The organism is Janibacter sp. GXQ6167 (assembly GCF_041365945.1).
In the GTDB taxonomy this organism is placed as follows: Bacteria; Actinomycetota; Actinomycetes; order Actinomycetales; family Dermatophilaceae; genus JBGFSK01.
Genome location: NZ_JBGFSK010000003.1, coordinates 113,229 through 170,780, shown reverse-complemented (window position 1 = coordinate 170,780; position 57,552 = coordinate 113,229). Strand labels below are relative to the sequence as shown.

General features: G+C 68.4%; 50 protein-coding genes (2 of these 50 running past the window's edge). 33 read left to right on the top strand and 17 right to left on the bottom strand.

From position 1 onward, the window contains the following. Positions 1-280, top strand: the 3' portion of a protein-coding gene (locus tag AB8K43_RS05780) for an RNA polymerase sigma factor (RefSeq protein ID WP_370892386.1). It extends 1,388 nt beyond the left edge of the window; only the last 280 of its 1,668 coding nucleotides appear in the window; its start codon lies off the left edge, out of view; it ends in the stop codon at positions 278-280. Here AB8K43_RS05780 and AB8K43_RS05775 read toward each other — a convergent pair. Genes AB8K43_RS05775 through AB8K43_RS05765 form a run of 3 tightly spaced genes read right to left on the bottom strand, consistent with a single transcriptional unit; the run spans position 277 to position 4,734 of the window. Further along, positions 277-2,544, bottom strand: a complete 2,268-nt coding sequence (locus AB8K43_RS05775) for a transglutaminaseTgpA domain-containing protein (RefSeq protein WP_370892384.1) — start codon at positions 2,542-2,544, stop codon at positions 277-279. The genes AB8K43_RS05780 and AB8K43_RS05775 overlap by 4 nt on opposite strands. Beyond that, positions 2,541-3,734, bottom strand: coding sequence for a DUF58 domain-containing protein (locus AB8K43_RS05770; RefSeq protein ID WP_370892382.1), 1,194 nt, complete (start codon positions 3,732-3,734; stop codon positions 2,541-2,543). Before AB8K43_RS05770 ends, AB8K43_RS05775 begins: the two co-directional genes overlap by 4 nt. A 10-nt stretch (positions 3,735-3,744) precedes the next feature. Then, the gene (locus AB8K43_RS05765) at positions 3,745-4,734 is read right to left on the bottom strand and encodes an AAA family ATPase (RefSeq protein ID WP_370892380.1); all 990 of its coding nucleotides are present in this window, start codon (positions 4,732-4,734) and stop codon (positions 3,745-3,747) included. Positions 4,735-5,072: 338 nt separating this feature from the next. Between AB8K43_RS05765 and mraZ the strand changes: the two genes are divergently transcribed. The 24 genes from mraZ to AB8K43_RS05645 all read left to right on the top strand — a co-directional run bounded on the left by mraZ (position 5,073) and on the right by AB8K43_RS05645 (position 32,604). Beyond that, entirely contained in the window at positions 5,073-5,504 is a 432-nt protein-coding gene (mraZ, locus tag AB8K43_RS05760) for a division/cell wall cluster transcriptional repressor MraZ (RefSeq protein WP_370892378.1), read from the top strand. Positions 5,505-5,655: 151 nt separating this feature from the next. Then, positions 5,656-6,672 carry a 16S rRNA (cytosine(1402)-N(4))-methyltransferase RsmH gene (rsmH, locus tag AB8K43_RS05755; protein ID WP_370892376.1) on the top strand — a complete coding sequence of 339 codons (1,017 nt, stop codon included), beginning with the start codon at positions 5,656-5,658 and terminating at the stop codon, positions 6,670-6,672. Beyond that, on the top strand, positions 6,669-7,268 hold the full coding sequence (locus tag AB8K43_RS05750; protein ID WP_370892374.1) for a hypothetical protein: 600 nt from the start codon (positions 6,669-6,671) through the stop codon (positions 7,266-7,268). The genes rsmH and AB8K43_RS05750 overlap by 4 nt, the downstream gene beginning before the upstream one ends. A 269-nt stretch (positions 7,269-7,537) precedes the next feature. Then, positions 7,538-9,325: a peptidoglycan D,D-transpeptidase FtsI family protein gene (locus AB8K43_RS05745; RefSeq protein ID WP_370892372.1), complete on the top strand. Its 1,788-nt coding sequence runs from the start codon at positions 7,538-7,540 to the stop codon at positions 9,323-9,325. 11 nt (positions 9,326-9,336) lie between these two features. Continuing rightward, on the top strand, positions 9,337-10,857 hold the full coding sequence (locus AB8K43_RS05740) for a UDP-N-acetylmuramoyl-L-alanyl-D-glutamate--2,6-diaminopimelate ligase (protein ID WP_370892369.1): 1,521 nt from the start codon (positions 9,337-9,339) through the stop codon (positions 10,855-10,857). Beyond that, positions 10,854-12,251: a UDP-N-acetylmuramoyl-tripeptide--D-alanyl-D-alanine ligase gene (murF, locus tag AB8K43_RS05735; RefSeq protein WP_370892367.1), complete on the top strand. Its 1,398-nt coding sequence runs from the start codon at positions 10,854-10,856 to the stop codon at positions 12,249-12,251. The genes AB8K43_RS05740 and murF overlap by 4 nt, the downstream gene beginning before the upstream one ends. After that, on the top strand, positions 12,248-13,330 hold the full coding sequence (mraY, locus tag AB8K43_RS05730; RefSeq protein WP_370892365.1) for a phospho-N-acetylmuramoyl-pentapeptide-transferase: 1,083 nt from the start codon (positions 12,248-12,250) through the stop codon (positions 13,328-13,330). Before murF ends, mraY begins: the two co-directional genes overlap by 4 nt. Continuing rightward, on the top strand, positions 13,320-14,801 hold the full coding sequence (gene murD, locus AB8K43_RS05725) for a UDP-N-acetylmuramoyl-L-alanine--D-glutamate ligase (protein WP_370892363.1): 1,482 nt from the start codon (positions 13,320-13,322) through the stop codon (positions 14,799-14,801). Before mraY ends, murD begins: the two co-directional genes overlap by 11 nt. Positions 14,802-14,805: 4 nt before the next feature. Continuing rightward, positions 14,806-16,065 (top strand): putative lipid II flippase FtsW, encoded by a 1,260-nt coding sequence (ftsW, locus tag AB8K43_RS05720; RefSeq protein ID WP_370892362.1) that lies wholly within the window; start codon positions 14,806-14,808, stop codon positions 16,063-16,065. A gap of 15 nt (positions 16,066-16,080) precedes the next feature. Next, positions 16,081-17,196, top strand: coding sequence for an undecaprenyldiphospho-muramoylpentapeptide beta-N-acetylglucosaminyltransferase (murG, locus tag AB8K43_RS05715; protein ID WP_370892360.1), 1,116 nt, complete (start codon positions 16,081-16,083; stop codon positions 17,194-17,196). Beyond that, positions 17,193-18,626 (top strand): UDP-N-acetylmuramate--L-alanine ligase, encoded by a 1,434-nt coding sequence (murC, locus tag AB8K43_RS05710; RefSeq protein ID WP_370892358.1) that lies wholly within the window; start codon positions 17,193-17,195, stop codon positions 18,624-18,626. Before murG ends, murC begins: the two co-directional genes overlap by 4 nt. Further along, positions 18,623-19,348 (top strand): cell division protein FtsQ/DivIB, encoded by a 726-nt coding sequence (locus AB8K43_RS05705; protein ID WP_370892356.1) that lies wholly within the window; start codon positions 18,623-18,625, stop codon positions 19,346-19,348. Before murC ends, AB8K43_RS05705 begins: the two co-directional genes overlap by 4 nt. A gap of 216 nt (positions 19,349-19,564) precedes the next feature. After that, positions 19,565-20,773 (top strand): cell division protein FtsZ, encoded by a 1,209-nt coding sequence (ftsZ, locus tag AB8K43_RS05700; RefSeq protein WP_370892354.1) that lies wholly within the window; start codon positions 19,565-19,567, stop codon positions 20,771-20,773. 9 nt (positions 20,774-20,782) lie between these two features. Further along, positions 20,783-21,499 carry a peptidoglycan editing factor PgeF gene (gene pgeF, locus AB8K43_RS05695; protein ID WP_370892352.1) on the top strand — a complete coding sequence of 239 codons (717 nt, stop codon included), beginning with the start codon at positions 20,783-20,785 and terminating at the stop codon, positions 21,497-21,499. Beyond that, positions 21,496-22,197, top strand: a complete 702-nt coding sequence (locus AB8K43_RS05690; RefSeq protein ID WP_370892350.1) for a YggS family pyridoxal phosphate-dependent enzyme — start codon at positions 21,496-21,498, stop codon at positions 22,195-22,197. The genes pgeF and AB8K43_RS05690 overlap by 4 nt, the downstream gene beginning before the upstream one ends. Positions 22,198-22,256: 59 nt before the next feature. Continuing rightward, entirely contained in the window at positions 22,257-22,733 is a 477-nt protein-coding gene (locus AB8K43_RS05685; RefSeq protein ID WP_370892348.1) for a cell division protein SepF, read from the top strand. 76 nt (positions 22,734-22,809) lie between these two features. After that, a complete protein-coding gene (locus AB8K43_RS05680; protein WP_370892346.1) occupies positions 22,810-23,085 on the top strand; it encodes a YggT family protein in 276 nt (91 codons plus the stop codon). Positions 23,086-23,182: 97 nt separating this feature from the next. Further along, the gene (locus AB8K43_RS05675) at positions 23,183-24,352 is read left to right on the top strand and encodes a DivIVA domain-containing protein (RefSeq protein WP_370892344.1); all 1,170 of its coding nucleotides are present in this window, start codon (positions 23,183-23,185) and stop codon (positions 24,350-24,352) included. A 178-nt stretch (positions 24,353-24,530) separates the two neighbouring features. Next, complete coding sequence (locus AB8K43_RS05670; protein WP_370892342.1) at positions 24,531-24,995, top strand: TraR/DksA family transcriptional regulator; 465 nt, start codon at positions 24,531-24,533, stop codon at positions 24,993-24,995. Continuing rightward, positions 24,968-25,528, top strand: coding sequence for a signal peptidase II (gene lspA, locus AB8K43_RS05665; protein ID WP_370892340.1), 561 nt, complete (start codon positions 24,968-24,970; stop codon positions 25,526-25,528). The genes AB8K43_RS05670 and lspA overlap by 28 nt, the downstream gene beginning before the upstream one ends. After that, positions 25,525-26,457, top strand: a complete 933-nt coding sequence (locus tag AB8K43_RS05660; protein WP_370892338.1) for an RluA family pseudouridine synthase — start codon at positions 25,525-25,527, stop codon at positions 26,455-26,457. Before lspA ends, AB8K43_RS05660 begins: the two co-directional genes overlap by 4 nt. Before the next feature lie 48 nt (positions 26,458-26,505). Then, positions 26,506-30,105 carry a DNA polymerase III subunit alpha gene (gene dnaE / locus AB8K43_RS05655; protein ID WP_370892336.1) on the top strand — a complete coding sequence of 1,200 codons (3,600 nt, stop codon included), beginning with the start codon at positions 26,506-26,508 and terminating at the stop codon, positions 30,103-30,105. Further along, positions 30,102-32,207: a S9 family peptidase gene (locus AB8K43_RS05650; RefSeq protein WP_370892334.1), complete on the top strand. Its 2,106-nt coding sequence runs from the start codon at positions 30,102-30,104 to the stop codon at positions 32,205-32,207. Before dnaE ends, AB8K43_RS05650 begins: the two co-directional genes overlap by 4 nt. Positions 32,208-32,340: 133 nt before the next feature. Beyond that, a complete protein-coding gene (locus AB8K43_RS05645) occupies positions 32,341-32,604 on the top strand; it encodes a GlsB/YeaQ/YmgE family stress response membrane protein (RefSeq protein WP_370892332.1) in 264 nt (87 codons plus the stop codon). An 82-nt stretch (positions 32,605-32,686) separates the two neighbouring features. Here AB8K43_RS05645 and AB8K43_RS05640 read toward each other — a convergent pair whose 3' ends face one another. The 5 genes from AB8K43_RS05640 to AB8K43_RS05620 form a co-directional block, all read right to left on the bottom strand. Beyond that, a complete protein-coding gene (locus tag AB8K43_RS05640; protein ID WP_370892330.1) occupies positions 32,687-33,955 on the bottom strand; it encodes a PAS domain-containing protein in 1,269 nt (422 codons plus the stop codon). A gap of 58 nt (positions 33,956-34,013) precedes the next feature. Further along, entirely contained in the window at positions 34,014-35,012 is a 999-nt protein-coding gene (locus tag AB8K43_RS05635) for an ArgK/MeaB family GTPase (protein ID WP_370892329.1), read from the bottom strand. Further along, positions 35,012-37,039, bottom strand: a complete 2,028-nt coding sequence (locus AB8K43_RS05630; RefSeq protein WP_370892327.1) for a protein meaA — start codon at positions 37,037-37,039, stop codon at positions 35,012-35,014. Before AB8K43_RS05630 ends, AB8K43_RS05635 begins: the two co-directional genes overlap by 1 nt. A gap of 206 nt (positions 37,040-37,245) precedes the next feature. Next, complete coding sequence (locus AB8K43_RS05625) at positions 37,246-38,682, bottom strand: SIR2 family protein (RefSeq protein WP_370892325.1); 1,437 nt, start codon at positions 38,680-38,682, stop codon at positions 37,246-37,248. Between the two features lie 33 nt (positions 38,683-38,715). Further along, a complete protein-coding gene (locus tag AB8K43_RS05620; protein WP_370892324.1) occupies positions 38,716-39,420 on the bottom strand; it encodes an NUDIX domain-containing protein in 705 nt (234 codons plus the stop codon). Between the two features lie 103 nt (positions 39,421-39,523). Here AB8K43_RS05620 and AB8K43_RS05615 point away from each other — a divergent pair, with 103 nt between their 5' ends. The 4 genes from AB8K43_RS05615 (at position 39,524) to AB8K43_RS05600 (ending at position 42,894) form a co-directional block, all read left to right on the top strand. Further along, complete coding sequence (locus AB8K43_RS05615) at positions 39,524-40,438, top strand: hypothetical protein (RefSeq protein WP_370892322.1); 915 nt, start codon at positions 39,524-39,526, stop codon at positions 40,436-40,438. 2 nt (positions 40,439-40,440) lie between these two features. Next, positions 40,441-41,883 carry an ADP-ribosylglycohydrolase family protein gene (locus AB8K43_RS05610; protein ID WP_370892321.1) on the top strand — a complete coding sequence of 481 codons (1,443 nt, stop codon included), beginning with the start codon at positions 40,441-40,443 and terminating at the stop codon, positions 41,881-41,883. 106 nt (positions 41,884-41,989) lie between these two features. Further along, on the top strand, positions 41,990-42,520 hold the full coding sequence (locus AB8K43_RS05605) for a hypothetical protein (RefSeq protein WP_370892319.1): 531 nt from the start codon (positions 41,990-41,992) through the stop codon (positions 42,518-42,520). After that, the gene (locus AB8K43_RS05600) at positions 42,517-42,894 is read left to right on the top strand and encodes a hypothetical protein (protein WP_370892317.1); all 378 of its coding nucleotides are present in this window, start codon (positions 42,517-42,519) and stop codon (positions 42,892-42,894) included. Before AB8K43_RS05605 ends, AB8K43_RS05600 begins: the two co-directional genes overlap by 4 nt. 218 nt (positions 42,895-43,112) lie before the next feature. Here AB8K43_RS05600 and AB8K43_RS05595 read toward each other — a convergent pair whose 3' ends face one another. Beyond that, positions 43,113-43,424: a hypothetical protein gene (locus tag AB8K43_RS05595; RefSeq protein WP_370892315.1), complete on the bottom strand. Its 312-nt coding sequence runs from the start codon at positions 43,422-43,424 to the stop codon at positions 43,113-43,115. A gap of 902 nt (positions 43,425-44,326) precedes the next feature. Beyond that, complete coding sequence (gene glnA / locus AB8K43_RS05590; protein WP_370892313.1) at positions 44,327-45,751, bottom strand: type I glutamate--ammonia ligase; 1,425 nt, start codon at positions 45,749-45,751, stop codon at positions 44,327-44,329. 167 nt (positions 45,752-45,918) lie between these two features. Here glnA and AB8K43_RS05585 point away from each other — a divergent pair, with 167 nt between their 5' ends. Next, complete coding sequence (locus tag AB8K43_RS05585) at positions 45,919-46,329, top strand: RDD family protein (RefSeq protein WP_370892311.1); 411 nt, start codon at positions 45,919-45,921, stop codon at positions 46,327-46,329. 3 nt (positions 46,330-46,332) lie between these two features. Here AB8K43_RS05585 and AB8K43_RS05580 read toward each other — a convergent pair whose 3' ends face one another. Together AB8K43_RS05580 and lipA are read right to left on the bottom strand one after the other, a co-directional pair. Further along, positions 46,333-47,052, bottom strand: a complete 720-nt coding sequence (locus AB8K43_RS05580; RefSeq protein ID WP_370892309.1) for a DUF4191 domain-containing protein — start codon at positions 47,050-47,052, stop codon at positions 46,333-46,335. A gap of 48 nt (positions 47,053-47,100) precedes the next feature. Then, the gene (gene lipA / locus AB8K43_RS05575; RefSeq protein ID WP_370892307.1) at positions 47,101-48,117 is read right to left on the bottom strand and encodes a lipoyl synthase; all 1,017 of its coding nucleotides are present in this window, start codon (positions 48,115-48,117) and stop codon (positions 47,101-47,103) included. A 225-nt stretch (positions 48,118-48,342) separates the two neighbouring features. Between lipA and AB8K43_RS05570 the strand changes: the two genes are divergently transcribed. Continuing rightward, positions 48,343-48,768: a pyridoxamine 5'-phosphate oxidase family protein gene (locus AB8K43_RS05570; RefSeq protein ID WP_370892305.1), complete on the top strand. Its 426-nt coding sequence runs from the start codon at positions 48,343-48,345 to the stop codon at positions 48,766-48,768. Between the two features lie 12 nt (positions 48,769-48,780). Here AB8K43_RS05570 and lipB read toward each other — a convergent pair whose 3' ends face one another. After that, on the bottom strand, positions 48,781-49,431 hold the full coding sequence (lipB, locus tag AB8K43_RS05565) for a lipoyl(octanoyl) transferase LipB (protein WP_370892303.1): 651 nt from the start codon (positions 49,429-49,431) through the stop codon (positions 48,781-48,783). 84 nt (positions 49,432-49,515) lie between these two features. On the opposite strand from lipB, the gene AB8K43_RS05560 reads away from it, so the two are divergent. Then, positions 49,516-51,054, top strand: coding sequence for a serine/threonine-protein kinase (locus AB8K43_RS05560; protein WP_370892302.1), 1,539 nt, complete (start codon positions 49,516-49,518; stop codon positions 51,052-51,054). Here the strand turns inward: AB8K43_RS05560 and AB8K43_RS05555 are convergent. From AB8K43_RS05555 to AB8K43_RS05540, 4 genes are all read right to left on the bottom strand, one after another. Further along, entirely contained in the window at positions 51,041-51,949 is a 909-nt protein-coding gene (locus AB8K43_RS05555) for a TIGR01777 family oxidoreductase (RefSeq protein WP_370892300.1), read from the bottom strand. The genes AB8K43_RS05560 and AB8K43_RS05555 overlap by 14 nt on opposite strands. Further along, on the bottom strand, positions 51,946-53,844 hold the full coding sequence (gene sucB / locus AB8K43_RS05550; RefSeq protein WP_370892298.1) for a 2-oxoglutarate dehydrogenase, E2 component, dihydrolipoamide succinyltransferase: 1,899 nt from the start codon (positions 53,842-53,844) through the stop codon (positions 51,946-51,948). Before sucB ends, AB8K43_RS05555 begins: the two co-directional genes overlap by 4 nt. An 89-nt stretch (positions 53,845-53,933) precedes the next feature. Then, complete coding sequence (lpdA, locus tag AB8K43_RS05545) at positions 53,934-55,301, bottom strand: dihydrolipoyl dehydrogenase (protein ID WP_370892296.1); 1,368 nt, start codon at positions 55,299-55,301, stop codon at positions 53,934-53,936. Next, positions 55,298-56,800 (bottom strand): leucyl aminopeptidase, encoded by a 1,503-nt coding sequence (locus AB8K43_RS05540; RefSeq protein ID WP_370892294.1) that lies wholly within the window; start codon positions 56,798-56,800, stop codon positions 55,298-55,300. Before AB8K43_RS05540 ends, lpdA begins: the two co-directional genes overlap by 4 nt. Before the next feature lie 118 nt (positions 56,801-56,918). On the opposite strand from AB8K43_RS05540, the gene gcvT reads away from it, so the two are divergent. Further along, positions 56,919-57,552 carry the 5' portion of a glycine cleavage system aminomethyltransferase GcvT gene (gene gcvT / locus AB8K43_RS05535; protein ID WP_370892293.1) on the top strand. It continues 473 nt past the right edge of the window, so the window shows 634 of its 1,107 coding nt (coding positions 1-634); the start codon lies at positions 56,919-56,921; the stop codon falls past the right edge of the window.

Here is a 57,552-nt window from a genome sequence, read left to right as displayed (position 1 = left end):
CGACCTCATTGAGGACTCCGAAGCCGTGGTGCCGGCCGACGCGGTGAGCTTCACCTTGCTGCAGGAGCAGCTGCACTCGGTCCTCGACACGCTCTCCGAGCGCGAGGCCGGGGTCGTCTCGATGCGTTTCGGGTTGACCGACGGCCAGCCGAAGACCCTCGACGAGATCGGCAAGGTCTACGGCGTGACCCGCGAGCGGATCCGTCAGATCGAGTCCAAGACGATGTCGAAGTTGCGGCACCCGAGCCGCAGCCAGGTCTTGCGCGACTACCTGGACTAAGGTCGCCGGTTAAGCCTGCCTCGGATCACCCGGGGCAGGCTTTTCCATGCCTCGATGCCGTCGGTGGGCAACAGCGCGGCGCGAGCCTTGATGCCGAGACGGCGGCGCCGCCGGACCGAGCGGACGATGGCGTGGACATCATCGTCGACACCGTCGAGGTCGGTCCCGGGTGGGGCGTAGCGAGCCCGCTCGAGGGTCTGCACGACGTGCTGCAGGTGAACGGCGCTCTCGTCGTCGAACCCGGCCGAGCGGTACAGGGTCTCACCGGTTCGCCGAGGTGTCGCCCCGCCGGGGACCGGCACGTCCAGATCGGCGAGCGCATTGACGAGCGTGGCCCACTGCCCTTCGATCCGAGGTGGTCCCTGCTCGCGCCGGCGGCGGGACCGCACGACGAGCGCGGTGAGGGGCAAGATCGACGCGGCGGCCGCGAGCAGGAGCAGGACGACTGCGGCCCACATCAACCGACCGGGCCACGGGGACGCCTCGTCCGCGGACGCGGCGGCTGGGTCGACCGCGGCCGGGTCGTTCTCGGGGCGCGCCGCCGAGGTGGTCGGGGAAGGGGTCGTCTCTTCGGCCGTCGGGGTCGGCGTGGCATCGGTGGCCTGGTCGTCGGCCTCACGGCTGTAATCCGGCAGCGACGCTGCCTGGGCGCCGGGGGTGGGCTCGAAACGGACCCAGCCGTAGCGCTCAAAGTAGAGCTCCGGCCACGCGTGAGCGTCCGAGGCCCGCACGACCCGCTCTTCGCCGTCGGAGGTGCCGGGGAGGAAGCCCACTGCCATGCGAGCCGGGATGTCATTGGCGCGCGCGAGCAGCACCATGGCCGAGGCGAACTGCTGGCAATAGCCGACGCGAGTGCGCAAGAAGGCGACGACCGGGTCCTCTCCGGGGAGCGACGGCTCCAGGGTCAGGCTGTACCGGTACCGCTCGCTGCGCAGATGGGCCTGGATCGCTTGGGCCGCCTCGGCAGGTCCCGCGCCCTGCGGGACGATCTCGCGGGAGAGTTGCTCGATCTCGGAGCGGGAACCCTCGTCGAGAGCGAGATAGTTCGCGCCGAAGGGGGAGGCCGCGCGGCCGACCGCGGCTAGTTCTGCGGAGGTCGGCGCGATCACCCGGTAGTCGAGGCTGTACTGCGGCACCGAGTCGTCCACCTGGACGGCGTCTTGACGGTCGATACTCCAGGCGACGCCGTCGAAGTCCGCATCGGTCACGTTGAGCGGCGCCGCGAGCTGGGGAGCTCGGACCCGGTTCGTCGAGACGGTCAGCCGGTACGAGGGGGCGTCGGGTTCGAGGGTGTCAAAGATCCGGAAGTTCGGGTCCATCTGGGGCGGATTGTTTTCGACCTGCGAACGCCCGTCGACGAAGTCCACCACCGCGCCGATCCGCAAGGGTTCCGGCGTGGGGTTTGTCGTTTGATAGCGGATCACCGGGCGCGGGCTCGGGTCTTCGAGGCTGCGCCGAAGATCGAGGTCGGTGGCGAGCGAGATGGAGCCGCTCGCTCCGCTGCCGGCGCCGCGCCCCAGGCCTTCGGTTAAGAAGGTCGCCCCCTGGTGGGGGAGGAGCGCGGGAAGGGCGATGGCGGCGGCCAGCGCGAGCACCCCGACCTGGGCTGCCTGGCGGCCGCGGGTTCGGCTTGTCTGCTCGGGCGCACCGGTCGGACCAGCCGCCACTGGGATCGCGGTGATCCACCGGTCCTGCTCGACGCGGCCCCCGACGGCGAGCATCGCGAGCCAGAGGCTGGCGGGCACGATCACGTAACCCCAGTGCAGCCCGTCCGGGATATTGACCGCGGGGACGAGGTACAAAGCGAGCAGCGGCATCCCCGCCGTCACCGGGCTGCGGGCGGTCGCGGCGGCTAGATCAACCGCGATCGCGACCAAACCGACGACGAGCGCCAGGGCGAAGGCGACGCCGGGATCGACGGGCGCCGGTGCCGGGTTGGTCGCGATCGTGTGCTGGGCCTGCTCGAGCAGTTCGATCGCAGCAGTCCACGTGGATCGGCTCGGGAGCCCAAGCCAGAGGGTCTGCGGAGCATGGACCCACGCGAGGGTGATCCCGGCCGCGGCGACTTGGAGGCCCAGGACGACCGCGGTGCCACCGCGGATCAGCCGGGCGGCGATGCCGACGACAACCACGGCGATCACGGTGACCGCGGTCTGCGGGAGCCAAGCGGTGCCACTAAAGAGGGTTCCGACGGCGACCGCCGTGGCGAGGGTCGCAAGCCCACCGAGCACGGCGAGGATCGTGCTCGCCCATCCGCCCCTCATGCCGTCCTCCGTAGCGAACGAGTTTGCGCCCGCCTCCAGGTGGCGGCGAGGTCGTCACCCGGCCGAGTGGCGGCCACGTGCCAACCCCGGGTGGTGAGCGCGGAAGCCTGGCCAGCACCGGGCTCCGGCTCGACGACGAAGGCGATGGGCCCGGTGCCGGGTGCATCGAGCGCCTCGTGAAGAGCATCGGGACGACCGACGACGGCGATGACGTGGCCCCCGCCTCGGCGGAGCAGATCGTGGATGGCGTGAGTGAAGACCGGCGCCGCGTTCCCCCTGCTCGGCGCGATGACCGCGAGCAGATCCAAGGGGCTATCGATGGCGGTCAGCCCCGTGACGCCCTTCGACTCTCCGCCCGCCGTCGCGAGATACACCTCGTGGCCGTTCGTGATCAGGTGCACGACGATGGAGGCGGTGACGGTGACGGCCCATTCGAAGGGCTCCGAGCGACCCGCCGACGGATAGGCATCTGCTCGGTTGTCGAAGAGGATCAGCGTGCGTCGACGTCCCGGTTGCTCGTCCTGACGCACCATGAGCTCTCCGGTGCGAGCGGTCGAGGGCCAGTGGATCCGGCGCAGATCGTCGCCCTCGCGATAGTCGCGGACCGTCACATCATCGTGTCCGTGAAGCGCGATCCGGTGGGACCCACCGACGTCACCGCCACCTCCGGCGAGACCGGCGGGGACGATGCCGAGGGGAATGATCCGGGGCAGCACGATGAGGTGCGACTGCCCGGGGAAGGTCAGGGCCCGCGAGGAGAGGCCGAAGGGGTCGGTGATCCACGCGCGGAGCGGCCCGAGGCAGTGATGACCGCGCAGGTGCGAACGCACCAGATAGCCCGCCCGGCGCTCTTCCCCGCGGCGCATCCGGGGGATAAGGACGTGGGGGCGGTCGCCGAGCGGGACCGCGACCTCCTCCTGCGCGAGCAGAAGGGGGGTGCGGCGCGGCCCGAGGTTCTTGGCGGTGACCGTCACCGTCGCCGGTTCTCCGACGCTCACCCGATGCGGCGCGATCGAGCGCGACACCTCGATCTGCGCCGTCCCACGGCCGAGGAGCCACGCCACGACGGGCAGCGCGGCGCAGAGCAGCCCCGCCCGGGTGAGTTCGCGAAAGCCCAGGCCCATCCCGGCCGCGAGGAGGATCAGGCCGACGACGAGCAAGGCCCGCCCACGCGTCGTGATCACTCGCATACGGGGTCCGTCACCGCGGCGCCGGGACGCGCACGGTGCTCACCAGGCGACTGAGGACGGCAGCCGGGGTCAATTGCTCGATGTGGCCTTCACCGCTCAGCAGGATCCGGTGGGCGAGCACCGGGTGCACGAGCGCTTGGACGTCGTCGGGGAGCACGTGGTCTCGGCCGGCGAGGGCGGCCCGGGCGCGCGCGGCGCGAAGGAGATGGAGCGCCGCGCGGGGGGACGCTCCGAGCCGGATAGCCGGGTCGCGGCGGGTCGCTTCGGCGAGGTCGACCACGTACTGGCGCACGGCAGGTGCCGCGTACACCCGACGGACGGTGGTGATCATCGAGCGGACCCCATCGGCATCGGTGACCGCCCGCACGTCGTCAAGGGGGGAGACGGCCCCATGGTTCTCGAGCATCGCGACCTCGCTCTCGCGCGAGGGGTAGCCCACCGACACCCGCGCCATGAAGCGATCTCGCTGGGCCTCGGGGAGGGGGTAGGTCCCCTCCATCTCGATGGGGTTCTGAGTCGCCATGATGATGAAGGGCTCCGGCAGCGCGTAGGTCTCACCGTCCACGGTCACCTGGCGCTCTTCCATCGCTTCGAGCAGGGCGGATTGGGCCTTCGGAGACGCCCGGTTGATCTCGTCGCCAACGACGACATTGGCGAAGACGGCGCCCGCGCGGAACTCGAACGCGCGATGGTCGGGGTTGAAGATGCTGACGCCGGTGATATCGCTCGGGAGTAGATCCGGGGTGAATTGGATCCGGCGCATCGTGCAATCAAGCGAGCGTGCGAGCGTCTTGGCGAGCATCGTCTTGCCGACCCCGGGGACATCCTCGACGAGGAGGTGGCCCTCGGCGAGCAGCACCGTGATCGCGGTCCGCACGACCTCCGGCTTGCCCTCGATGACGGTATTGATGGTGGTGGCGAGGCGCCCGGTGATCTCGGCGAGGCGATCGAGCTCGCCCGGGCCAGGGGGTACCGGCGGGGCGGGGATGGTCTGCGTCACCGAAGAGTCCTTCCGCTGATCGACATTGTTCAGGGGCAGTACATCACTTCGGGTCGGGCCCTCGCGTCCCCCACTTCGCGCCACGGCCCTCCCGTGGCGCGCTCCATTTCCCACCCTTGGCGCCCACACACGGGGCGCGGGAGCGGGTTGGGGGCATGTGGAGGACCCCCTTTAAGACAGTTCACCAAAAGTTTCCCCACTACGCTCCACCGGCGCTGACCTGCGTAGATAGGGCTTCAGGGCGGCACAGATCGAGGATTCTCCGGCGGAAGGGGGCAAAGGTGGAGTAAAGTGGGGCGCACGGGCAGGCCGTGGGTGGACGAAGGGGGTGAGCCGCGATGTTTCTCGGGACGCATACCCCACGCCTCGACGACAAAGGGCGGCTCTTCCTCCCCGCGAAGTTCCGTGAGCGGCTTGCCGGGGGCCTCGTCATGACCCGCGGTCAGGAGCGATGCCTCTACGTCTTCCCGATGGACGAATTCACCCGCCTCACCGAGTCCTTCCAGGCCGCTCCCACCTCCAGCAAGGCCGCCCGCGATTACCTGCGCGTCTTCCTGTCCGGTGCCTTCGATGAGATCCCCGACAAGCAGGGCCGGGTCACCGTGCCAGCGAACCTGCGCGAGTACGCCGGGCTCACCAAGGACTGCACGGTGATCGGTGCGGGCAGCCGGGTCGAGGTGTGGGACTCAGGAGCCTGGGACGACTACCTCGCGAGCACCGAACAGGCCTTCGCCGAGCAATCCGAGGAGGTCATCCCCGGACTCCTTTAGACGACGCACCAGCCCGCTGCTGCGCCCTGGCCTCCAGCCGATGTCCGATGCCGACGCGACTTCCCCCGCGCCGGACCGGTCCTCGGATGGGGACCAGATCGCAGCACCGTCACCCCGATCAGTACCGACGAACAGGAAGGCCCACCCGCCGATGGACGAGCACGCACCGCGGACCGACGCGGCGGGCCGTCACGTCCCGGTAATGCTGGACGAGGTGCTCTCGCTTCTCGCCCCGGCGCTCGAGCAGCCCGGGGCGATCCATATCGACGGAACCTTGGGGATGGGGGGACACGCGGAGGCGGTCCTGGGCGCTCACCCTGGGGTGCGGCTGATCGGGATCGATCGCGACCGAGAGGCGCTGGCCCTCGCTGGCGAACGGCTCGCCCCCTTCGCCGATCGCGTCGACCTCGTCCATGCGGTCAACGACGAGGTTCCGGACGCTCTCGATGACCTCGGGATCGCCACCGCGAACTCGATGTTCTTCGACCTTGGGGTCTCGTCGCTGCAACTCGATGAGGCCGATCGGGGGTTCGCTTACGCCAAGGACGCCCCCCTCGATATGCGGATGGATCAGGGGGAGGGGCTCACCGCCGCCGATGTGCTCAATACCTACGACGCTCGCGACCTCGCCCGGGTGCTCGCCACGTACGGCGAGGAGCGCTATGCGCGCCGGATCGCCGAGGCGGTGGTCCGCGAGCGAGAGCGCGAACCCTTCACCACATCGGCGCGCCTCGTCGAGGTGCTGCGCGCTGCGATCCCCGCGCACACGCAAAAGGGCGGGCATCCGGCCAAGCGGACCTTCCAGGCGCTGCGCATCGAGGTCAATGCCGAACTCGCCGTGTGGGAGCGGGCGCTCCCGGCCGCCCTGGCGCGCCTCGCGATCGACGGGCGCATCGCGGTCCTGTCCTTCCATTCGCTGGAGGACCGGATCACCAAGCGGGTGCTCACGGCCGGAGCCGCCAGCTCGGCGCCTCCGGACCTGCCCGTCGAACTCCCCGAACACGCCGCCGATCTCGAGCTGTTGACCCGAGGAGCGGCGACTCCTTCGGAGAGTGAGCGGGCGACCAACCCGCGCTCGGCCTCGGTGCGCCTGCGCGCCGCCCGCCGGATTCGCCCCCCACGACCTGCCCCCGCCAGACCCGCCTCTCGACGAGGAGTTGCCCGATGAGTCAGACAACGGCCGCGACGACCATCGCCACCCGTGGACCCAAGCGCGCACCACGTCAGCCGCTGCGGGTGGTCTCCGCGCGAGAGACGACAGGACGCATCTGGTTCCCGCTCACCTGCCTCGTGTTGCTGCTGCTGGGGCTCGGTTCGGTCCTCGCCCTCAACATCGCGATGGCCCGCGATGCCTTTACGATCGCCGGACTCGAGTCCCGGGCGACCGCGCTCGCGAACTCCGAGGAATCCCTGACCGCCGAGGTCGAGACGAAGTCCGCTCCGGCGAACCTCGCCCGCCGGGCGAGCGCGATGGGGATGGTCCCGTCGCAGGACGCCGCCTTCGTCGACCTCGCCGACGGCACGGTGCGCGGCGTGGCGCGCCCGGCAAAGAAGCAACCGGCCTTTAGCGTGGAGGGGGCGGCCAAGACCACCCCGGACACGACCCCGACGATCGTGGCCCCCCGTTCATCGACCACTGCGACCAAGACCACGGACCTTCCCGCAGCACCGCCGCCGTTGGTGCTGACCGACCCGAGCGCCGCCCGGGCGGACGGCACCCTCCCGAGCGGGCTCGTCCTCACCATCCAAAGGACCACGCGTTGACCGAGCGACGACCCCCTTCCCGTCCCGGCCGGCCCCGCCGCGCCGGGACGGGTCGTCCTCGACCCGCCGGTGGTACGCCGCGCCAGGCGGGACGCCCTGGTCACGGCTCCGGGCCCCGGCCGAAGGCCCGGCCAGCGGCCCGTCCTGGATCCCCTTCAGCCCGCCCGGCGCGTCCAACCGGGCGCCCGAGCGGGCGGCGCACGACAGCGAGCTCCCCGCCGCGCGTGCCGCCGGTACCCCGAGCTGCGACCGGGAGCCCGCGGCGACGGATGCGGATCCTGATGGTGGTCGGCATCTTCGTGCTCACCCTCTTCGCCGCGCAGTTGCTGCGGATCCAGGGCCTGGAGTCGGCGGCGACCGCTGCCGAGGCGCGCTCGCAGCGGATCGCCACCGAGGTGATCCCGGCCCAGCGGGGCACGATCTACGACGCCCACGACACCGTGCTCGCCACGAGTCAGGAGCGCCGCAAGGTCGTGATCGATCAGACTGCGGTGCCTGCGTACAAGCGCAAGGTGGACGGCGAGACGACAACGGTGGGTGTTCAGGGAGCCGCCGAACAGTTGGCGCCCCTCCTTCAGACCGACCCCGCGACCCTCGCCGGGGCGCTCACCGGAGACCAGCGCTATGTCGTCCTCGCCACCGGCGTCACCCCTTCGACCTGGCGGGAGATCTACCGGCTCGGCATCCCCGGGGTTTATAGCGAACGCACCTCGATCCGCAGCTATCCCCAGTCCAGCAATGTCTCGCCCCTCGTCGGCTTCGTTCGGCCCAACGACCAAACGGCCGGTGGCGGCCTGGAGCTGATGCTGGATCAGACCTTGAAGGGCAAGGACGGCAAGGCGGTGTACGAGGTGGGCCGCGACGGGAGCCGGCTGCCGAACGCCCGCTCGGACGTGAGCGAGCAACTCGCGGGTCGCGATGTGCGCCTCACGATCGACAATGACATCCAGTGGTACGCCCAGAACGCGCTGGCGCAGCAGGTGAAGAAGACCGGCGCGGAATCGGGCACGGTCGTGGTGCAGCGCCGCACGGGGGAACTCGTGGCGCTCGCGTCGTACCCGAGCTTCGACCCCACGAAGCTCAACTCCAACAAGGGGACCTTCGCGAACCTCGCCTTTAGCGATGTCTTCGAGCCGGGCTCGACGACCAAGGTGATCACCGTGGCGGCCGGGCTCGAAGAGGGCAAGGTCACCCCCGACACCCCGGTCGTGATCCCGAACACGATCCGGCGCTACGACCGCACGCTTCGTGATTCGCACCCGCACCCGACGCTCTACCGCACGGTCACCGGAACCCTCGCCGAGTCAAGCAATATCGGGACGATCTTCATCAGCGAAACGATGGCGCCGAAGACGATCGATCAGTACTACCGCAAGTTCGGACTCGGGACGACGAGTGGCTCGGGCTTCCCGGGGGAGTCGGCAGGTCTGCTCCCACCCGTCGAGAAGTGGGGCGCCGTGCAGCGCTACACGATGTCCTACGGGCAGGGCATCTCCGCGACCGCGATGCAGGTCTCGGGGGTCTTCCAAACGATCGCCAACGGCGGGGTGCGGGTCGCGCCGACGCTGGTCTCTGAGGTCCAAGATGCCGACGGTCGTTGGCAGGCGGCGCCGACCCCGAAGAGCACCCGAGTGGTCTCGGATAAGACGGCCCGCGAGGTCAGCCACATGCTCGAAGGGGTCGTGACCGATCAGGGCACCGCCCCTCAGGCCCGGGTGCCGGGCTATCGCGTGGCCGGCAAGACGGGGACTGCGGACCGCTACTCGGCCGAAGTGGGTGGCTACTCGGGCAAGACCGCGAGTTTTGTCGGGTACGCCCCGGCGGGCGACCCCCAGCTCGTCGTCACCGTGATCATCCAGCGCCCCACCCGCGGCTACTACGGCGGCGCGACGGCCGGCCCGGTCTTTAAGGACGTCATGACCTACGCGCTGCAGCGCGAGCAGGTGGCCCCGAGCGCCGAGGACGCCAAGCCCCCGAAGCTCACCATCGAACTCGATGGCCCGCCCCCGGCAGGTACCGAGGTGCTGAAGGACCGTGGCACCAAGGCCGGAGGGTAAGGTCGCGGATCGTGCAGAGTCCGCGTCCCTCACCCCCGCAGTCCCTCAGCCTGAACGCCCTCCTGGATCTTCTCGGACCGGCGGCTCACCTGGAGGTCGGGGACGGCTCGACCGAAGTGAGCGGGGTGAGCCTCGCGACCTCCGGTATCGAGCCCGGTGATCTCTTCGCTGCTCTCGGCGGGGCGCGCGCCCACGGGGCGCAGTTCGCCGATCAGGCCATCGCGGCTGGGGCGACGGCGGTCCTGACCGATCCCGATGGTGCACGCCGGATCGCCGAGGCCGGACTCGACGTCCCAACGATCGTGGTCGCCGATCCGCGGGCTCGCCTCGGCGAGGTGAGCGCGGCGATCTACCGCACCGGCGATCGCGACCTCCACCTCTTCGGCATCACCGGAACGAACGGCAAGACGACGACGGCCTACATCCTCGCGTCGGCGCTCGGTGCCCTCGGGCGCAGCACGGGCCTCATCGGCACGGTCGAGACCCGGATCGGCAGCGACCGCGTCCCAAGCGCCCGCACGACCCCCGAGGCCACCGACCTGCACGCCCTGCTCGCCGTGATGGCCGAGCGCGGCCTCGACGACTGCGTGATGGAGGTCTCCAGCCACGCCCTCGCGCTCCACCGCGTCGACGAAGTCATCTACGACATCGCGATGTTCACCAACCTGTCGCAGGATCACCTCGATTTCCACGAGACCATGGAGAACTACCTCGCGGCTAAGGCCGATTTGTTCACCCCGCGACGGTCCCGGCGCGGCGTGGTCTGCATCGATGACGAAGGGGGCCGAGAGGTCGCCGCCCGGGCGAGTGTTCCCGTCGTGACGCTCGCGTCCCAACCAGGGCAGGGCGCGGATTGGTGGATGGAGCGCGGCGCCGAGGGCTTCGTGCTCCGAGGTCCAGACGGGCTCGAACTCGCGCTGCGCTCGGCGCTGCCGGGCGACTTCAACGAGGTCAATACCGCGCTGGCCGCGGTGGCGTTGATCCTCGCCGGTCACGATCCGCAGCGCGTGCGAGTGGCGCTCGAGGTCACCCCAGAGGTGCCGGGCCGGATGCAACCGGTCGTTGGGCCGACGGGCAGCCCGCGGGGCGTGGTCGACTTCGCGCACACCCCGGACGCCGTCGCAGCGGCCCTCGCCGCCCTTCGCGAATCCACCCCCGGCACGCTGGTCGCCGTGCTCGGCGCTGGCGGGTCACGAGATCCCGGCAAACGACCGGGGATGGGGGCCGCTGCCGCTCGACATGCCGACGTGGTGATCGTGACCGACGACAACCCCCGCGATGAGGACCCCGCCGCCATCCGCGAGGCCGTGGCCGTCGGCGCGCGCGAGATCGCGGGCAGCCGGCCGGTGGAGGTGAAGATCGTCCCCGGCCGCGCCGAGGCGATCGCGCATGCCGTGGCGGCGGCTGGCGGGGACGGGACGGTCGCCCTGCTCGGCAAGGGTCACGAAACCGGCCAGGAGATCACCGGCACGGTCCACCCCTTCGACGACCGCGAGGTGCTCGCCGCCGCCCTGCGGGAGGAGACCCGATGATCCCAATGACCCTCGCCCACATCGCCGAGGTGACCGGTGGCTCGATTGCCGGGACCGGTGACCTCGATCCCGCCGAGATCGTCATCGACGGGCCCGTCGTGACCGACTCGCGCGAGGCCGAGCCGGGCAGCCTCTATATCGCCCGGGTCGGCGAACACGCGGACGGCCACCAGTACGTTGGCGGCGCCGCCGCGAAGGGGGCCGTCGCGGCCCTCGTCACGATGCCGGTCGACGGCCTGCCTCACGTGCTGGTCACCGACGTCCAAGACGCCTTCGTCGCGCTCGCCCGCCACCTAGTCGACAGCCGCGGTCCGAGCCTGAATGTCATTGGGATCACCGGCAGTTCGGGCAAGACCAGCACCAAGGACCTCCTCGGTGCGGTGCTCGCGCAAGATGGCGAGACCATCGCGCCGCAGGGGTCGTACAACTCCGAGGTCGGCGTCCCCCTCACCGTCTGCCGGATCACCCCGACGACGGCCCACCTCGTCGTCGAGATGGGTGCCCGCGGCGCTGGCCATGTGCGCTACCTCACCGAGATCGCCCCGCCGCGCATCGGTGCGGTTCTTAACGTCGGCCATGCCCACGTCGGCGAGTTCGGCTCACTTGACGCCGTCGCCCGCGCCAAGAGTGAGCTGGTCGAGGCGCTGCCTGCCGACGGCGTCGCGGTCTTAAACGCCGATGACCCGAGGGTCGCCGCGATGGCGCCGCTCACCTCGGCCCGCGTGGTCTTCGTGGGGGAGTCGCCGCGCGCGCAGATTCGCGCCGAGCAGGTCCGCACCGACGATCGCGGCCGGGCCTCCTTCGACCTGGTCACCCCGGTCGGGACGGCCCCGGTCACGCTGGCCCTCGTCGGCCGCCACCACGTCGGCAACGCCCTCACCGTCGCGGCGATCGCCCTCGAAAGCGGCCTCGCCCTGGACCAGATCGCGACGGCCCTGGCCGCCACCGGCCCGGTCAGCCGCTGGCGGATGGAGGTCAGCGAGCGGGCCGATGGCGTCACGGTGGTCAACGACGCCTACAACGCCAACCCGGACTCGATGCGCGCCGCGCTCCGGGCCGTCGCCGATATGGCGGTGCCGGGTCGCCGCTGGGCCGTCCTCGGCGCGATGCTCGAGATGGGGGAGGAGTCCGAGGCCCTCCATGAGCAGGTCGGTCGGGAGGCTGCCAACCTCGGCTTCAATGAGGTCCTCGCCGTTGGCAAGATCGCCGCGCCCATCGCGGCCGGTGCGATGGCGGCTGCCGACTCGACCCACGCCGAGGTCGTCGCGGATACCGATGGCGCGTGGGACGTGCTATCGGACCGACTCCGCCCTGGCGACGTCGTATTGTTCAAGTCCAGTCGCGACGCCGGGTTGCGCTGGCTCGCGGAGCGTGTGGTGGAGGTTACGAAGTGAAAGCGGTCCTGATCGCGGCGACGGTCTCGCTCGTGGTGGCCCTTCTCGGAACCCCGGCCTTCATCAAGTTCCTCGTCAAGAAGGGCTACGGCCAGTTCATCCGGGATGACGGCCCGACCTCGCACCACACCAAGCGCGGGACGCCGACGATGGGGGGCACGGTCATCATCGGCGCCACCGTCATGGCCTACCTCGTCGCTCACCTCGTCACCTGGGAGTTGCCCACGGCGAGCGGCCTGCTCGTCCTCTTCCTCATGGCCGGGCTCGGCGCCGTCGGGTTCGCCGACGACTACATCAAGATCAGCAAGCAGCGCAGTCTCGGCCTGCGGTCGGGCCAAAAGCTGATCGGGCAAACGCTGGTTGGCGTGATCTTCGCCGGGCTGGCCCTGCAGTTCCCGAACGACGCCTTCCGCACCCCGGCATCGACCCATATCTCGTTTGTGCGCGACACCGCCTTGGACCTCGCCTTCGCGGGCCCCCTCCTCGGCTTTGTCCTCTTCCTCCTATGGGCCAACCTGATGATCGCCGGGACCTCTAATGGAGTGAACCTGACCGACGGCCTCGATGGCCTCGCGACCGGCGCTTCGGTGATGGTCTTCGCGTCGTACGTCCTCATCGCGATCTGGCAGTTCAATCAGAACTGCCAGGTCAACCCGAGCATCAAGTGTTACGACGTCCGAGATCCGCTCGACCTCGCCGTCGTCGCCGCCGGCGGGATGGGGGCCTGCTTCGGTTTCTTGTGGTGGAACGGCTCGCCCGCAAAGATCTTCATGGGTGATACCGGCTCCCTCGCCCTCGGTGGCGCGCTCGCGGGTCTTGCGATCCTCACCCGTACCGAGATCCTGATCGTGATTCTCGGTGGGCTCTTCGTCACCATCACCTTGTCGGTGATCATCCAGGTCGGTTTCTTCAAGGCGACCGGCAAGCGGGTCTTTCGGATGGCACCCCTGCAGCACCACTTCGAGTTATTAGGCTGGCAAGAGGTCACGATCGTGATCCGCTTCTGGATCATCGCCGGACTCTTCGTCGCCCTCGGCCTCGGCCTGTTCTACGCGGAGTGGGTCGTCGGTGGGAACTAACCTCGACGCCCTCACCCACCGCGACGCCCCCGGCTGGGCTGGCCTGAATGTCCTGGTGACCGGTCTCGGCGTCTCAGGCTTCGCCGCCGCCGACGCCCTCCTCGAGCGCGGGGCGAATGTCACGGTCGTCGACGGCAAGGAGCCGGCGGCGGGTTCACCACTTGCCGATCGCGCCGAAATCCTCGGCGTTCTCGGCGCCCACCTCTTGCTCGGCCCGCAGCATCCGCAGGCCCTGCCGGAAGGGGGCGCGCCGGACCTGATCGTGACCTCGCCGGGATGGGCACCTCATCAACCGCTGCTCGCCGCTGCCGCCGAGCGCGCGATCCCGATCTGGGGCGATGTCGAGCTCGCGTGGCGACTGCGCCCCGAGCAGGGCGCCGCCCCGTGGATCACCGTCACCGGCACCAACGGCAAGACGACGACCGTCCAGATGCTCGCCTCGATCCTGTCCGCCGCCGGGTTACGGGCGACGAGCGCGGGCAATGTCGGCACGCCGGTCATCGAAGCGATTCAAGACCCGCAGGGCTACCAGGTCATCGCGGTCGAACTGTCGAGCTTCCAACTCCACTGGTCACACTCCCTTCGTCCGCTCGCCTCGGCCTGCCTCAACATCGCGCCCGATCACGTCGACTGGCATGGTTCGCTCGAGGAGTACACGAGGGCCAAGGGCAAGGTGTACGAAAACACCGAGATCGCCTGCGTCTATAACGTCGCCGACCCGGTGACCGAGCGGCTCGTCGAGCAGGCCGATGTCCAAGAGGGGTGCCGGGCGATCGGCTTTACCCTCGGGATGCCCGCGCCGTCCATGGTGGGACTCGTCGAAGAGGTTCTCGCCGACCGGGCCTTTATCGACGACCGCCAGCGCAGCGCCGCCGAGCTCGGCACGCTCGATGATCTCCGGGATGCAAGCGGTCACGTCGCTCCGCACGTCATCGCCAATGCCCTCGCCGCGGCGGCCCTCGCTCGCGCGGCGGGTGTCCCGACCTCCGCTATCCGCGACGGACTGCGGGCGTGGACGCCCGAGCCGCATCGGATCGCTCACGTCGCGACCAAGGACGAGGTCACCTGGATCGACGATTCAAAGGCGACGAATCCGCACGCGGCGACCGCGTCGCTCACCGCCTACCCCTCGGTCGTCTGGATCGCTGGCGGGCTCTTGAAGGGGGCTAAGGTCGACGAGCTCGTCGCCGCGGCCCGCGACCGGCTGCGCGGCGTGATCCTGATCGGGGCGGATCGCGAGCAGATCGCCGAGGCGATGCGGCGACACGCGCCCGATGTGCCGGTCATCGACGTCGCGAACACCGACACTGATGCCATGGACCGCGTCGTCCAGGAGGCGGCCCTGCTGGCGCGACCCGGCGATGTCGTCCTCCTGGCACCGGCCGCGGCCTCCATGGACATGTTCGAGAACTATCACCAGCGCGGCGTCGCCTTCGCCGCGGCGGTCGAAAGACACCTGCAGGAAGGGTGAGGCGATGAGCAGCAGCGCCGCGACGGACTCACGCCGCGGCGCGCGCTCGGGTGCCGAACGCTGGCTGGCCCGCTTCGAGACCCCCTTGACGACGTACTACCTGCTCCTCGGCATTGTCGGGGCCCTCGTGATGATCGGCCTCGTCATGGTCCTGTCGGCCTCGATGATCGTCTCGCTGAAGGAGCACGACGCCTCCTTTGCGATCTTCGGCAAGCAGGCGCTCTTCGCGGCGATCGGGGCCGGGGCCCTGTGGTTCGCGGCGAACCGCAGCATCGGCTTTTGGCGCCGCCTTGCGGTGCCGCTGCTCCTCGTCTCGATCGTGCTCCTCGCGGTCGTCGCCTGGACGCCGCTCGGGACGGGCTTTCAGGGCAACAAGAACTGGTTGACGCTCGGCCCGTTGAGCCTGCAGCCGAGCGAACTCGCCAAGCTCGGTCTCGCGCTGACCGGCGCGGTGATCTTGGAGCGCAAGCGCGCTCTCGCCGGGCGGCTGCGACATGCCCTCATCCCCTTCGTCATCCCGCTCGCCGCGATCGTGCTCGGCCTCGTGATGTACGGCCACGACCTCGGGACGGCGATGGTGATCGCGGCGGTGGTCGTCGGAGTTCTCTTCGCCGCGGGAGTCCCGGCGCGATGGTTCGTCGCCGGGCTCGCCGCCCTCGGAGCGCTCGCCGCCGCTGCCGCGCAGATGAGCGATAACCGGATGGCCCGGATCGCGATCTGGCTCAACCCCGAGCAGTGCGCCCCGACGAGCGAGCTGTACTACGGGATCTGTCAGCAGCCGGTGCACGGCAAGTACGCGCTCGCCGATGGCGGCTGGTGGGGAGTTGGTCTCGGCGCGAGCCGCGAGAAGTGGGGGCGTCTCGCCGAGCCCTACAACGACTTCATCTTCGCGGTGATCGGCGAGGAGCTCGGCCTGATCGGCACCTTCGTCGTCCTGGCCCTCTTCGGCGCGTTCGCGCTCACCGCGGTGCGTCTCGTCGCTCGCACCGATGACCTCTTCGTCCGCCTGGCCACGGCCGGGATCGCGACCTGGATCCTCGTCCAGGCGATCGTCAATGTCGGGGCGGTGATCGGGATGCTCCCGGTGATCGGCGTCCCGCTGCCCTTCGTCTCCTCCGGCGGCTCCTCGCTGGTCACGACCATGCTCGCGGTCGGGGTCCTGCTGAGCTTTGCCCGGTCCGAGCCGGGCTGCGTCGAGGCGATGTCCTCGCGCCCGAGCCTGCTCCAACGCACCGCCGCTCTCGTGCGGCGCAATCCGTCCTAACAGGAAGCATCGACCATGCCCAGCCCCGGACCTCGACACGTCCTACTGGCCGGCGGGGGGACCGCCGGCCATGTTTCTCCTCTGCTCGCGCTTGCCGATGCGCTCCGCCGCCGCGACCCGCAGGTGCAGGTGACGGCGCTCGGCACCGAGGTTGGTCTGGAGTCCCGACTGGTCCCCGAGCGCGGCTATCCCCTCGCGATCGTGCCCAAGGTGCCGATGCCGCGCCGTCCGGGCAGGGCTCTGTTCCGGCTGCCTGGTGCGCTCCGGGATGCGGTCCGGGCCGCGGAGGAGGCCATCGAGTCCTCCGAGGCCGAGGTGGTCGTGGGTTTCGGCGGGTATGTCTCGACGCCCGCTTACCTGGCCGCGCGGCGCAAGCGCGTGCCGATCGTCGTCCATGAAGCGAACGCCCGGCCGGGTCTGGCCAATCGCCTCGGCGCGCGGATGACCCCCTTCGTCGCGACCACCTTTGCGCGGACGCCCTTGCGCGGGGCGCGGGTCCTCGGCCTGCCGCTGCGGCACGAGATCGCGACCTTAGACCGCGCTGCCCGCCGCGAAGAGGGGCGCGCGACCTTCGGCTTGGACCCGGACCTGCCGACCGTGCTCGTCACTGGCGGCTCGCTGGGTGCGCAGCGGCTCAACGAGGCCTTCGCGGCGAGCGTGGGGGCGCTTAGTTCATCGGGGATCCAGGTGCTCCACGCGACCGGAGCCGGCAAGGAATTCGTCGCCTCGGGCGCTTCGGGTGCCCCGTATGTCGTCGTCCCGTACCTGGATCGGATGGATCTGGCCTACGCCGCCGTTGATGCCGTGGTCTGCCGGGCCGGGGCCGGGACGGTGTGCGAGCTGACCGCGGTCGGTTTGCCGGGGATCTACGTGCCGCTACCGATCGGCAATGGTGAGCAGCGGCTCAACGCGACCGGAGTCGTCGAGGCCGGGGGAGGACTCCTCGTGGAGGACGCCGAGGTGACCCCGGCGTGGGTTGCCGAGCAGGTCCCCGCTCTCGTCGGAGACCCCGAGCGGGTCGCCGCGATGTCGCGTGCCGCGGCCGCGGTGGGGGAGCGCCACGCCGACGAACTCCTCGCCGACCTGGTGGCCGAGGCGGCGGCCTCGGCGCGAGGAGGCGAGCGCCGATGACCCGCAGCTTCACACCGCGCTTCGATGTCGATGCCCCGATCCCGCCGCTCGCTGGGCTCGGGCGGGTCCACGTCCTCGCGGTCGGGGGTGCGGGGATGTCGGCCGTCGCACGACTTCTCCTCCAAGCCGGCCTCCGCGTGAGTGGCTCGGATCAACGCGATGGCGCGGTGCTGCAAGCCCTGCGCGAGGCGGGCGCGACGATCTTCGTCGGCCACGATCCCGCCCACGTCGACGGCGTCGACACGATCGTGGTCAGCTCGGCGATTCGGGCAGACAACCCCGAGCTGATGCACGCTCGGGAACTGGGCCTGCCGGTGCTCCACCGGAGCCAGGCCCTAGCGGCGGCGATGGGCACGCAGTGGCGGGTGGCGGTCGCCGGCGCTAACGGCAAGACGACCACCTCGTCGATGCTGACATCCGCGCTCAGCCACGCAGGCCAGGACCCCTCCTTCGCGCTCGGCGGTGAGTTGACCGAGCGCGCCACCAACGCCGCGCTCGGTGGCGGCGCGGCCTTCGTGGCCGAGGCGGACGAGTCCGACGGATCCTTCCTCGTTTATCACCCGGACGTCGCCATCGTGACCAACGTCCAACCGGACCACCTCGACTTCTACGGCACCTACGAGACGGTGCAAGAGGCTTACCGAGAGTTCGCCTCGACGATCCGCGATGGGGGTCTCCTCGTCGCCTGCGCCGATGACCCCGGCTCGGCCGACTTGGCGCAGAGCGCCCGCGCCGATGGTGGGCGGGTGATCACCTACGGCTTCGGCCAGGACGCCGACCTGCGCCTCACCGGCCTCGACCTCGATGGCCTCGGTTCGCGTGCCACCCTCACCGACGGCGGGGTGCCCCGCACGCTGCACCTGCAGGTCCCGGGGGCGCATAACCTGCTGAACGCCGCGGGCGCCTATGCCGCTGCCACCCGCGGGCTCGGCGTCGATCCCGAAGCCATCCTCGCTGGCCTCGGGTCCTTCGGCGGGACACGGCGCCGTTTTGAAACGCGGGGCACCGCGCGCGGCGTGGTCGTCGTCGACGACTACGCCCACAACGCGGGCAAGGTCGAAGCGGTCGTGCGGACCGCCGCCCAGATCGCGGCGCCGGGCAAGTTGCGGGTGATCTTCCAGCCCCACCTGTATTCGAGGACCCGAGATTTCGCCGCGGGCTTCGCGGCCGGCCTCGCACCGGCCGACCAGATCATCCTGCTCGATATCTACGGCGCTCGCGAGGAGCCCATCGACGGGGTCTCCTCCGAGCTCATCGCGGCCCCCCTTCGGGCCAGCGGGAAGGCCGTGGACGTCCTGGGCCGCGAGCAGGCGGTGGCCGCCGTGGTGGATCAGGCGCGCCCGGGCGATCTGATCCTGACGATCGGGGCCGGCGACGTGACCGAACTACCGGCAGCAATCCTCGCGGCCCTGGCGACGGAGGGGCGATGACCACGCGGGGCCACGACGACCCCTTCGCCCATCGCGCCAGCGCTCACCGGGCCCGCCGACGCCGCCGATTCCTGATCGCTGCGGTGAGCGTGGTGGTGCTCGCCGCGCTGGCGTGGGTCGTGGGTTTCTCACCGGTCCTCGCGGTCAACCAGGTCGAGGTCGAGGGCGCCGACCCGGCCGACCGCGCTCGAGTGAACACGGTCGGCGAGCAGTGGACCGGCACACCGCTCGCGCGGGTCGATACCGACCAGGCAGCGGCCGAGGTCGCGGCCCTGCGCGGCGTCGCTCACGTACGGGTCGAGCGAGCCTGGCCCAATACGCTGCGCCTCGTCGTGACGAGCCGTGAGCCAGCGCTCGCCGTCCGCACCAACGGCAAGCTCGACCTCGTCGATCACCATGGCGTGCGCTATCGCACGGTAACCAAGGTTCCGAAGGGAGTCCCTGAAGTTCGAGCCGAGGGTGAGGCAGAGGTGAGCCAGCACGCGGTCAGCGCCGCTCGCTCGATGCTCGCCGCGCTCCCTGCGGATCAGCGCGCCAAGGTCCGTGATGTTCGTGTCGATGCGGCCCAGGCCGTGACCTTCCGGATCGGCTCGACCACGGTGGTCTGGGGTGACGCCAGCGATCCGGAGCTCAAGGTCAAGGTGATGGAGATCCTCTTGGCCAAGAAGCCGAAGCGGATTGACCTCACCGCCCCCAATGACCCGGCGACGACGCCGCGCTAGCCAGACGAGCCGGCATTTCCCAGGCGGCGGGTGCGACACGCGCGAATGTTCTTGAAAGGGCTGTGCCGCCCACCTAACGTCATCGGCACACCGGCCGTGACCAAAATGTAACCCTCAAGTTTACCTTTAGGTTTTGGTTTGCGGAAGGGGTGCGACCGAGAACAACACCAGACTTTTTACTTTCTTTCGCAGTGCAGGACGTCAGGAGACCCCGCCGTGGCATCACCCCAGAACTACTTGGCCGTCATCAAGGTCGTCGGCATCGGCGGCGGCGGTGTCAACGCCATCAACCGGATGATCGAGGTGGGCCTTAAGGGTGTTGAGTTCATCGCGATCAACACCGACGCCCAGGCCTTGCTCATGTCCGACGCCGACGTCAAGTTGGACGTCGGCCGCGAGCTGACGCGCGGCCTCGGTGCCGGAGCGGATCCCGAGGTCGGTCGCAAGGCCGCCGAGGATCACGCCGAAGAGATCGAAGAGGTGCTCAAGGGCGCCGACATGGTCTTCGTCACCGCAGGGGAGGGCGGCGGGACGGGTACCGGCGGAGCGCCGGTCGTCGCCAAGATCGCCAAGGGCCTCGGCGCGCTCACCATCGGTGTCGTCACCCGGCCCTTCACCTTCGAAGGGCGACGCCGGGCCAACCAGGCCGACGCGGGGATCGGGCAGCTGCGCGACGAGGTCGACACCCTGATCGTGATCCCCAACGACCGGCTGCTGTCAATCAGCGACCGCAATGTCAGCATGCTCGATGCCTTCCGCAGCGCCGACCAGGTGCTGCTCTCCGGTGTCCAGGGGATCACCGACCTCATCACCACGCCGGGTCTGATCAACCTCGACTTCGCCGACGTGAAGTCGGTCATGCAGGGCGCCGGCTCCGCCCTGATGGGGATCGGCTCGGCCCGCGGAGAGGACCGCGCGGTCCAGGCCTCCGAGCTCGCCATCTCCAGCCCGCTGCTCGAGGCGAGCATCGACGGGGCTCACGGCGTGCTGCTCTCGGTCCAAGGTGGCAGCGACCTCGGCCTCTTCGAAATCAACGAGGCGGCACGGCTGGTCCAAGAGGCTGCTCACCCGGAGGCCAACATCATCTTCGGTGCGGTCATCGATGATGCGCTCGGCGACGAGGTGCGGGTCACCGTCATCGCTGCCGGCTTCGATGGTGGCGCGCCGGCCAAGCGCACCGAGGCCCAGGCCCGCTCTCTTGGATCTGTTGGCGAGTCCCGCCCCGCACCCGCGCCCGCTGCCGCTCCGGCGCCGGCTGCGGCACCGCCCGCGTCGCAGCCCGTCTCGCACGAGGCTCCCGGCGAGGCGGTCGAGGTCGACGAGCACGCCCCGGTGCACCCCGTCGACCCCGCGCCGGCCCCGGTCCCTTCGCGTCCCTACACCCCGCGCGAAGATGACCTCGACGTGCCCGATTTCCTCAAGTAGTCACCCTTCGTGCTCTCGTGGCGTGAAGACGACGGTGAGGTGACGCTGGCCTTCACCGATCGTGGCGATGGGCGCAGTGAGGGCCCGTACGCGGGGCTCAACCTCGGGTCGCACGTCGGCGATCGGCTGGAGGACGTGCGGGCGAATCGCGATGCGGTGGCGCGGGCGCTCGGGGTCACGAGCGTCGTGTACATGAACCAGGTTCACGGCGCGGAGGTGGCGCAGGTCGATCAAGGCTCGGTGGATCACCCGCCGACCGCTGACGCGATGGTGACGACCGAGGCCGACCTCGCGCTTGCGGTCTTGGTGGCCGATTGCACCCCCGTGCTGCTTAAGGACGAGCGCGCAGGGGTGATCGCGGTGGCTCATGCCGGCCGCCCGGGGATGATGGCGGGCGTGATCCCCGCCGTCATCGAAGCGATGCGTGACCTCGGAGCCCGCGAGATCGAGGCCACGGTGGGCCCCTCGGTGTGCGGCCGGTGCTACGAAGTGCCGGAGCCGATGCGCGCCGAGGCCGCCTCGGTGAGCCCGGCCGCCTCGGCGGTCACCTGGATCGGGACCCCCGCGATCGATGTCGCCGCGGGGGTGGTCGAGCAGTTGCACGCCGGCGCCGTCCCAGTCACCTGGGTGCCGGGATGCACGCGCGAGCGAGACGACCTCTATTCGTATCGGCGCGACGGCGTGACGGGCCGTACCGCCGGGGTGATCGTGAGGCGTCACCAATGAGCTCGCGGCGCGAGGTGCTCGCCGAAGGCCTGGCCGAGGTTAACCGGCGGATCGGGGCGGCCTGTGACGCCTTTGGGCGACCCCGCGATGACGTCGACCTCATCGTGGTCACCAAGACCTTCCCCCGCAGCGACATCGACCTGCTCGCCGAACTTGGCGTGCGCGACGTGGGCGAGAGTCGCGAGCAGGAGGCCCGCGTCAAGGTCGAGCAGGGTGGGCTCCCGCCGGACCTGCGATGGCACTTCATCGGTCAACTGCAGTCGAAGAAGGCCGCCGCGGTGGCGCGATGGGCCGATGTGGTCCACTCGGTGGACCGCGCGAAGGTGATCGCGCGGCTCGCCCGGTCCGCCGCCGAATCCGGACGCGATCTCACCGCGCTCGTCCAGGTCGATCTCGACCCGACCCCGCAGCCCGGACGCGGTGGAGCCCGCCCCGACGAGGTCCGCGCGCTCGTCGATGAGATCGCCGCGAGCGGTCTGCGACCGGGTGGGGTGATGGCGGTCGCTCCGCTCGGGGCCGACCCACGCGAGGCCTTCGAGCATCTTGCGGGGATCGCCGAAGAGGTCCGCCGGGACCATCCGACGGCGCGCATGATCTCGGCTGGGATGAGCGCCGATCTGGAAGCCGCGATCGAATTTGGGGCGACACACCTGCGTGTCGGGACCGCAATCCTCAAAGAACGCGAGTCACACGGGTAACTTCAGTCACGACCGAACACGCCGCCACACGGGACGAACTGGCTGCACAAGGGAGAGACATGGCTGGGGCACTGCGCAAAACGATGGTCTACCTCGGGCTCGCTGAAGACGAGCGGTACGACGCCGAGTACGCCGACGACGGGTACGACGAGGGTTACGAGCAGGAGGCTCCTTATGCCACCCACGAGCCGCGGGCCCAGGTGACCCCCCTTCGGCCGGTGGCGCCGATCCACGATGCCGAGGTGGCCCCCTTGAATCGCATCACGACCATCCACCCGCGCACCTACAACGACGCGCGCGCCATCGGGGAGAGCTTCCGCGCGAACACCCCGGTGATCATGAACCTGACGGACATGGACGATGCCGACGCCAAGCGCCTGGTCGACTTCGCCGCCGGTCTGGTCTTTGGTCTCCACGGGTCGATCGAGCGGGTCACCAACAAGGTGTTCCTTCTCTCACCCGAGCACATCGAGGTCGACGCCGAGGGTGCCGCCGCCGAGGCCGGTCCTGCCCGCGGTCTGTTCAACCAGAGCTGAACGAGCCGCGAGTAACCATCGGTTCGATCGTGCGCGGGCTCTTAAGCAGCGCTCCTCGATTTGATCCAATAGAGCCATGAGCACGGTCCGCGCGATCCTTCACCTGATCCTCTTTGTGTATTTCGTCGTCCTATTGGGGCGCTTGGTGCTGGAGTGGATCCAGGTCTTTGCCCGCCAATGGCGGCCCCGCGGCCCACTGCTCGTGATCGCCGAGACCGTCTACACGCTGACCGATCCGCCGTTAAAGGCCGTGCGCAGGGTCGTCCCACCCCTGCGCATCGGCGGCGTGGCGATCGACCTCGCCTTCTTGATCGTGCTCCTCGTCGTTTCCTTGTTGTTACGAATCGTCTAGTCTGAACAGGTGAGACACGTCCGGGCGCGACGCGCGGACGTCTCACTGTGTGCTGTTTCAGCTGGTTCCCCAGCTCACCGTTGATGAGGAGTAGATGATGGCGCTGACGCCCGAGGACGTCCTTAATAAGACGTTTACGCAGACCCAGTTCCGTCGTGGCTACGACGAGCGCGAGGTCGATGACTTCCTCGACGAGGTCGTCGCGGAGATGCGACGCATGGTCAAGGAGTCCGAGGACCTGCGGACCCGGGTCGAGGACGGTGGCGCTGGAGGCAACGCGGCCGGTGCGGCTCCTCAGGAGCTCGCGGCCATGACCCGGCAGCGCGACGACGCCCAGCGTCGTGGCGAGGACCTGTCCCGTCAGCTTGACGACCTTCGCTCGCGGTTGGAGCGCGAGAAGGGGGCCCGCGTCGACGCCGAGTCCCGCCTCGCCGACCTCGAGCAGCGTCAGGCACGTGCGGACCAGGAGCAGGCCCGCGAGGTCAAGGATGGCCAGGCCCGAGTCGCGAGCGCGCAGGAGCAGGTCGAGCGCATCGAGCGCGAGTCCAAGGAGCGCATCGAACTTGTGGGTGCGCGCGCCGAAGAGGCCGAGCGCGCCGCCCAGGAGCGGATCGCTCGGGCCAACGCCGCGGCCGAGCGCGCCGAGGCCGAGGCCACCAAGCGCCAGCAGGAGGCGGCCAACCGCCCGGCCCCCGAGGCCGCAGCGCCCGCGGCCGCCCCGGCCAATGACATGGCCGCCGCTGCCGGTGTCGGCGGGACGTCGGCTACCGGCCTGATCGCCCTGGCGCAGCGCCTGCACGACGAGCATGTCGCCGAGGGTCAGACCACCCGCGACAAGCTGGTCGCCGAGGCTCGCTCGCAGCACGACACGCTGATCTCGACCGGTCAGCGCCGCCACGACGAGTTGATCGCGACCGGCCAGGCTCAGCACGATGAGCTGGTCGCCACCGGTCAGCGTCGCCACGACGAGCTCGTCTCCTCCGGCCAGTCCCAGCATGACCAGCTCGTCGGCGAGGGCACCAGCACCCGCGACCAGTTGGTCGGTGAAGCGCGAAACCGCGCGACGGGCATGGTGACCGAGGCGGAGAACAACAAGAAGAAGATTCTTGACGACCTCACCACCCAGCGCGAGGGGATTGAGCGCCAGATCGCCGAGTTGCGTTCCTTCGAAAGCGACTACCGCGGTCGCCTGAAGGCGTACATCACGGGTCAGCTGAAGGACCTCGAGTCGACCGGTGCCAGCACCGAGCAGGCTCACCAGCACTGACGCCACCTGGCGTGGTAGACCACGCACAAAAAAAGGGGCCGAGCACCGGAGCGGGTGCTCGGCCCCTTTTGTTGACGGCGAGTTAAGTGGCCGCCAGGGGCTCGGAGCGCCTATCCTCAGGCCACCGAAGGCGCTGTAGGGCGCCTTCGACTGCGGCTGACCAGGTAAGGGACGGGGCATGGCGACCAAAGCGGCGAAGAAGAGCGCCAAGAGCACGACGGGCGCGAAGAAGGGCGGGGGCGGAGACCGGTCCCGCCTGTTGGTGCGCGAGGACGAGTCCCCGTGGACCGCCGCAGAGCTCAAGGCCGTGCGCCGAGACCTCCAAGAAGATGTCGACCACCTGCGGGCCGAGATCGCAAGCGCCGAGCACGAGATCGTTGATCTCATGCGCGACACGGTCGAGGGCGCCGGGGACGACCAGGCCGACGCCGGTGCGAAGACCTTCGAGCGGGAGCAGGAGATCAGCCTCGCCAACAACGCTCGCGCGATGCTGGATCAGGGTCTGCATGCTCTGGAGCGGATCAAGGATGGCACCTACGGGGTCTGTGAGGCCTGCGGCGAGGCGGTCGGCAAGCTTCGACTCCAGGCCTATCCGCGTGCGACCCTGTGCGTGCGATGCAAAACGAAACAGGAACGACGCTGACCGGCGAGACACCCACAACGACACCGTCCCGCCAGGTCGAAGGGGGCTCCTCGCGCCTGCGGTGGGCGATGGCCGCGATCGCGGTGATCGGGCTGATCGCCGATCAGGCGAGCAAGGTCTGGGCCTTGAGCGCGCTCGCCGATGGACACCGGGTGCCGGTCGTGGGCGATCTGCTCAGCTTGCGGTTGATCCGTAACTCCGGGGCCGCCTTCTCCCTTGGCAACGAGGTGACCTGGGTGATGACCGCGCTCGCGGTGCTGATCACGCTCGGGATCATCTGGGCCGCGAGGAAGCTCACCCACCCCGCGTGGGCGATCGCCCTCGGGCTGATCCTCGGGGGATCGCTCGGGAACCTGATCGACCGCTTCTTCCGCGAGCCCGGACCCGGCCGCGGGCATGTCGTGGACTTCATCGACTACGCCGGCTATTTCGTCGGCAATGTGGCCGATATCTGGATCGTGGTCGGGGCGGTGCTGGTCGTTGCCCTCATGATCAAGGATGTCCCGCTCGGCGGGCCGAAGGGGGAGCAGTGAGCCAGACCCGTAATGTCCTCATCCCAGACGGCCTCGAGGGGGAGCGGGTCGATGCCGCGATCGCCCGGCTGTTTGGTCTGTCCCGGACCCGCGCTGCCGAGCTCGCGAGCGCGGGCCATGTCGTCCTCGACCACAAGGTGGTGGCCAAATCCGAGCGGGTGCGCGCCGGGGCCCACCTGGAGGTCACCCTGCCCGCCGCGCCAGTGAGCCCCAGCCTGGAGGTCGTCGCCGAGCCGGTACCCGGGATGCGGATCATCCACGATGACGACGACATCGTGGTGGTCGACAAGCCCGTGGGCGTTGCCGCCCACCCGAGCGTCGGCTGGCAGGGCCCGACCGTCCTCGGCGGACTCGCCGCGGCGGGATACCGGATCAGCACGAGCGGAGCGAGCGAGCGCCAGGGGATCGTCTCGCGGCTCGACGTCGGGACCTCGGGCCTGATGGTCGTCTGCAAGAGCGAGTACGCCTACTCGGTGCTCAAGCGGGCCTTCAAGGAACGCCGGGTCGATAAGACGTACCACGCGCTCGTCCAGGGCCTGCCCGACCCGCACGCTGGCACGATCGACGCACCGATCGGGCGTCATCCCGGTCATGACTACAAGTTCGCCGTGATGGACTCGGGCAAGCACGCCGTCACCCACTACGAATTGCTCGAAGCCTTCCGTCACGCGTCCCTGCTCGAGGTGCACCTCGAGACCGGACGGACTCACCAGATCAGGGTGCACATGGCCGCCCTTCGGCATCCGTGCGTCGGGGACCCGCTGTATGGAGCAGACCCGGTCCTCGCCCGGTCCCTTGGCCTCGAGCGGCAGTGGCTCCATGCCATGGGCCTTGGCTTCACCCACCCCGGGACGGGCGAGTACGTGCACTACGAGAGCACCTACCCCGAGGACCTCGCCGCGGCCTTGGAGCGTCTCACTCCGGCCTAGCGGGTCGCTGCGACCGGTTGTCGGCCCGCGGATCTAGAATCGAGCGCGATGTCGATGCTGCCCCGTGAGAAGAACTTCGTCCACCTCCATAACCACACCGAGTACTCGATGCTCGATGGTGCGGCCCGGGTGGGGGATATGTTTGCCATCGCCCAGGAGATGGGGATGCCGGCGATCGCGATGACCGATCACGGCTACCTCTTCGGGGCCTACGAGTTCTGGTCCACGGCGCGCAAGTACGACGTCAAGCCGATCATCGGCCTCGAGGCCTATGTCACCCCGGGCACTCACCGCACCGACCGCGAGCGGCGCACCTGGGGCGAGCGGGGGCAGGAGCGCGATGACGTCTCCAACCGCGGTCTCTACACCCATATGACCCTGCTCGCGCGCGATAACGCGGGGATGCACAACCTCTTCCGGATGGGCTCGCAGGCCTCCTTGGATCAGGTGTACGCCAAGTACCCCCGGATCGACAACGAACTGCTCAGCACCTACGGCAAGGGCCTGATCGCGACGACCGGCTGCCCCTCGGGGGAGATCCAGACGCGGATCCGCCTCGGCCAGTACGACCAGGCTCGCCAGGCGGCCTCGGATCTCAAAGACATCTTCGGTGCCGACAGCTTCTACTGCGAGCTCATGGAGCACCACCTCGACGACGACATCGAGCGTCGGGTCCGTAAGGATCTGCTCCGACTCGCGAGGGACCTCCAGCTGCCGCTGCTTGCGACCAATGACCTGCATTACGCGACCCAGGCCGACGCCCAAGCGCACAGCGCCCTGCTCTGCATCAACTCCGGCGCGACCCTGCACGACCCCAACCGCTTTAAGTTCGGCTCGGATGAGTTCTACATCAAGTCGCCCGCCGCGATGCGCGAGCTCTGGCGCGAGTTGCCGGAGGCGTGCGACAACACCCTGCTGATCGCCGAGCAATGCGATGTCTCGTTCACCGAGGGCGAAGGGCGCTACATGCCGCGCTTCCCCTGCCCCGAAGGGGAGGACGAGACGAGTTGGTTCATCAAGGAATGCGCGAGCGGGCTTGCCCGTCGCTTCCCCGATGGGGTGCCCGATTACGCGCAGCGCCAGGCCGCGTATGAGCAAGAGGTGATCATCGGCAAGGGATACGCGGGGTACTTCCTCGTCGTCGCCGACTTCATCAACTGGGCCAAGCGCCAGGGCATCCGAGTCGGTCCGGGACGAGGCTCCGGCGCGGGGTCCATGTGCGCGTACGCCATGGGGATCACCGACTTGGACCCGATCCCGCACGGGCTGATCTTTGAGCGCTTCTTGAACCCCGAGCGGGCCTCCATGCCCGACTTCGATGTCGACTTCGACGAGCGCCGGCGCGGCGAGGTCATCCGCTATGTCACCGAGAAGTACGGCGACGACCGGGTGTCCTACATCGTCACGTACGGGACGATCAAGGCCAAGCAGGCCGTCAAGGACGCCTCCCGGGTGCTCGGCCACCCCTTCTCCGTCGGAGAGACCCTCACCAAGGCGATGCCCGCCGATGTGATGGGCAAGGGCGTGCCGCTCACCGGGATCTATGACCCAGAGCACCCCCGCTATGACGAGGGCAAGGAGTTCCGCGATCTCGTCGAGACCGAGGGGTACTATGGCGAGGTCGTCGAGACCGCGCGAGGGCTAGAAAACCTCAAGCGCCAATGGGGGGTCCACGCCGCCGGCATCATCATGTCGAGTGAGCCCTTGATCGATGTCATCCCGATCATGCGGCGGCTGCAGGACGGGGCGGTCATCACCCAGTTCGACTACCCGAGCTGCGAGCAGCTGGGCCTGGTCAAGATGGACTTCCTCGGCCTGCGCAACCTCACGATCCTCGACGACGCTATCCGCGGCATTAAAGAAAACCGCGGCGAGGACATCGACCTCGATGAGTTGTCCAAGGACATGACCGACCCGGCGACCTATGCGCTGTTGGCGCGCGGCGACACCCTCGGGATCTTCCAGCTCGACGGCGGCGGGATGCGCTCCCTGCTGCGCTTGATGCAACCGGATAACTTCGAAGACATCTCGGCCGCGCTCGCGCTCTACCGGCCGGGCCCGATGGGTGTTAACGCGCACACCAACTTCGCGCTGCGCAAGAACGGCAAGCAGGAGATCATCCCGCTCGACCCGGCCCTAAAGGGCAAGTTGCAGCCGGCGATGGTCGACGCGCTCGACCCGATCCTCTCGATGACCTACGGCCTGGTGATCTACCAGGAGCAGGTCATGGAGATCGCCCAAAAGCTCGCGGGCTACACCCTCGGTAACGCCGATCTGCTCCGCCGGGCGATGGGCAAGAAGAAGAAAGAAGTCCTCGACGCCGAGTACGTCCCCTTCTCCGAGGGGATGAAGGCCAACGGCTACAACGAGGCCTCGATCGCCGCCCTCTGGGGCGTGCTCGTCCCCTTCTCCGACTACGCGTTCAACAAGGCGCACACGGCGGCCTACGGCCTGGTCTCGTACTGGACCGCCTACCTCAAGGCGAACTACCCGGCCGAATACATGGCGGCGCTGCTGACGAGCGTGCGCGACGACAAGGACAAGTCCGCCCTCTACCTCAACGAGTGCCGCCACATGGGGATCAAGGTGCTCCCGCCGGATGTCAACGCCTCGGTCGCCGACTTCGCGGCGGTCGGGACCGATATCCGCTTCGGCCTTGAGGCGATCCGCAATGTCGGGCGCCATGTGGTCGAGGAGATCGTGGCCGCGCGCGAGGAGAAGGGGGACTTCACCTCCTTCGACGATTTCCTCGCCAAGTGCCCGGCGGTCGTCTGCAACAAGCGCACCATCGAGTCCCTGATCAAGGCCGGCGCCTTCGACGAACTCGGCCACCCGCGCCAGGGCCTTGCGATGGTGCACGAGGAGTACGTCGACGCCTTCGTTGGGCAAAAGCGTCAGGAGGCCGTCGGCCAGGACAGCCTGTGGGATCTCTTCGGCGACGACGCCGGCGATCAGGGGCCAGCGGGGATCGAGGCGATGGGCCTGCGTCCCATCCCGAGCGTGGAGTGGGATAAGCGCGCCAAGCTCGCCAACGAGCGCGAGATGCTGGGCCTCTACGTGAGCGATCACCCGCTCTTTGGCATCGAACATGTCCTCCAGCGCGCGGCGGACACCGAGATCGCGACCTTGATGGACCCCGACGGCGAGACCCCGGATGGGCGCAGCGTCACGGTCGCGGGCCTTGTCACCTCGTTGCAGGTCAAGCGCACCAAGAAGGGGGACCTCTGGGCGATCGCGACCGTCGAGGACCTCCAGGGCGCGATCGAATGCCTCTTCTTCCCCAAGACCTATATGACCGTCCAGACCTTGCTCACCCAGGACATCGTCGCGGTGGTCCGAGGCCGGGTGAAGCGCCGCGATGACTCGGTCTCGATCTTCGCCGAGGACCTGCGGATCCCGGAGGTCACCGACGGGCCGCGCGGCCCGATCGTGCTGACGATGGATGTCGCTCGGGCGACCACCGGTCGGATCGAAGAGGTGAAGTCGGTCCTCGCTCGGCATCCCGGAGGGACGGAGGTGCGGATCAAGCTCGTCCAGCCGGGCCGCTCGGTCACGATGACCGTCGACCAGTCCTACCGGGTCGAAGCGAGCGAGGCCTTGATCGGCGACCTCAAGGTGCTCCTCGGGCCGCGGGCGGTCACCGCATGAGCATCGATCCACCGATCGCCGCGCGGCGCGCGCACCGCCGTGAGCATCACGGCGAGGTCGTCGATGATGCCTACGAATGGCTGCGCGACGCCGATGATCCCGCGGTCCGTGCCTATCTCGCCGCCGAAAATGACTACGCGGAGGCGATGACGGCCCACCTCGAGCCGGTCCGCGGCGCGATCTTCGACGAGATTCGCTCCCGCGTCCAAGAGAGCGACCTCACCGTCCCCGTGGCGAGCGGCCCCTGGTGGTACTACACCCGCACCGTCGAGGGGCAGCAGTACGCGCTCCACTGCCGCGCTCCGATCGCCGGCGCCCGCGAGGTGCCGGTCCTCACCGACGGGTCGGCCCTGCCGGGGGAACAGATCTTGATCGACGGGGAGGCGCTCGCCGAGGGTCACGATTTCTTTGAGATCGGTGCCTCCACCGTCTCGGCCGATCACCGCCTGCTCGCGTACTCCGTCGATGTGAGCGGCGATGAGCGCTACGACGTCACCGTGGTCGACCTCACGACCGGGGAGATCCTCGATCGCGCGGTCACTGGCATCGGCTACGGGCTCGCCTTCGCCGGCGGCGGCCGCGAACTGCTCTACACCCGCGTCGATGACGCCTGGCGCCCGCACGAGGTCTGGCGTCACCAGATCGGCGCCTCGGCTGAGGCCGACGAGTTGGTCTTCAGCGAGCCGGACGAGCGCTTTTGGATCGGTCTGGATACCTCCCGCGATGACCGCTGGGTGTGCCTGGCGATCGGGAGCAAGACCACGAGCGAGTGGTGGCTCGCGGATGCCATCGAGCCCGGTGCAGCGTTTCGCTGCGTGACCCCACGCCGCGACGGCGTCGAGTACGGCGTCGAGGTGGCCCGCGATCACCTCCTGATCGTTCACAACACCCACACCCGCGAGGGCGAGCTCGCAATCGCGCCGCTCACCACCGAACGCGCCGACCAATGGCAACCCCTGCTCGAACCCGGCGAGGGCGAGCGCTTCCTCGGGGTCGAGGCCTTCGACCGGGTCGCGGTGCTGGTGCTGCGTCACGGGGGACTGCCCACCCTTCGCCTCCTCCCGCGGCTGGGGGAGGGCTACGACACGCCGAAGGCGGTCACCGTCCCCGGAGATCTCACCGCCATCCACCTCGGCGACACGCCGGAGCCCTCGACCGATCGGCTGCGGATCGTCACCGAGTCCTGGACGCAACCGCGCCGGGTGAGCGACCTGGTGCTCGCGACCGATGAGGTGATCTTGCTGCGTGAGCAGCCGGTGCGCGGTGAGGTCGACCTCGGGGCGTTCCGCGCCACCCGCGAGTGGGCCACGGCCCCGGACGGGACGGCAGTGCCCCTCACGATCGTGCGCCACCGCGATGTTCAGCCCGATGGGTCCGCTCCCGGGATCCTTTACGGCTACGGCGCCTACGAGATCTCGATGGACCCCTATTTCTCGGTCGCCCGGCTGAGCCTGCTCCAGCGCGGCGTCGTCTGGGCGGTCGCGCATGTGCGCGGGGGAGGAGAGCTCGGGCGCGGGTGGTACGACGACGGGAAGATGGCGGCCAAGGCCAACACCTTCAGCGACTTCGTTGCCTGTGCCGACCACCTCGTGCAGTCAGGCTGGGTCGCGCCCGATCGCCTTGCGGCAGAAGGGGGTTCAGCCGGTGGCCTGCTGATTGGGGCCGCCGTGAATCTCGCGCCCGATCGCTTCGCCGCGGTCCACGCAGCAGTTCCCTTCGTGGATGCCTTAACGACCGTCCTGCGCCCAGAACTCCCGCTGACGGTGATGGAATGGGAGGAGTGGGGAGACCCCCTTCACGACGCCGAGGTATACGCGCGGATGCGGGCCTACAGCCCCTACGAGAACATCGCGGCGCGAGACTATCCGGCGATTCTTGCGACCACATCGCTGAACGACACGCGGGTGAGTTACACCGAACCGGCGAAGTGGATCGCCCGGTTGCGCGCCACCGTGACCAACGACCCGGTGCGCCGGCCGATCCTGCTTCGCACGGAACTCGAGGCGGGACACGGCGGCCGATCCGGGCGCTATGACGCATGGCGGCAGGTGGCCTGGGAGTGGTCGTGGCTGCTCGATCGCATCGGAGCGGCACGCCCCTAGGAATTCCACCCTAAAGGAGGTATGCCGTTTTGATATCAAGCAATCCCCCATTGCGGCATAGCGGCGCACTAACGTCTCAGTATGTGAAGGCCCGGCGAAGCGCCGGGCCATGATGTGAAAGGTGTGATGAACCGTGGGTTTGGGCATCATCGGTTGGATTATCATCGGTGGTCTCGCTGGCTGGATTGCGAGCAAGATCATGGGAACCGATGCTCAGCAGGGCATCATTCTCAACATCGTCGTCGGCATCGTCGGCGGTCTGCTCGGTGGCTGGATTCTCGGCCTTCTGGGCGTTGACGTCGAAGGCGGCGGGCTGATCTTCAGCTTCCTCACCGCCCTGGGTGGCGCGTGCGTGCTGCTCTTCCTCGTCGGACTGGTGACTGGGCGTCGCCGCTAAGACGCCATTTGAGCGCTAAAGCCGCGGCACACCCGATCATCGGGTGCGCCGCGGCTTTGGTGTGTCAGGGCGCTGGCCAGCTCTAGACCGGATCATCCTCACCGCTTGGGGCCCACGCGGCGGCGAGCTCATCGATCCGGTTTAGGCGGACCTTGAGGTCATCGAGGTCAAGGGTGGTGTCGGGACCGATCACGGCGTCGATCCCGCTCCTGATCCGCTCGCTCTGCCCGACGAGCGCGTCGAGCACGGTCATCAGGCCCGCAGTGTCGGGGGCGGCGGCGAGCAGGTGCATCGGGATCGCCCGCAGCGCATCGAGCCCGGAGCGGATCCGCGCAGTCAGAGCCGATGCGGCCTGCTGGTCGGCGGCGACATCGGCATCGACGATCGAGCCGAGAGCTGCGGTCAGGCTTTCGGCGGCGTGGCGCGACGACGGCAGGTCCTCGCGCCCCGCGACTGCGGCCGCGACGAACCGGGCGATCGCCTCGGCCTGGAGCCGAGCGATGGCGGTGGTGAGACGCAGCCGCTTGCGCCGTGCCATGACCTCATCGAGGACGGGCCAGGTGTCCTCGACCGCTCGGCTCGCGGCCACGATTCGCTCCCGCGATTCCTCGTCGTCGATGAGCTCATCGAGTTCGGCGAGGTGCGCGCGCGCCCGGCGGAGGTCACGGCGCAATCCGTCGACCCCGGCGAGCGAGGCGCCGACGGCGTCGGCGAACACGCCGAGCTCCGCGCGCAGGGTGGCGATCTCGGCGAGGAGCGCGTCGGCACCCGGGTCGCCGACCTCGGTCGGGACCTCGACAGCTCCCCCTTCGCGCGCCGCCACTTCGACCGGAACGAGGTCGAGTTGGAGTTCGTCGTAGTCGGCGAATCCCTGGTCTCGGAGCGCTTCGCCAAGGAGTGCGCGACCGAGCATTCCGACCTCGTGCGCGGACCGACCGGCAGCTCGGGCAGCACGCTCCTGCTCCCGCAGACTCTGATAGAGACCGGAGAGCAGATCGCGGGCCTCGAAGTTCACCGGGCCAGAGCGCACCGACAGGTAGCGGTCACCATCGATAGGGGTGATCGTGGCGAAGGCCCAATACGAGCTGCCGTCTCCTGCGAGGTTACGGACGTAGGCGCAGACCGGTCGCCCTTCGCCGAGCATGTCCCACATCGAGGCGAACACACCGGCCGGCATGTCGGGGTGGCGAATGATGCTGTGCGGCGCCCCGATCAGGTCCTCGCGCGAGTAACGGGCGTTGCGAACGAAGACCTCATTGGCCTCGTCGATGACGCCACGCGAATCGGTGGTCGAAAAGAAGAGGTCCTCGGGGGGCACCTCGTGGGTCGCTCCGGTGGGCGTGGCGGGCATCGTCGCTGGGTCGTCCTTTTCTGGCGTGCAGGGGATCGGCGGTCACGCTACCAGCGGTTCACCTCGGGATTTGTTCTCCACCCGAGCCGGACTCCGCGCCCGCAAGGTGGCGCTGCATGGCGCGCGTGAAGGCCGCTTGCGCGGCGCCGAAGTTGGTCGCGGGGTCGCACCGGCCGGCCATCGTGGGGTCTGGCTCGAGGACCTGCGCTCCCTGGCGACCCCATTCGTCGCGGACCCACTCTGCGAAGAAGTGCTTGGCGCGCTCGGCGAGGTGATCCGGGGGTTGGGCCTCGTTGCGGTGGTCGAGCATCGCCTGCGCGAGCTCGGTGATGCCATCGCCACGGCGGGCGGAGGTCAGGAGCACGGCAACGCGGTCGGCGTCGAAGGGACGAGCGAGCCACAAGGCACCGCGCAACTGGTAGTAGGCGGCGCTCGCCCCGGGCGTATCGGCCTTGTTGATCACGAACGCGTCAGGGATCTCGACGATCCCGGCCTTGATCATCTGGACGTCATCGCCGCCGCCGGGGGACATGACGAGGTAGACGGTGTCGGCGAGGTACTTGATATCGGCCTCGCTCTGGCCGATCCCGACGGTCTCGACGAGGACGTAGTCGTAGAGCGTGGTCAGGGCCCGAACGACGAGGTAGGTCGGGGGCGCGAGACCCCCGAGGGCGGTCACCGAGGCCTGGCTGCGGAAGAACAGTCTTGTCTCCTCGACCGACGTGCGCATCCGGGTGCGATCGCCGAGCAGCGCGCCCTTGGTCACCTGGGACGACGGGTCGACGGCGACCACCGCGATCGTCGCCTCCGGGTCGAGCCGGAGCATCTCGCGGGTGGTGGCCGCGAGAAGGGAGGACTTGCCGGCGCCCGGAGTACCGGTGACCCCGATGATCGTGCTGCGGTGGCCGCGCTGGCGAGCCTCCTCTTCGAGGTAGGCCAGAGCATCGTCTCGGGCCGACGCCGAGGCGGCGCGGGTGTCCTCCATCAAGGACACCAAGCGCGCGACCGGGTGCCGCTTGCCGCTGCGCGCTGCCCGGGCGAGGGCGGCGCCATCCATTAGGACTGGGCCCTCGCTTCGAGGATCGTCACAAATGACTCCATGATGTCCATCAAGTCGTAGTCGGCGGGGGTGAAGATCTTCTCGACGCCGAGATCGGTCAGCTTGGCGAAGTCGCCCTGGGGGATGATCCCGCCGAAGACAACCGCGATGTCGTCCTTGGCCCCTTCGGCCTCCAGCCCCTCCATGATTTGGCGGGCCAGCGCGACGTGTGATCCGGAAAGGACCGAGGCGCCGATGATGTCGGCGCTCTCTTCGACGGCCGAGCGCACGATCTCTTGCGCGGAGAGGCGGATCCCGGAGTAGACGACATCGAAGCCGACGTGGCGCGCGGAGACCGCGATCACCTCGGCGCCGTTGGAGTGGCCATCGAGGCCGGGCTTGCCGACCACGATGCGGGGGCGGTGCCCGAGCTGCTCGGAGAGGGTTTCGATCCGGTCGCGCAGGGACTGGACGCGGTCGCCTTCGAGCCCGAGCTTTTGCCCGTCGACGCCGGTCGCCGGGCGGTACTCGCCAAAGACCTCGCGCAGGGCATTGGCCCACTCACCGGTCGTCACCCGGGCGAGCGCGCACTCGATCGAGGGCTCCATCATCGACTCACCGGAGCGGGCCGCGGCCTTCAGCGCCTCCAAGCTCGCCTGGGCCTTGGCCTCGTCGCGGGTCGCGCGGGTGCGCTCGAGGTTGTCCAGGGACTCCTGGGCCGATTCGTCGGTGACGGTGAAGAGGCCACCGTCGTCTCCGGAGAGCAGCGGCGACTCGATGCCATCGGTCCAGCGGTTGAGGCCCACGACGAGCTGCTCGCCGGCGTTGATCCGGCTCATCCGCTCGGACATCGACTTCACGAGCGCCGACTTCATGTAGCCGTTTTCGATGGCGCCGATGACGCCGCCCATCCCCATGATCTTGTCGATCTCGGCGTACGCCTCGGCCTTGAGGGCATCGACCTTGGAGCGCACGACGACGCTCCCTTCGAACAGGTCGGGGTACTCGAGCAGGTCGGTTTCGTAGGCGAGGATCTGCTGGAGCCGAAGCGACCACTGCTGGTCCCACGGGCGGGGAAGGGAGAGGGCCTCGTTCCAGGCGGGCAGCTGCACGGCACGGGCGCGCGCATCCCGCGAGAGCGTGACGCCGAGGGCTTCGATCAGGATGCGCCAGGCGTTGTTCTCGGGCTGGACTTCGGTCAGGCCCAGCGAGTTGACCTGCACGCCATAGCGGCAGCGGCGGTAGCGCGGGTCCTGCACCCCGAACCGGTCGCGGGTGATCTCCTCCCACATCTCGGTCATCGCGCGCATCTTGCACATTTCTTCGACAAAGCGGATGCCGGAGTTGACGAAGAAACTGATTCGGCCGACGGAGCGCTCGAAGTCGGCTTGGCCGATGTTGCCGCGCTCCTTCAGCAGGTCGAGCAGGCTGATCGCGTTGGCCAGGGCAAAGGAGAGTTCCTGGACTGGGGTCGCGCCGGCCTCTTGGAGGTGGTAGCTGCAGATGTTGGAGGCATTCCAGGACGGGACCTCCGAGAGGGTGAACTCGTACATCTCGGCGATGATCCGCAAGGAGGCCTCGGGCGGGTAGATGTACGTCCCGCGGGCGAGGTACTCCTTGATCAGGTCGTTTTGGGTGGTGCCCTTGAGTTCCGCGACGTCGACCCCGCGCTCGCGGGCCAACGCGACGTAGAGCGCGAGCAGCCACATGGCGGTGCCGTTGATCGTCATCGAGGTATTCATCTCTTCGACCGGGATCTGGTCGAAGAGGATCTCGAAGTCGTCGAGGCTGTTGATCGGGACGCCGACCTTGCCCACTTCGGGCCGGGCGATCGGGTCGTCAGAGTCGTAGCCGCACTGGGTGGGCAGGTCGAAGGCGATGGACAGGCCGGTCTGCCCGCGCGAGAGGTTGTCGCGGTAGAGCTCATTGGAAGCGCGAGCGCTGGAGTGGCCCGCGTACGTGCGGATAATCCACGGACGATCGGTGGTCGGCTCGCCGGCCTTGTCGTAGAGGATGTGGGCCTGGCGTTCCGGCTGAGAAGTCATGCGCTCGATCTCCTAGGTTGGTCCGACTGACCCCATTGTGATCGACCCCGCCCGGCAATCAGAGGGCGGGTGACTTGATCTTCGACACGTCTGCACGACGGGGAGGGGGTGAGCCGGCGGAGGATCAGGGCGGCCACTCGTCGGCGCCGAGTTCTCGCAGGTGTTGCCGTAGCGGCTTCCACACGGGCGACCCGTGGCCGAGGTCCTCAAAGAGCGTTCGGGCCTGATGCGCGAGGTCCTGGTCGCCCTCTTCCAGCAGGTCGCGAAATCGTGGATCGAGTAACCAGGCCGACGTGGTCGAGGCGTGGAGTCCGACCCGATCGAGGAAGATTTCGAGCACCCGGTAGGCATCCATCCCGTCGACGGGGGGGCAGGTGAACCCAGTCCAATTGCCCCTCCCACAGTTGCGCCCGGATCGACGGGCCGCGATTGGAGGGATGCAAGACGGTGCCGAATTCCGACTGCTCTTGGTGATGGTCTTCCCGGTAGGCCTGGACTTCGTGGGCGAGCCGGATCACGTTGTCGTCGGTCATGGACGCGCCGATCACGAGCAGGTGATGAGTGAGGAAGAGCGACTGGAGCAGCGCGGCCGACGGCCTGTTGGCCGCGTCGTAGCGGACCATGTGCCGACGAGTGAGCACGATCTGCTCCGGATGTTCGCGATCTCCGTGGAGCTTCAGGACCCACCGGTCGGCGCCCGAGCCCGAGGCCCAGGGCAGGATCGCCGCGACCGGATGGCCCGCCGCTTCCATCGCTTGCTCGTACAAGGTGTCGTAGTTCGTGGTCGCGGCCTGCCGGATGTCGAGCCCCGCGATCAGGGCGTGGAGCAGGGCCGGTTGCGCCGCCTTGCTGGTGCGCTTCGCGACGGATTGTTGGAATCGCACGCGGCGCTGGCTGCCTGCTTCCGCTTCGGCCCGATGCTCGATGAGTTCTGCTTGGTCGATCGGAGTGAGCTCCGTCAGGTCCGCGTGCGGCAGGCGGGCCTCCTCGGCGAGATCCTTGATCAGGTCCTCCCACGACGGAAGGCCGGCAGGAATGCTGATGCCAGCGCCGAGGAAGAGGGCGAGTTCGCCGTGCTTCGCGCGCTTGCCCAGTGCCTTGGCTCGGGCCTCGAACTCTGGCAACGGGGGGTCGAGTTTCCGGCGCAGGTTCTGCGCTGCGTGGTACACCGAGGAGTTTGCCGCGACCAGAGCGATATCGAGCTGGTGCGTCGACGCGAGATCGGTGAGTCGAGCGATCAGCGACGTGAGGACGCGCCCTTGTTGCCCGTCATAACCCCCCTTCCCAATGCCGAGCACGGGGACGGCCACGAGGGGCAATGCGCGGCGGCCCCGAGGGTCCCCGAGGTCCTCGGAGCGGGCGATGTCCTCGACGGCGCCCTCGAGGCGGTCGAGGACGGTGTCGTAGACCCCGTAGAGGTCGGTCACGTCCACCAACCAGCACCGAGTATCGCGGTGGCGGCCCCACCCCTTCGCCCAGGTGGTGGGCCTAGGGGGCTGTTCGGTCTCGATCAGGTCGCGCCAGTGCGGCTCGACCGTGAGAAATTCGTCGGTCGGGACCACGACGGCGTCGTGGAGGACCTGGTTCACCTTGCCGTGAACAACGAACACGTGGCCCTTGAGGGCCTGCTCCTCGGCAGTCATAACCGAACCGTAGTGGCGCGATCGTCGCTTGCCTCAGGTTTTCGACCGGTTGGTTTTCGGGCGGTAGAGCGCAGCCGGGCGCCCGCGCATCCCTTCGCTCATCACCGGTTGACCGTTGCGCTGGACCGCACTGAGGTGCGGGCTCATCCGGCGGGCGAAGTTGTCCTTGTGAAGGCGCGCCCCGACGACGGCCTCATGGAGACGGCGTAGCTGGCGGGTCGTGTAGGGGGGCGGGAGGAAGCGATCGGGGTCGGGGAAGGTGTCTCGGAAGCGATAGCGGAAGTCGTAGCGCTCCCGTAGCGCCGCGAGTGCCGCCTCGACGATCTGATCATGGTCAAAGAGAAGCCCCATCTCGTGCTCGAGTCGCCCGTCCGGGCGCACGGGCACCAGATCCCCCCGCGCGCCTCGAAGGGAGGCCTCGGGGAGTGAGAGCGAGTGAGCCACCGAGACGACCCACGAGCGGTCATCGCGATCGGGATCATCAAAGACGCGCAACAGCCTTGGGGGAGAAGGGAGTTCGCCGTCGATGCCGACCTTCGTGGCGAGGACCCGGCTCACCGTCTGGGCGACGGTCTCCCGATCGTGGACGAAGCCGCCGGGAAGGGCTCGGCCGGTGGGGTCCGTGCGGTCCTGGACGAGCAGGCACAACTGCGGCGCGTTCCCCGCGTCGACGACGGTGAAGACCGCGAGGTCGATGGTGAGGGAGGGTCGCGGGTACTCCTCCAGCGGGATCGTCATGGCGACATATTAGCGATGTCAGAGGGCTAATGTATCTTTAGAGACGTCAAGGGGTTAAAGGGCCGAGGATGGCCCGCCGCCGACGACAGACGAGGAGGTCGCCATGAGCGAGATCAACACCGGTGAGCGACCGGGTGAGGCTGGGGACGACCTGGGACGCTGGCGAGTCTTTGGCGAGGCGCTCGTGACGTACCAGCACGCAATGACCACTCCGGACGATGTGCTCGAGCTCTGCGCGCCGCGATCCTGCGGCGGCGCCGTTCGGTTGCAGGGGGCCGGCTCCGGCGAGGGGATTCACGTTCGTGCGAACGGCACCATCGCGCTCGACGAGGAGGTGGCGACCACACTCAGCGAGCTCGAATGGGAGCAGGTCTCGGAGGTCGACTGGGTGATCCACGCGCAGCAGGGGTGGGAGGAGTACACGGCGGCCGAGTTGGCCCTACTCCTCAACGCGGGGTGGGGCATCCCCGACCCCTTCCTGCTGACCTTCGACGCCAAAGGTCCTTCGGCGACGCTCTCTCACCTTCTCGGGCTGATGCGGCAGGAGGAAGTGCCGATGGATGCGGCTGAGTTCATCGAGCGGGCAGAATCGCGGGTGGCCGACGAGCCGATCATCGAGCCGGCGAGCGCGCAGGACGTGCGCTATCTCGTGCAGGCGGTCGTGAAGAGCATCCTCGGCTACGCGCCGACGGTCGATGACGACGGCGATCTGGTCACCGCTACACCCGGCGGCTCCGTCGCGATCTCGGTTCGCTCTGGCGGCCGCTATGCCGAGCTCTGGGCGGTCCCGGTGACCGCAGTCACCTCCCGGCAGGCGGCGGCGCGTGAAGTCGCCGTGATCAATTCGAGGAGCACGTGGAGTCGGTGGTCTCTCGGCTCCCATCAGGTGGCGCAGCGGCTGCGGATTCCGACCACGCCCTTCGTCCCAGCGGTGGTAAGGGGCATGGTCGACACCTTCTTCGCCGAACTGATGCGGACCTTGCCCGATCTCAGCACGCGTCTGCAAAAGGAGAACTGACGATGAAACTCACGATTGCGCAAACTGACCGGGCGCTCGGCGCGATTCTCGGCTCGGCCGCAGGTGACGCGCTCGGCGCGGGGTACGAGTTTGGCTCGGCGTACCCCGGTCGGGGAGGTCCGAGGATGATCGGCGGCGGGCTCGGAGGCTTCGCGCCGGGGGAGTGGACCGATGACACGGCGATGACATGGTGCGTCCTTCAGGCCGCTTCCGAGCATGAGGACCTGCGTGCTCCCGAGGCGCTCACCGCCATCGCGCGACTCTTCCGGGCCTGGATCGCCTCCGGCCCGGCCGATATCGGAGTGCAGACCTCGGCGGTCCTGCGCTCGGTGGGCGCGGACGTCACCGGGGACGAACTCACGCAGGCCGCCGCGGCGCTCCACCGGCGGACCGGGCGCACGGCGGGTAATGGCTCGTTGATGCGCACGGCCGCGGTCGCCCTTCGCCATCTGGATGACCCATCCGCGTGTGCCGAGGCGGCCCGAGCGGTCAGTGACCTCACCCACGCGGATCCGCTCGCTGGTGACGCGTGCGTCCTGTGGTCGCTCGCGATTCGCCACGCAATCCTCACCGGGGAGATCGACGTGCGGGTCGGTCTGGACTACCTCAGCGAACCCGCGAACTGGCCGGAGGTGATCGATGAGGCGGAGACGAGGGAGCCAGAGTTTTTCTCGGGCAACGGATTCGTCGTGGTCGCGCTGCAAGCGGCCTGGTCGGCGATCTGGCACACACCGGTCCCGCCCGAGGACCCTCGCCGGCACCTGGAGGATGCGCTCGCGACCGCGATCGGGATCGGTCATGACACCGACACCGTCGCGGCCATCGCCGGAGCACTACTCGGCGCGAAGTGGGGAGTCTCGGCCATCCCGGCGCGGTGGCGGCGCATCCTTCACGGGTACCCGGGCCTCACCGGGGAGGATCTCCTCGTCCCGGCCAGTCTCGCGGTGGGGAGTCCGAAGGGGCAGTGGCCCGATGTCGACCACCAGCCCAACCCCACGTGGCTGAGTGGCTCGGCGCTCACTCGGCACCCGCATGACGAGGATGTGTGGCTAAGCGGCGCGGATCACCTGTCGTCGCCGCCCGACGGAGTGACGGCAGTGGTTAGCCTCTGTCGGGTGGGCCGCGCCGACGTGCCCGAGGGGATGTCGCACATCGCGTTTCGTCTCATGGACGAGCCGGACGAGGCGAGTAATCCGAACCTGGACTTCGTGCTCCGAGATGCGGCGCAGGCCGTTGCCGACCTGCGCGACGAAGGTCACGTCGTCCTGCTCCATTGCGTGGCAGCGCAGTCACGGACGCCGACGGTCGCGGCGGTGTACTCGATGATGCGCGGAGTGCCCCACGACGAAGCGCTCGCAGCGGTATGCCGGGCCTTGCCGGACGCGTGGCCGAACGCCGGTTTTCTCACCGCGCTTGGCCGACTCGCTCCCGTCCTTCGGCCGTAAGGGGTCTGGGGAGGAGCGTGGTGACCAGGCCACCCCTTCGGGGGTTTCTCGATTGCCACCCGTGCGGACCGCCCACAGGTGCAGCGGCGGGACTACGTTCGTTGGCATGACATTCGTAAGCACCGCCATCAGGGCCACGCATTTGGTCACCAACGCCGCCTGGTTCGGCGGCTCGCTCATGGGAGCTGTCGGCCTCAATACCGCTGCCCGGCAGGCGGACAGCGAGCGGAAGCAAGCGGAGATCTCCGGCGCTGGCTGGGAGACGTGGGGTCCGGTCCAGGGCGGGGCGATCGCCCTTCACCTGCTGAGCGGGCTCGGCATCGTCATCGACAATCGCCGCCGGACCGTCTCGCACGCGCCGACGACGACCGCCGTGGTCCTCAAGACCGCGTTGACCGGCGCGGCACTTGCCGCCACCGCGGCGGCGTACATCAACGGTCAGAAGCTCGGCGATGTGCGGACCGGGTCCAACGATGCGGGTCAGCCGGTGCAGGAGTCGGCCCGTGAGCTCGAAGGGCGGATGCGCTGGCTCCAGTGGGCCGTCCCGGCGACGACCGGTGCGCTTCTCGTCTCGGACGCCTACCTCGGCGAGCAGCAGCGAGGGCCGGCCGGGCTCCTCGACTGGGCCCGCAAGTGACCCAGTTCAGCTTCGACTTCGACCGCAGTTACCGGCTCGCGGCGCTGCCCTTCGGCATCACACCGGGAAACTCCTCGGTGGAGGTGGACGAGGAGGAACTGCGAGTGAGGTTTGGGCTGTGGTCGCTGCGCACTCCGCTCAGCAACATCACGGGCAGCGAACTGAGCGGCGACTTCGCTTTCATCAAGACCGCTGGGCCACCGCACCTATCCTTCAGCGATCGTGGCGTCACCTTCGCCACCAATGGTCGACGGGCGGTCTGCCTGACCTTCGCCTCGCCAGTGAAGGGCATCGACCCCACGGGGATCATCACCCACCCCAACGCGACGATCACCGTCGCCGACCCCGAGGGCTTGCGCCGCGCGATTAGCTGACGGCGTCTCGGTCGGGTCGACTGCGCAAAAAAAGTCCCGCGATCGTCGTCCAAAGACCGGTCCGGAGGGCCGACTAAGGCCGACGAATAGGGCCCGCACCGCCTGCGCGGAGAGCCAACCGACCTAAACTAGGACGCTACTGCCATGATGGTTGGCGGGTTAGAGCACTCATGCTCGTAGTGCCGGACTTAAATGCGACAGGGTGCGGTCGCCTCAGGTCAACCGGACGACTTCTGACCACGGGGAGCGTTGAATCGCCACTCTCCTGGCAGGTCCTCATCCGGCCGTTCAAGGTCGATCGCTGTGTAGATGCGCGAGAGGACGAACTCGCGCCCTGTGGCCCGGCGACTCCCCAACGCACTCACCGCATCGTTGCGGTACCCACGCATGGCGTGCGCGAGGCTCCGCTGAGAAACGCGCCAGATTGTCGCCTTGCTCCCGTCGTCAAATACAAAACGGCCCTTGCCGTACGTCGCCGTCAATTCACCGTCGCCATTGATGTCTTCGGCAATCAGGTGCATCAGGTTCATAGAGACCTTCTATGCGGTTCTGCGCGGATAGGAGGTGATGATGTTCTGGGACTTTCGCGCTACTCAAAACGACGGCGTAAAATTGATGCCGCTGGCCCTTTGGTCCCAACAGCACGATTGGAGTGACGTACTGGAGAGTGTCGTTATCCTTTCGGTAGAACGCCCTGGACGGGTGCGCCAGGGCGTTCTTCATGCTCGCATCCTGCGAACGACTCCCACTGAGCGTCGACGAACAAAGATTTCGCATACCAGTCCGCTTGGTGCTTGGCCTTAATATGCCAGTAGCCCCAGTTATCCTTCGGGCCACACCTCAAATTAGCAGACCTCCCTGGCACTCCCTTCATGGTCCGCCTATTGTACTGTTTGACAAGTTGGTGCTTACTACTTCTGAAATTACATTTGCGCCATTCGTTAGGATAGTAGCCCTTTGAGGGTTGGATCTCCTCAACCTGCGGAACGACCCGTGTCGGCAGGAAAGTCGCCCCACCGGGAGCTACAGCGACATACTCGCCGTCGCGCAAAGAGTTCTCAATCTCAGCGCCCTCGCGGATACTTGAAAAACCGATGCCGTCCATCGAGGGCTCAATGGCGCGAAGATGAGCTTTCCTAATTGGCACCTGACGACTCGATGCCGGCGCAGGAGAAGCAGTTGATGCACGGGCTTCGGGGGCGGGAGCGCTCACGATACTAATCGCAGGCACCACAGAAAGGGCCGCGAGAACTCTCCTGCACTGAAACAAGGCCCTTAACTGTCCTTCAGGTCCACCTTCACACGCGCGTTCGATCACCGTCGCCGATCCCGAGGGCTTGCGCCGCGCGATCAGTTAAGAGATAAGCACCGAAGGGGCAGGACGGGTGACCCGTCCTGCCCCTTCTTTTCGCCCCTTACGGCATGGGCTCGATCAGATGTCGAAGTACATCTCGAACTCGTGCGGGTGCGGACGCAGCTGCAGCGGGGCAACCTCGTTCTCGCGCTTCCAGGTGACCCAGGTCTGGATCAGGTCCTCGGTGAAGACGTCGCCTTCGAGGAGGAACTCGTAGTCGGCCTCGAGGGCCTTCAGGACCTCAGGCAGGGTCGTCGGAACCTGCTCGATGGCCTCGTGCTCCTCCGGCGGCAGCTCGTAGAGGTCCTTGTCCACCGGCTCCGGCGGCTCGATCCGGTTGCGGATGCCGTCGATGCCGGCCATCAGCTGCGCGGCGAAGCACAGGTAGGGGTTCGCCGACGGGTCCGGGATGCGGAACTCGATGCGCTTGGCCTTCGGGCTGTTGCCGGCGATCGGGATGCGGATGCAGGCCGATCGGTTCCGAGCCGAGTAGACCAGGTTGACCGGAGCCTCGAAGCCCGGGACCAGGCGGTGGTAAGAGTTCGCGGTCGGGTTGGTGAAGGCGAGCAGCGCCGGGGCGTGCTTCAGCAGACCACCGATGTACCAGCGGGCGATGTCGGAGAGACCGCCGTAACCCTGCTCGTCGTAGAAGAGGGGCTCGCCGTCCTTCCACAGGGACTGGTGGGTGTGCATACCCGAACCGTTGTCACCGAAGATCGGCTTCGGCATGAAGGTCGCCGTCTTGCCGAAGTCCCACGCGGTGTTCTTGATGACGTACTTGAACTTCATGATGTCGTCGCCGGACTGCAGCAACGTGTTGAAGCGGTAGTTGATCTCCTGCTGGCCCGCGGTGCCGACCTCGTGGTGGCTCCGCTCGACCTCCAGGCCGACCTTGGCCATGTTGAGGCACATCTTGTCGCGGACATCGGCGAAGTGGTCGACCGGCGGGACGGGGAAGTAGCCGCCCTTGAAGCGGGTCTTGTAGCCCTTGTTGCCGCCCTCTTCGACGCGGCCGGAGTTCCAGGCGGCCTCGATCGAGTCGAGGTAGTAGTAGCCCGCATTGGCCTTGGTCTCAAAGCGCACGTCGTCAAAGACGTAGAACTCGGCTTCGGCACCGAAGTACGCGGTGTCGGCGATGCCGGTGGACTTGAGGTAGGCCTCGGCCTTCGCGGCGATATTGCGCGGGTCGCGGCTGTACGGCTCACCCGTGAAGGGGTCGACGATGGAGAAGTTCATCACCAGCGTCTTCTCTTCCCGGAAGGGGTCGAGATAGGCCGTCTTGACGTCCGGGACGAGCTTCATGTCGGACTCGTGGATGGCCTGGAAACCTCGGATCGAGCTGCCGTCGAACATCTGGCCTTCGGTGAAGAAGTCCTCGGTGACGCTCTCGGCGGGCACGTTGAAGTGCTGCATGACGCCGGGCAGGTCACAGAACCGAATGTCGACGAACTTGACGTCCTCGTCCTTGATGTACGACAGGACCTCGTCAGCGGTGCTGAACAATCCATCCTCCTGGGGTGGTGGCGGGGAGCTGGTCGGCGCTCTCCGCGGGGTATGCGTGAAACGTTATGCACGGTCAGTTACCCGACCATGACCCGAGTGTTTCACCGGTGTTACATGAGACGGTCATATCGAGATGTGAGACACACTGCGTATTAGGGTGGGTCATCGTGAGTTCTGGACCAAGCACCCGCCCCGCCTTTCCCGCCGAAGGGCCGGGCTCGATTGCCTCCCTCGGGCGGCGCCTGATCGCGGTCGCGATCGACTGGGGCGCGTGCCTGCTGATCACCTACGGGCTGATCGCGAACCTCACCGAACTCAGCGAGGTCGGTCGCAGCTTTGTCCCGCTTCTCGTGTTCTTCGTCGAGAATCTGGTCATGGTCGCCTTTGGTGGTTCGACCTTCGGGCATCGCCTCCTTGGCATGCAGGTCATCCCGGTCGCGCGCCCGCACATCAGTGTGCTCCAGTCCGCGATCCGCGCCGCCTTGATCTGCCTGGTGATCCCGGCGGTGATCTTTGATCGCACCGGCCGGGGCCTGCATGACCTCGCCGCGGGCACCGCCTTGGTGCGCACGCGCTAAGGATCAGCGGCCGCGCAGGGCCTTGCGGTCCATCCGGGCGCGGGTCGGGTCGACACCAGCGGGGATCGCCTGGCGGATGCCGGGGAGGGACTTCAGTCGCTTGTTGACGACCGACATCTCCTCCTTCGACAGGGCCGGGCGAAGGCGGGTCAGGGTCCAGCGGATCTTCTTCACGGGCAGCTCGCCCTCCCCAGAACCGACGTGGTAGGTGTGAATCGGCACGCCGGGAGCGACGCGGGCGACCTTCTTCTTCTCCTTCTCGAGGAGCTTCGCGGCGCGGCCGTGCGGGCCCTCGGCGAAGAGGACCACGCCGGGGCGGCCGAGTGCGCGAAAGACGACGGCAGCGTTGTCGAGCTCGGTCGCGCGCTGCGCGTCGGCGGCCACCGGCTCCTGCTCGTAGTACCAGCCGCGGCGGATCGCCGAGAGGCCACCGAGCGTCGCGCCCTTTTGGCCTTCCATCTGCCGGTAGGCAGCGGCCTCACCGCGCCGGGCGAGCACGATCATGCCCGCGAGCAGCGCGATCGGCAGGGAGACGAAGAGAGTCGCCCACGGGTGTCCCATGAGCAGCCCGATGGCGAGCCCGACGAGCATGACCAGCACGAACGCCCCAAGCATCCACCGCCCGATGGTCGGGTCGACGGTCTTAACGGTCTGATAGACCTGCCAGATTCGCTTGAAGGGGTTCTTGGTGGGCTTGGAGGGGTCGGACTTCGCGCGTGCCATAACCCCCGATTCTACGGGCTCGCCGCGGTGGTCGCGGACGGCGCCTGCTTAGGCGCTGGCCCGCTTCGCGAGCAGTGACGAAGCCTCTTGGCGCGCAGGCTCTCCCGCCTCGCCCAGGTGGGCGAGGTGCGCCGGAATCTCCCGACCCCAGCGGCGCATCGCGCCCGCCCACAGCCGGCCGGCTCGGTACGACGAGCGCACGAGCGGCCCGGCCATCACGCCCTTGAAGCCCAACTCCTCGGCGAAGTCGCTCCAGTGGACGAACTCCTCGGGCTTAACCCAACGGTCGATCGGGTGGTGAAGGGGGGAGGGGCGCAAGTACTGCGTGATCGTGAGGATGTCGCAGCCCGCCTCGTGCAGGTCGACGATGGCCTGCTCGATCTCGTGCTCCTCCTCGCCCATCCCGAGGATCAGGTTGGACTTGGTGACGAGTTCGGCCTCGCGCGCCATCGTGAGGACCTTCAGGGACTTGTCGTACGTGAAGGCGGGACGGATCCGCTTGAAGATCCGAGGGACCGTCTCGAGGTTGTGGGCGAAGACCTCGGGCCGGGCATCGAAGACCTGGCCGACGAGTTCGGGGCGCGCACCAAAGTCGGGCGGCAGGATCTCGACGCCGGTATTGGGGTTGAGCTCGTGGATCGCGCGGATCGTCTCGGCGTAGAGGCCCGCCGCGCCATCGGGCTGGTCGTCGCGCGCGACACCGGTGACCGTGGAGTAGCGCAGGCCCATCTGCTGGACCGATTCGGCGACCCGTCGCGGCTCGTCGAGGTCGAGCGCCTGCGGGCGTCCGGTCGCGATATCGCAGAAGTCGCACCGCCGCGTGCAGGTGTCACCCCCGATTAAGAAGGTGGCCTCGCGGTCCTCCCAACACTCGAAGATGTTCGGACAGCCAGCCTCCTGACAGACCGTGTGAAGGCCCCCGGACTTCACCATCGAATTGAGCTCGGCGTACTCCGGGCCCATTTTGGCGGTGGTCCGGATCCACGACGGCTTGCGCTCGATCGGGGTCTCGGCGTTACGCGCCTCTACGCGGAGCAGGCGGCGTCCCTCGGGTGCGACGGTCACGCGGTGTCCTTTCGGGGGTCTAACCGGTACACGACCTAGGGCGTTCGTGATGGACGTCCTAGTCCTAGGTGCAAGAGTACGTGGCGCAGATCTCTTCCCGAAGAGCCCGTCGCACCCGCCGAGATATGCTCTGCCCCCTTCCGCCAAGGGGAGGGGTCCGGACTAGGGTGGAGATACGCCCTTCGGCCCGACCGGGCCGCCCCGCGATCGAAGCAGGTGGAGACGATGACCGACAGCCCCATCCACGACCTCACCATGGATGAGTGCTGGGAGCTGCTGCGCACCCACGAGTTTGGGCGCCTTGCCTTCCACCTCGCCGGCGAAGTCCACATCACCCCGATCAACTACGCGGTCGACGGCAAGACGCTGCTCTTTCGCACCGCGGAGGGCAACAAGCTCCTCGGCGTCGTGATGAACGAAGATGTCGCCTTCGAGGTCGACGAGTACAGCGGCGATGAGGCGTGGAGCATCATCCTGCGGGGAAGTGCCCGGGTCTTGGAAGGCCAGGAGGCCTACCGCGCGGACAACGTGCCGCTGCGGCCATGGGTCCCGACCTTGAAGTTCAACGTCGTTGAGATCGCCCCGACGGAGATGTCCGGGCGTCGCTTCGACCTCGCCAAGCCGTGGGAGCACATCCGCCCCCAGGGCTAAGGCTGCCGCCGCTCAGCTAGCGAGCTTGAGAGCCGGATCGAGCACCTCGATGAGGTGCTGTTCGGCGAGGGGGAGGACCTCGGCCACGGTGATCTCGCGGCCCGCCTCGAGCGAGAGCGTCGTCACGTCGGCGTCGGGGATCCCGCACGGCACGATGGACTGCGCCCACGACAGGTCGCAGTTCGCGTTGAGGGCGAAGCCGTGCATCGTGACGTCCCGGCTCACCCGGATCCCGATCTGACCGAGCTTGCGGTCACGGCCGCGCTCGTCGGCGGTCACCCAGATCCCACTTCGCCCCTCGACGCGCGTCGTCTCGACGCCCACATCGCGGGCGACCCGGATCATCATCTCCTCGAGGCGGCGGACGTAGTCGACGACATCGACCGGGTCGCCGAGGTGCACGATCGGGTATCCGACGAGTTGTCCGGGGCCGTGCCAGGTGATCTTGCCGCCGCGGTCGACGTCGATGACCGGGGTGCCGTCGAAGGGGCGTTCGTGCGCCTCGGTCCGCTTCCCCGCCGTGTAAACCGCCGTGTGCTCCAGCAACAAGGTGGTGTCCTCCTGCTCGCGCGCGACGACGCGGGCGTGGACCTCCTTTTGCAGGTCCCAGGCTCGCAGGTAGTCGACGGTGTCCGGCGCGAAGCCGAGGTGCTCAAAACGCATGAGGCGACGATAACCCGCGCATGTGACCTGGGTCATTGTGGATAACTCTGAGCGGTCGGAGAGCCGGCCTGTCACCGTTAAGTGATGGACGAGCAGCAACGGGGGAGTGCCCCGCCGCGGATCGTGGGCTATCGGATCACTCGCCGGCTGGGCGAAGGGGGATCCGCGACGGTGTGGCGTGCCCGGCGCCTCGCCGATGATGTCGCCGTCGCGATCAAGGTCCTGCGCGATCCGGTCGAGGACGGGGCCGTGCAGGAGTACACCCTGCTTCAGCATGCGGTCCACGACCACCTGGTCGGCCTCCACGAGGTCACCGAGGCCGAGACACCAGAGGGCATCCGCACGGCGCTGGTGCTCGAGCTGTTCGCGGGGGGATCGCTCGGCGAGATGATCGCGGCGCGCGGACACCTCACTGCCGGGGAGTGCGTCACGGTCCTGGTGCCACTCGCCCGGGCGCTTAGCGGTCTGCATCACCTCGGGATCGTTCACGGCGACCTCAGCGCCGGCAACGTCCTGCTCGACTCCACGGGTCGACCGGTCCTCGCGGACCTCGGACTCGGCAGGCTCGTCGCGCAGGCCGACGATCTCGACGAGCAGGGCTGGGGCACCGAGGGGTTCGTCGCGCCTGAGGTGGTGGTGGGCGGCTCGCCCACGACCGCCGCCGATGTGTACGCAGCCGGGGCGCTCGGGTGGCTGGCGCTCACCGGTGAGGCTCCCGGCCACGTCGCCTGCCGGCGCCGCCTCGCCGTGGCTGCGCCGGGGACCCCCGAGCCGCTCATCGCCCTGATCGAGTCCTGCCTCGATCCTGAGCCCGAACGCCGACCGGACGCTGAGTCTCTCGCTGTCGAGGCCTTCGACGCCGCGCTGGCAGAACCCCTTCGCCTGACCGTGGCCGGTGATGTCGGCACGGCGTTGACCCGGCGCCTTCGTGGGCCATCTTCTGACGATGAGGAGCGCCCGAAGGTGTGGCAGATCGACCCCGAGGCAGCGGGGCGGACTCCTCGCTGGCGACGGGCGCGCCTGCCACGGCGACCATCACGGCCACGCTCGCTCGGGAAGCATCGCCCGGTCGCACCCAGGTTAGGTGGGGTCACGATGGCGGCGGCGGGCGTCGCCGCCGGGCTCGCCGTGATCATCCCCTGGCCCTTCGCGTCGCGAGCGCCGGACGCTCCGATCGCTGCGGCAACGGCTGCCGCGCCGAGCACGGGACCCCACGGGGTCCTCGCTCAAGTCGACGGCCCGCGCGAACAACCGGTGAGGACCATGAAGGCGCTCCTCGATGCCCGCTCCCGCGTCCTTGCGACCGGCGACCCGCGTCGCTTAGTCGAGGTCGACGCCCCGGGCTCGAGCGCTCTAGCGGCCGATCGGAAGATGCTCGCAACCTTGCGCCGAGCCGATGTCCGGTACGTGGGCGTGCGTTGGCGGGTGGTCTCAGCGAGCCACCAGTCGAGCGACGGTGACGCGGCGGTCATTCGCGCCCGGGTCGACGCCGAGCCCTTTCGCGAGGTGAGCGGGACGGGCGCTACCCGGGAGCGGCCCGCTCGCCGCGGAGTGGCCGCCGACTATCACCTCGTCCGGGTCGAGGGGCATTGGCGGGTGAGCAGGGTGGTTAGCGCGCGGTGATCCACCGCAGCGCCGAGCGGATGTCCTCGTGGGTGAAGCGGTACCCGGTCTCCTCAAGGACCGTCGGCAGTGCCTTGGTCGAGGCGAGGATCTCTCCGGCGAACTCGCCGACCGCGATTCGCATCGCGAAGGCCGGCGCTGGGAGCACTGCAGGACGTGAGAGCTCCTGCCCGAGCGTCTGCGCGACGACCTTTTGGCGCTCCGGGCTGGGGGCGGTGAGGTTGACCGGGCCGGTGATCTCCGGGTGGTCGATGAGGTGGATCAAGGCATTGACCTCATCGGTCAGGCTGATCCAGGGCCACCACTGCCGTCCGGATCCTAGGGGCCCCGCGAGACCGAACTTGCCGAGGGTCAGAAGGGGGGCGAGCGCACCCCCTTCGGGGGCGAAGACCAAACCGGTGCGAGACATGGCGACGGGGATTCCGGCCTCGGAGGCGGGCTGGGTCGCGGCTTCCCACGCCCGGACCACCTCGGCGAGGAAACCGTGACCTGCAGGGGAGGTTTCGGTCAGGGTTTCCTCACCGCGGTCGCCGTAGAAACCGACCGCGGAGGCGTTGACCAATCGCCGCGGGCCAGCGCCCTCGGCGAGTCGGCGGGCGATCAGCCCGGTGGTCGTGGTGCGCGAGGTGAGGATCTCGCGCTTGTACTCGGGAGTCCACCGCTTGTCGCCCACGCCGGCGCCGGCGAGATTGACCACGACATCGACATCGGCCAGGTGCCCCGGATCGAGATCGCCCGCGTCGGGATCCCACTGGCGCTCGTGATCGGCGCGCGGCGCGCGACGCACGAGCGCGACGACGTCATCGCCGCGCTCGCGCAGAGCCGACGACAGCGCGCCGCCGATCAGGCCGGACGAGCCGGCGATGGCGACGCGCTGTCGGTTGGCGTTACTCACGCGTCGAACGCGCCCTCTTCGAGACGGGCCTTGACCGTGCCGAGGAAGCGGGCGGCGTCGGCGCCGTCAACGACCCGGTGGTCGTAGGACAGGGCGAGGTACATCATCGAGCGGACCGCGATCGTCTCTCCGCCGTCCTCAGCGGCCACGACGACCGGGCGGCGCACGATGGCGCCGGTGCCGAGCATCGCGACCTGCGGCTGGTTGAGGATCGGGGTGTCGAAGAGCGCCCCACGGCTACCGGTGTTGGTGATGGTGAAGGTGCCACCAGCGAGATCATCCGGGGTGATCTTGTTGTTGCGGGTCCGGTCGGCGACATCGGCGATGGCGCGCGCCAGACCGGCAACATTGAGGTCACCGGCGTTCTTCACGACCGGGGTCAGCAGACCCCGCTCGGTGTCCACCGCGATCGAGAGGTTTTCTTGACCGTGGTAGATGATCTCGTCGCCTTCGACGCTGGAGTTGATCACCGGGTGGACCTTCAAGGCCTCGGCCGTCGCGAGGGCGATGAAGGGCAAGAAGGAGAGCTTGGCACCTTCGCGCTGGGCGAACTCCTCCTTGACCCGGTCGCGGACGCGGGCCACCTTCGTCATGTCGACCTCGACGACGGTGGTGAGCTGCGCCGAGACCTGGAGGGACTCGACCATCCGGGTCGCGATGACCTTGCGCAGACGCGACATCTTCTCGCGGGTGCCCCGCTTGGACGGAGACACCGAGCTCGTCATCGCCGCGGGAGCAGGCGACGGGGCGCTGGAGGTCGTCGGCGCAGCAGCCTGCGAGGCGGCAGCCTCCTGCGGCTTCGGCGCGTCCTTTTCCTTCTTCGCCTCGGCGGCGGCGAGCACATCCTGCTTGCGGATGCGCCCACCCACGCCGGTGCCCTCGATGCTCGCCAGGTCGAGACCGTGCTGGTCGGCAAGCTTGCGCACGAGCGGCGTCACGTAGCTCGACGCATCCTGACCGGTCCCCGAGGGGGCGGTCTGGGTCGCGGCCTTTTCGTCGCCGGCCTCCGCGGCATCGGTGGGGGACTCGGCGGCCTCTTCGACCTCGTCGTGCTTGCTCGAAGAGGAGGAGTCGTCCTTTTCCTTCGGGTCGTCGCCCGCGGGCTGGTCCTCGACGTCGCCCCCTTCGCCGTCTTCGGGAAGGTCGTCGCTCGCGGCCTCGTCGGTGCCCTCGTCCTTCGAGCTCGTCTCCTTCGCCTGGGGTGCCTCCTCGGCGTCCCCGGCTGGCGCCGAGCCCGACCCGGAGCCGCCGACGATCGCGAGGTCCGCGCCGACCTCCACCGTCTCGTCTTCCTCGACGAGGATCTTGGTGAGCGTTCCGCCCACCGGCGAGGGGATCTCGGTGTCGACCTTGTCGGTCGAGACCTCGAGGAGCGGCTCGTCAACCTCGACCTCATCACCCTCGGCCTTCAACCAGCGGGTGACGGTGCCCTCGGTGACCGACTCGCCGAGCGCCGGCATCGTCACGGTCGTGCCCTCGCCTCCCGAGGAGCCGGAACTCTCGGACGCAGACGACGACTCATCGGAGCTCGCCTGCTCGTCGTCCTTGGCGTCATCGGCCGACTCGGGTTGGGGCTCCGGCTCGGTGTCCTCGGGCTCCGCTTCGGGCTCGGGCTCGTCATCGCTGGAGTCGGCGGAGTCGGTGGAACCGCCACCGTCACCGTCGCCGATCACGGCGAGATCGGCACCGACCTCGACGGTCTCGTCCTCCTCGACCAGGATCTCCTGGAGCGTCCCGGCGACCGGCGACGGGATCTCGGTGTCGACCTTGTCGGTCGAGACCTCGAGTAAGGGCTCGTCGACCTCGACGGAGTCACCGACCTCTTTGAGCCATCGGGTCACCGTGCCCTCGGTGACGGACTCGCCCAGCGCCGGCATGGTTACGCGTTCAGACATGCGTCTTCTTCTCCTCGTCGAAGCCCTTGGTGGTACTGGTCACAGACTCTCATGAGCCGACCCCTCCGGTACAAGGTGTTCGGCATTCATTAGGCGTGGGCATGAAGTGGACGACCCGCAGCGAGCATGGCGGCCTCGCCGAGCGCCTCACCCTGAGTGGGGTGTGCGTGGACCAAGGGGGCGACATCTTCGGGGTGGGCTTGCCAGCCCACGGTGAGTTGCGCCTCGCTGATCATCTCGCTCGCGCCGGCCCCGACGATGTGGATTCCGAGCACCGGGCCGTCGACTTCGCGGACCACCGAGACCGATCCCTGGGTGCCGCGGATGATGCTTCGGCCATTGCCCCCAAGCGGATAGGTGACGGCCTCGACCTCGTGGCCGGCCTCTCGGGCCTGCTCTTGGGTGAGTCCCACCGAGGCGACCTCGGGGTCGCAATAGGTGACCCGCGGGATCGTGGAATCGACGACGGGCTGCGGGTCGAGCCCGGCGATGTCCTCGGCGACGAAGATCCCGTGGGCGAACCCGCGATGGGCCAATTGGAGACCTGGGACGATATCGCCGACGGCGCGGACTCCGTCGACATTGGTCCGACAGCGCTCGTCGGTCACGACATAGCCGCGCTCCATCGCGATGCCCGCTTCTTCGAAGCCCAGCCCATCGGTGCGCGGACCGCGCCCCACAGCGACCAGGACAAGGTCGGTCTCGATCGGGTCGGAGCCGTCAAGTTCGACGCGCACGGCGTCGCCGGTATCGGTCACCGCGGTCACCGAGGTGCCGGTCTTGACGGTGATCTTGCGCTTTTTAAAGGCCCGCAGAAGTTGCTTCGAACTCGCTTCCTCCTCGGCGGCGACGAGCCGGGGGAGAGCCTCGATGACGGTCACCTCGGAGCCGAGGCTGGCGAGCAAGGAGGCGAATTCGACACCGATCACCCCGCCGCCGAGGACGACGGCGCGCTGCGGGAGTTCGGTCAGTCCGAGCGCGCCATCGCTGGTCATGACCCGGGGCCCGAGCTCGATCCCCGGGATGGTCTTGGCATACGAGCCGGTGGCCAGGACCACGGTCGAGCCGGTGATCTGCCGGTCCTCGACCGCGACCGTGTGAGCATCGACGAGGCGTCCTTCGCCCTCGATGACCTCGATCTCCGCCTGCTTCACCAGACCGCTCAGGCCCTTGTAGAGCTGGCCGATCACGGCGTCCTTCTTGGCGTTCAGCGCACCGAAGTCGACCCCGTCGTAACTCGATTGGATGCCGTAGTCGGCGCCCGAGCGGGCGTGGTCGGCGATCTCGGCGGCGTGCAGCATCGCCTTGGTCGGGATGCACCCTCGGTGCAGGCAGGTGCCGCCGACCTTGTCTTTTTCGATGAGCGCTACGGTGAGGCCGAGCTGGCGAGCCCGCAGGGCACAGGCGTAACCGCCACTGCCAGCGCCCAGGATCACGAGGTCGAACTCGGCGCTCACTGCTCGGCCCCCTTCGCTTCGAGAAGAGCGACGAGGGAGGCGACTGCCACGCCGGTCCCACCCTTCGGCAGATCACCAGCTGGGCCAGCCTCGTTAAAGGCCGGTCCGGCGATGTCGAGGTGGGCCCACGGGATGGGCTCGCCGTCGGTGGTGGTCGCAAACTCCTTGAGGAACAGCCCGGCCGTAAGGGCCCCGCCCCAGCGTTCGCCCATGTGAGTGAGGTCGGCGACCTCGGACTTCAAGCCGTCGCGGAGTTCCTCAGGCAGCGGCATCGGCCAGGCCGGCTCGTCGCTCGCCTTGGCGGCGGCCAGGATCTGCTCACTCAGGGCCTCGTCGTTGGCCATCACGGCGTAGATCTTTGGTCCGAGTGCCACCATGGCCGCGCCGGTCAAGGTGGCGACGTCGATGATCGTCTCGGCGCCGTCTTCGACCGCGAGGGTCATGCCATCGGCGAGGACCATCCGGCCTTCGGCGTCGGTGTTGATGACCTCGACCGTCGTGCCCTTGCGCATGGTGACGACATCGCCAGGGCGCTGAGCATTGCTACCCGGCATGTTCTCGGCCAGGCAGAGGTAACTCGTGACCGCCACGGGCAGCTCGAGCTCCGCCGCGGCGAGGACGGTGGCCGCGACGGCCGCCGCACCGCCCATATCAGACTTCATCGTGGTCATCGAGCCCGCCGGCTTGATGCAGACGCCGCCGGTGTCGAAGGTGATCCCCTTGCCGACCAGCGCGATCTTGCTCTTGGCGCCCTCCGGCGCGTACTCCATCGCGACGATCCGCGGGGGGCGGGCCGAGCCCTGGCCGACCCCGACGATGCCACCGAAGCCCCCTTCGATGAGTTCGCTGTCATCAAGGACGCGAAGGGCGATCGACGCTGACGAGCCCTCGACAACCCGCTCCACCTCGTCGGCGAAGGACTGCGGGTAGAGGACGTTCGGGGGGGTGTTGACGAGATCGCGGGCCCAATTGACGGCCCGGCTCAGCACCTCGGCCCGCGCGACGATGCCCGGCGCGTCTTCGACCTCGCTGATCACGGAGAGGTCCAGGTCGACGGGCTGGTCCTCGTCCTTGTCGCGCTTGGTCTTGTGGGCGGTGAAGGTGTAAGTCCCGCTAAGGGCGCCCTGCGCGATCGCCGCCAGGTCCGATGCGCCGCCGTGGGGGAGCGCGATGACCGCGCTCTGATGGCCCGCGAGAGCGCGGGTCGCGGCACCCGCTGCCCGCCGCAGGGTCGTCGTGGTCGGCTCTTCGTCGCCGAGTCCAACGAGGACCACCGTCGCAGCTTCGATCCCGGCGGGACCGGCGATCCGGGTGACGGTCGCGACCTTGGAACTCGCGCGAAGGGAGCGGGCTGCGCGCTTCAGGAACTCAACCGTGGGCTCGGGGAGCGGGGTTGCCGACACCACCGTGAGGTCGTCGCCCGAACCGGTCAGGCCAACGACGAGGGCGTCGGTCTGCAGAGAGTCGAGGGAGGGTTTGCCGGGGGTCAACACGTTCACGTGAGGCGACCTTTCGAGTCTGATGTCAGGGCGTGCCCTCAGGGTGGGGGTCGCCCGATGTGGTCTGGGTTACGTTCTGCGAGGTTATCCCGGATGGGTTAGCGGTAGCGTGCGACCCATGACGGACGCGCTGCGAACCTCACCGATCCACGACCGCCACGTCGCGCTCGGCGCCAAGATGGCCGACTTCGGCGGCTGGGAGATGCCGATCGAGTACCCCGGGGGTGGCGTGGTGCGCGAGCACACCGCTGTCCGAGAGCGCGTGGGCCTCTTCGATGTGTCGCATCTCGGCAAGGCGAGCGTTACCGGCCCCGGCGCCGCCGACTTCGTCAATCGCTGCCTGACCAATGATCTCGGCCGGATCGGACCGGGGAAGGCGCAGTACACCCTGTGCTGCGCCGACAACGGTGGCGTGGTCGATGACCTGATTGCCTATCTGCGGGCCGATGACGATGTCTTCTTGATCCCCAACGCCGCCAACACCGCGACCGTGGTCCAGATGTTGCGCGACGAAGCCCCCGATGGCGTCGAGATTGTCGATCGGCACGAGGACTACGCCGTCCTCGCCGTGCAGGGGCCGAAGAGCGACGAGGTCCTCCAGTCCCTCGGCCTGCCGGTCGACCACGACTACATGTCCTATGACGACGCCACCTGGGAGGGCGATCCCCTCACCGTCTGCCGCACGGGGTACACCGGCGAGCGCGGCTATGAGTTGGTGATCGCCTCGGAGCACGCGATGGCCCTGTGGGACG

What these genes read in the sequence shown, in the direction of transcription:
- AB8K43_RS05745 (WP_370892372.1), top strand. Translation starts at nt 7,538, where the DNA reads ATGCGGATCCTGATGGTGGTCGGCATCTTCGTGCTCACCCTCTTCGCC.
- AB8K43_RS05580 (WP_370892309.1), bottom strand. Translation starts at nt 47,052, where the DNA reads ATGGCACGCGCGAAGTCCGACCCCTCCAAGCCCACCAAGAACCCCTTC.
- AB8K43_RS05650 (WP_370892334.1), top strand. Translation starts at nt 30,102, where the DNA reads ATGAGCATCGATCCACCGATCGCCGCGCGGCGCGCGCACCGCCGTGAG.
- AB8K43_RS05705 (WP_370892356.1), top strand. Translation starts at nt 18,623, where the DNA reads ATGACCACGCGGGGCCACGACGACCCCTTCGCCCATCGCGCCAGCGCT.
- dnaE (WP_370892336.1), top strand. Translation starts at nt 26,506, where the DNA reads ATGTCGATGCTGCCCCGTGAGAAGAACTTCGTCCACCTCCATAACCAC.
- AB8K43_RS05630 (WP_370892327.1), bottom strand. Translation starts at nt 37,039, where the DNA reads ATGACTTCTCAGCCGGAACGCCAGGCCCACATCCTCTACGACAAGGCC.
- AB8K43_RS05775 (WP_370892384.1), bottom strand. Translation starts at nt 2,544, where the DNA reads ATGAGGGGCGGATGGGCGAGCACGATCCTCGCCGTGCTCGGTGGGCTT.
- sucB (WP_370892298.1), bottom strand. Translation starts at nt 53,844, where the DNA reads ATGTCTGAACGCGTAACCATGCCGGCGCTGGGCGAGTCCGTCACCGAG.
- ftsW (WP_370892362.1), top strand. Translation starts at nt 14,806, where the DNA reads ATGAGCAGCAGCGCCGCGACGGACTCACGCCGCGGCGCGCGCTCGGGT.
- AB8K43_RS05680 (WP_370892346.1), top strand. Translation starts at nt 22,810, where the DNA reads ATGAGCACGGTCCGCGCGATCCTTCACCTGATCCTCTTTGTGTATTTC.
- AB8K43_RS05605 (WP_370892319.1), top strand. Translation starts at nt 41,990, where the DNA reads ATGACATTCGTAAGCACCGCCATCAGGGCCACGCATTTGGTCACCAAC.
- murF (WP_370892367.1), top strand. Translation starts at nt 10,854, where the DNA reads ATGATCCCAATGACCCTCGCCCACATCGCCGAGGTGACCGGTGGCTCG.
- lipB (WP_370892303.1), bottom strand. Translation starts at nt 49,431, where the DNA reads ATGCGTTTTGAGCACCTCGGCTTCGCGCCGGACACCGTCGACTACCTG.
- AB8K43_RS05610 (WP_370892321.1), top strand. Translation starts at nt 40,441, where the DNA reads ATGAAACTCACGATTGCGCAAACTGACCGGGCGCTCGGCGCGATTCTC.
- AB8K43_RS05670 (WP_370892342.1), top strand. Translation starts at nt 24,531, where the DNA reads ATGGCGACCAAAGCGGCGAAGAAGAGCGCCAAGAGCACGACGGGCGCG.
- AB8K43_RS05615 (WP_370892322.1), top strand. Translation starts at nt 39,524, where the DNA reads ATGAGCGAGATCAACACCGGTGAGCGACCGGGTGAGGCTGGGGACGAC.
- AB8K43_RS05675 (WP_370892344.1), top strand. Translation starts at nt 23,183, where the DNA reads ATGGCGCTGACGCCCGAGGACGTCCTTAATAAGACGTTTACGCAGACC.
- AB8K43_RS05690 (WP_370892350.1), top strand. Translation starts at nt 21,496, where the DNA reads ATGAGCTCGCGGCGCGAGGTGCTCGCCGAAGGCCTGGCCGAGGTTAAC.
- AB8K43_RS05770 (WP_370892382.1), bottom strand. Translation starts at nt 3,734, where the DNA reads ATGCGAGTGATCACGACGCGTGGGCGGGCCTTGCTCGTCGTCGGCCTG.
- AB8K43_RS05625 (WP_370892325.1), bottom strand. Translation starts at nt 38,682, where the DNA reads ATGACTGCCGAGGAGCAGGCCCTCAAGGGCCACGTGTTCGTTGTTCAC.
- AB8K43_RS05560 (WP_370892302.1), top strand. Translation starts at nt 49,516, where the DNA reads ATGGACGAGCAGCAACGGGGGAGTGCCCCGCCGCGGATCGTGGGCTAT.
- mraZ (WP_370892378.1), top strand. Translation starts at nt 5,073, where the DNA reads ATGTTTCTCGGGACGCATACCCCACGCCTCGACGACAAAGGGCGGCTC.
- AB8K43_RS05595 (WP_370892315.1), bottom strand. Translation starts at nt 43,424, where the DNA reads ATGAACCTGATGCACCTGATTGCCGAAGACATCAATGGCGACGGTGAA.
- AB8K43_RS05570 (WP_370892305.1), top strand. Translation starts at nt 48,343, where the DNA reads ATGACCGACAGCCCCATCCACGACCTCACCATGGATGAGTGCTGGGAG.
- AB8K43_RS05635 (WP_370892329.1), bottom strand. Translation starts at nt 35,012, where the DNA reads ATGGATGGCGCCGCCCTCGCCCGGGCAGCGCGCAGCGGCAAGCGGCAC.
- AB8K43_RS05640 (WP_370892330.1), bottom strand. Translation starts at nt 33,955, where the DNA reads ATGCCCGCCACGCCCACCGGAGCGACCCACGAGGTGCCCCCCGAGGAC.
- AB8K43_RS05620 (WP_370892324.1), bottom strand. Translation starts at nt 39,420, where the DNA reads ATGACGATCCCGCTGGAGGAGTACCCGCGACCCTCCCTCACCATCGAC.
- murG (WP_370892360.1), top strand. Translation starts at nt 16,081, where the DNA reads ATGCCCAGCCCCGGACCTCGACACGTCCTACTGGCCGGCGGGGGGACC.
- rsmH (WP_370892376.1), top strand. Translation starts at nt 5,656, where the DNA reads ATGGACGAGCACGCACCGCGGACCGACGCGGCGGGCCGTCACGTCCCG.
- AB8K43_RS05750 (WP_370892374.1), top strand. Translation starts at nt 6,669, where the DNA reads ATGAGTCAGACAACGGCCGCGACGACCATCGCCACCCGTGGACCCAAG.
- murC (WP_370892358.1), top strand. Translation starts at nt 17,193, where the DNA reads ATGACCCGCAGCTTCACACCGCGCTTCGATGTCGATGCCCCGATCCCG.
- lspA (WP_370892340.1), top strand. Translation starts at nt 24,968, where the DNA reads ATGCAAAACGAAACAGGAACGACGCTGACCGGCGAGACACCCACAACG.
- AB8K43_RS05685 (WP_370892348.1), top strand. Translation starts at nt 22,257, where the DNA reads ATGGCTGGGGCACTGCGCAAAACGATGGTCTACCTCGGGCTCGCTGAA.